Annotated in this window: 53 protein-coding genes and 1 pseudogene (2 of these 54 running past the window's edge); 5 read left to right on the top strand and 49 right to left on the bottom strand. The window is 34.7% G+C overall.

The features are described 5' to 3' along the window. The 10 genes from MHI02_RS10505 to MHI02_RS10460 all read right to left on the bottom strand — a co-directional run. Positions 1–979: the 5' portion of a dynamin family protein gene (locus MHI02_RS10505; RefSeq protein WP_060669164.1), read on the bottom strand. Its footprint begins 2,657 nt before the window's first position; the window shows 979 of its 3,636 coding nt (coding positions 1–979); the start codon lies at positions 977–979; the stop codon falls past the left edge of the window. Positions 980–1,192: 213 nt separating this feature from the next. Further along, a complete protein-coding gene (locus MHI02_RS10500; protein ID WP_341165885.1) occupies positions 1,193–2,305 on the bottom strand; it encodes a transposase in 1,113 nt (370 codons plus the stop codon). Between the two features lie 11 nt (positions 2,306–2,316). Then, a complete protein-coding gene (gene tnpA, locus MHI02_RS10495; RefSeq protein ID WP_114335144.1) occupies positions 2,317–2,715 on the bottom strand; it encodes an IS200/IS605 family transposase in 399 nt (132 codons plus the stop codon). A gap of 255 nt (positions 2,716–2,970) precedes the next feature. Next, on the bottom strand, positions 2,971–4,473 hold the full coding sequence (locus MHI02_RS10490) for an acyl-CoA carboxylase subunit beta (protein ID WP_341166109.1): 1,503 nt from the start codon (positions 4,471–4,473) through the stop codon (positions 2,971–2,973). A gap of 47 nt (positions 4,474–4,520) precedes the next feature. Next, positions 4,521–5,294, bottom strand: coding sequence for an enoyl-CoA hydratase (locus MHI02_RS10485; RefSeq protein ID WP_047186479.1), 774 nt, complete (start codon positions 5,292–5,294; stop codon positions 4,521–4,523). Between the two features lie 90 nt (positions 5,295–5,384). Further along, positions 5,385–5,597 carry an acetyl-CoA carboxylase biotin carboxyl carrier protein subunit gene (locus MHI02_RS10480; RefSeq protein ID WP_060669178.1) on the bottom strand — a complete coding sequence of 71 codons (213 nt, stop codon included), beginning with the start codon at positions 5,595–5,597 and terminating at the stop codon, positions 5,385–5,387. Between the two features lie 229 nt (positions 5,598–5,826). Continuing rightward, a complete protein-coding gene (locus MHI02_RS10475) occupies positions 5,827–6,969 on the bottom strand; it encodes an acyl-CoA dehydrogenase family protein (RefSeq protein ID WP_204798805.1) in 1,143 nt (380 codons plus the stop codon). 212 nt (positions 6,970–7,181) lie between these two features. Then, positions 7,182–9,632, bottom strand: a complete 2,451-nt coding sequence (gene parC, locus MHI02_RS10470; protein ID WP_204798804.1) for a DNA topoisomerase IV subunit A — start codon at positions 9,630–9,632, stop codon at positions 7,182–7,184. Positions 9,633–9,644: 12 nt separating this feature from the next. Then, the gene (gene parE, locus MHI02_RS10465; protein WP_257454777.1) at positions 9,645–11,603 is read right to left on the bottom strand and encodes a DNA topoisomerase IV subunit B; all 1,959 of its coding nucleotides are present in this window, start codon (positions 11,601–11,603) and stop codon (positions 9,645–9,647) included. 427 nt (positions 11,604–12,030) lie between these two features. Further along, the gene (locus MHI02_RS10460) at positions 12,031–12,450 is read right to left on the bottom strand and encodes a CoA-binding protein (RefSeq protein ID WP_047186474.1); all 420 of its coding nucleotides are present in this window, start codon (positions 12,448–12,450) and stop codon (positions 12,031–12,033) included. Between the two features lie 329 nt (positions 12,451–12,779). Here MHI02_RS10460 and plsY point away from each other — a divergent pair, with 329 nt between their 5' ends. Next, positions 12,780–13,361: a glycerol-3-phosphate 1-O-acyltransferase PlsY gene (plsY, locus tag MHI02_RS10455; protein ID WP_328149845.1), complete on the top strand. Its 582-nt coding sequence runs from the start codon at positions 12,780–12,782 to the stop codon at positions 13,359–13,361. 37 nt (positions 13,362–13,398) lie between these two features. After that, positions 13,399–13,653 carry a membrane protein insertion efficiency factor YidD gene (gene yidD / locus MHI02_RS10450; protein ID WP_047186472.1) on the top strand — a complete coding sequence of 85 codons (255 nt, stop codon included), beginning with the start codon at positions 13,399–13,401 and terminating at the stop codon, positions 13,651–13,653. A gap of 21 nt (positions 13,654–13,674) precedes the next feature. Here yidD and MHI02_RS10445 read toward each other — a convergent pair whose 3' ends face one another. Continuing rightward, a complete protein-coding gene (locus tag MHI02_RS10445) occupies positions 13,675–13,986 on the bottom strand; it encodes a hypothetical protein (RefSeq protein WP_060669304.1) in 312 nt (103 codons plus the stop codon). A gap of 170 nt (positions 13,987–14,156) precedes the next feature. Further along, positions 14,157–14,378, bottom strand: a complete 222-nt coding sequence (gene tlp / locus MHI02_RS10440) for a small acid-soluble spore protein Tlp (protein ID WP_379588428.1) — start codon at positions 14,376–14,378, stop codon at positions 14,157–14,159. Positions 14,379–14,730: 352 nt separating this feature from the next. On the opposite strand from tlp, the gene MHI02_RS10435 reads away from it, so the two are divergent. Next, positions 14,731–16,266 carry a BCCT family transporter gene (locus MHI02_RS10435; protein ID WP_341165884.1) on the top strand — a complete coding sequence of 512 codons (1,536 nt, stop codon included), beginning with the start codon at positions 14,731–14,733 and terminating at the stop codon, positions 16,264–16,266. Positions 16,267–16,511: 245 nt separating this feature from the next. On the opposite strand, the gene MHI02_RS10430 is transcribed toward MHI02_RS10435, so the two are convergent. From MHI02_RS10430 to MHI02_RS10420, 3 genes are all read right to left on the bottom strand, one after another. Then, positions 16,512–16,634 (bottom strand): FbpB family small basic protein, encoded by a 123-nt coding sequence (locus MHI02_RS10430; protein WP_244987059.1) that lies wholly within the window; start codon positions 16,632–16,634, stop codon positions 16,512–16,514. A gap of 327 nt (positions 16,635–16,961) precedes the next feature. Then, positions 16,962–19,682: an aconitate hydratase AcnA gene (gene acnA / locus MHI02_RS10425; protein ID WP_060669307.1), complete on the bottom strand. Its 2,721-nt coding sequence runs from the start codon at positions 19,680–19,682 to the stop codon at positions 16,962–16,964. A gap of 307 nt (positions 19,683–19,989) precedes the next feature. Beyond that, complete coding sequence (locus MHI02_RS10420) at positions 19,990–21,138, bottom strand: ATP-binding protein (RefSeq protein WP_244987060.1); 1,149 nt, start codon at positions 21,136–21,138, stop codon at positions 19,990–19,992. 241 nt (positions 21,139–21,379) lie between these two features. Here MHI02_RS10420 and MHI02_RS10415 point away from each other — a divergent pair, with 241 nt between their 5' ends. Beyond that, positions 21,380–21,853: a DUF2621 family protein gene (locus MHI02_RS10415; RefSeq protein ID WP_047186127.1), complete on the top strand. Its 474-nt coding sequence runs from the start codon at positions 21,380–21,382 to the stop codon at positions 21,851–21,853. 13 nt (positions 21,854–21,866) lie between these two features. On the opposite strand, the gene MHI02_RS10410 is transcribed toward MHI02_RS10415, so the two are convergent. The 7 genes from MHI02_RS10410 to MHI02_RS10380 form a co-directional block, all read right to left on the bottom strand. Then, on the bottom strand, positions 21,867–22,331 hold the full coding sequence (locus MHI02_RS10410; protein WP_145524068.1) for a CcdC family protein: 465 nt from the start codon (positions 22,329–22,331) through the stop codon (positions 21,867–21,869). 282 nt (positions 22,332–22,613) lie between these two features. After that, positions 22,614–23,318, bottom strand: coding sequence for a cytochrome c biogenesis CcdA family protein (locus MHI02_RS10405; RefSeq protein ID WP_341165883.1), 705 nt, complete (start codon positions 23,316–23,318; stop codon positions 22,614–22,616). Positions 23,319–23,711: 393 nt separating this feature from the next. Then, on the bottom strand, positions 23,712–23,936 hold the full coding sequence (locus tag MHI02_RS10400; protein WP_047186125.1) for a YneF family protein: 225 nt from the start codon (positions 23,934–23,936) through the stop codon (positions 23,712–23,714). Between the two features lie 44 nt (positions 23,937–23,980). Next, positions 23,981–24,439, bottom strand: a complete 459-nt coding sequence (sirA, locus tag MHI02_RS10395) for a sporulation inhibitor of replication protein SirA (RefSeq protein ID WP_047186124.1) — start codon at positions 24,437–24,439, stop codon at positions 23,981–23,983. Positions 24,440–24,665: 226 nt separating this feature from the next. After that, a complete protein-coding gene (tkt, locus tag MHI02_RS10390; protein ID WP_047186123.1) occupies positions 24,666–26,666 on the bottom strand; it encodes a transketolase in 2,001 nt (666 codons plus the stop codon). A gap of 116 nt (positions 26,667–26,782) precedes the next feature. Further along, the gene (locus MHI02_RS10385; protein WP_047186122.1) at positions 26,783–27,016 is read right to left on the bottom strand and encodes a DUF896 domain-containing protein; all 234 of its coding nucleotides are present in this window, start codon (positions 27,014–27,016) and stop codon (positions 26,783–26,785) included. Between the two features lie 103 nt (positions 27,017–27,119). Next, entirely contained in the window at positions 27,120–27,758 is a 639-nt protein-coding gene (locus MHI02_RS10380; RefSeq protein ID WP_047186121.1) for a YneB family resolvase-like protein, read from the bottom strand. Positions 27,759–28,032: 274 nt separating this feature from the next. Here MHI02_RS10380 and lexA point away from each other — a divergent pair, with 274 nt between their 5' ends. Next, the gene (lexA, locus tag MHI02_RS10375) at positions 28,033–28,656 is read left to right on the top strand and encodes a transcriptional repressor LexA (RefSeq protein WP_047186120.1); all 624 of its coding nucleotides are present in this window, start codon (positions 28,033–28,035) and stop codon (positions 28,654–28,656) included. A gap of 40 nt (positions 28,657–28,696) precedes the next feature. On the opposite strand, the gene glnA is transcribed toward lexA, so the two are convergent. The 27 genes and pseudogenes from glnA to MHI02_RS10240 all read right to left on the bottom strand — a co-directional run. Continuing rightward, positions 28,697–30,031 carry a type I glutamate--ammonia ligase gene (gene glnA / locus MHI02_RS10370; RefSeq protein WP_341165882.1) on the bottom strand — a complete coding sequence of 445 codons (1,335 nt, stop codon included), beginning with the start codon at positions 30,029–30,031 and terminating at the stop codon, positions 28,697–28,699. A 71-nt stretch (positions 30,032–30,102) separates the two neighbouring features. Next, a complete protein-coding gene (locus MHI02_RS10365; RefSeq protein ID WP_047186141.1) occupies positions 30,103–30,477 on the bottom strand; it encodes a MerR family transcriptional regulator in 375 nt (124 codons plus the stop codon). 106 nt (positions 30,478–30,583) lie between these two features. After that, entirely contained in the window at positions 30,584–31,828 is a 1,245-nt protein-coding gene (locus tag MHI02_RS10360; protein WP_060668848.1) for a methionine gamma-lyase family protein, read from the bottom strand. A gap of 40 nt (positions 31,829–31,868) precedes the next feature. Further along, complete coding sequence (gene hflX / locus MHI02_RS10355) at positions 31,869–33,095, bottom strand: GTPase HflX (protein ID WP_341165881.1); 1,227 nt, start codon at positions 33,093–33,095, stop codon at positions 31,869–31,871. 116 nt (positions 33,096–33,211) lie between these two features. Continuing rightward, a complete protein-coding gene (spoVK, locus tag MHI02_RS10350) occupies positions 33,212–34,138 on the bottom strand; it encodes a stage V sporulation protein K (protein WP_257455059.1) in 927 nt (308 codons plus the stop codon). A 122-nt stretch (positions 34,139–34,260) separates the two neighbouring features. Next, positions 34,261–34,485: an RNA chaperone Hfq gene (hfq, locus tag MHI02_RS10345; protein WP_047186115.1), complete on the bottom strand. Its 225-nt coding sequence runs from the start codon at positions 34,483–34,485 to the stop codon at positions 34,261–34,263. A gap of 39 nt (positions 34,486–34,524) precedes the next feature. Next, entirely contained in the window at positions 34,525–35,460 is a 936-nt protein-coding gene (miaA, locus tag MHI02_RS10340; protein WP_257455062.1) for a tRNA (adenosine(37)-N6)-dimethylallyltransferase MiaA, read from the bottom strand. Between the two features lie 27 nt (positions 35,461–35,487). After that, entirely contained in the window at positions 35,488–35,949 is a 462-nt protein-coding gene (locus MHI02_RS10335; RefSeq protein ID WP_047186113.1) for a Dps family protein, read from the bottom strand. A 56-nt stretch (positions 35,950–36,005) separates the two neighbouring features. Beyond that, positions 36,006–37,868, bottom strand: a complete 1,863-nt coding sequence (gene mutL, locus MHI02_RS10330) for a DNA mismatch repair endonuclease MutL (protein WP_341165880.1) — start codon at positions 37,866–37,868, stop codon at positions 36,006–36,008. A 137-nt stretch (positions 37,869–38,005) separates the two neighbouring features. Then, positions 38,006–40,591, bottom strand: coding sequence for a DNA mismatch repair protein MutS (gene mutS, locus MHI02_RS10325; RefSeq protein WP_341165879.1), 2,586 nt, complete (start codon positions 40,589–40,591; stop codon positions 38,006–38,008). A 167-nt stretch (positions 40,592–40,758) separates the two neighbouring features. Then, the gene (cotE, locus tag MHI02_RS10320) at positions 40,759–41,331 is read right to left on the bottom strand and encodes an outer spore coat protein CotE (protein ID WP_060668853.1); all 573 of its coding nucleotides are present in this window, start codon (positions 41,329–41,331) and stop codon (positions 40,759–40,761) included. Between the two features lie 291 nt (positions 41,332–41,622). Next, positions 41,623–42,128, bottom strand: a pseudogene (locus MHI02_RS10315) (DUF3189 family protein). Between the two features lie 162 nt (positions 42,129–42,290). Continuing rightward, the gene (locus MHI02_RS10310; RefSeq protein WP_083452600.1) at positions 42,291–42,719 is read right to left on the bottom strand and encodes a RicAFT regulatory complex protein RicA family protein; all 429 of its coding nucleotides are present in this window, start codon (positions 42,717–42,719) and stop codon (positions 42,291–42,293) included. Position 42,720: 1 nt separating this feature from the next. Then, positions 42,721–44,295: a tRNA (N6-isopentenyl adenosine(37)-C2)-methylthiotransferase MiaB gene (gene miaB / locus MHI02_RS10305; protein WP_047186109.1), complete on the bottom strand. Its 1,575-nt coding sequence runs from the start codon at positions 44,293–44,295 to the stop codon at positions 42,721–42,723. Positions 44,296–44,670: 375 nt separating this feature from the next. Continuing rightward, on the bottom strand, positions 44,671–44,931 hold the full coding sequence (spoVS, locus tag MHI02_RS10300; protein WP_047186108.1) for a stage V sporulation protein SpoVS: 261 nt from the start codon (positions 44,929–44,931) through the stop codon (positions 44,671–44,673). 164 nt (positions 44,932–45,095) lie between these two features. Next, positions 45,096–45,893 (bottom strand): TIGR00282 family metallophosphoesterase, encoded by a 798-nt coding sequence (locus MHI02_RS10295; protein WP_341165878.1) that lies wholly within the window; start codon positions 45,891–45,893, stop codon positions 45,096–45,098. 174 nt (positions 45,894–46,067) lie between these two features. Continuing rightward, positions 46,068–47,630, bottom strand: coding sequence for a ribonuclease Y (gene rny / locus MHI02_RS10290; RefSeq protein WP_204798228.1), 1,563 nt, complete (start codon positions 47,628–47,630; stop codon positions 46,068–46,070). Positions 47,631–47,884: 254 nt separating this feature from the next. Beyond that, positions 47,885–48,922, bottom strand: coding sequence for a recombinase RecA (recA, locus tag MHI02_RS10285; RefSeq protein ID WP_047186105.1), 1,038 nt, complete (start codon positions 48,920–48,922; stop codon positions 47,885–47,887). 162 nt (positions 48,923–49,084) lie between these two features. Beyond that, positions 49,085–50,335 carry a competence/damage-inducible protein A gene (locus tag MHI02_RS10280; protein WP_338113662.1) on the bottom strand — a complete coding sequence of 417 codons (1,251 nt, stop codon included), beginning with the start codon at positions 50,333–50,335 and terminating at the stop codon, positions 49,085–49,087. Continuing rightward, positions 50,332–50,910 (bottom strand): CDP-diacylglycerol--glycerol-3-phosphate 3-phosphatidyltransferase, encoded by a 579-nt coding sequence (pgsA, locus tag MHI02_RS10275; protein ID WP_047186104.1) that lies wholly within the window; start codon positions 50,908–50,910, stop codon positions 50,332–50,334. Before pgsA ends, MHI02_RS10280 begins: the two co-directional genes overlap by 4 nt. Before the next feature lie 77 nt (positions 50,911–50,987). Then, positions 50,988–51,905: a helix-turn-helix domain-containing protein gene (locus MHI02_RS10270; protein ID WP_060669022.1), complete on the bottom strand. Its 918-nt coding sequence runs from the start codon at positions 51,903–51,905 to the stop codon at positions 50,988–50,990. Between the two features lie 56 nt (positions 51,906–51,961). Further along, a complete protein-coding gene (locus MHI02_RS10265) occupies positions 51,962–52,747 on the bottom strand; it encodes a DUF3388 domain-containing protein (protein ID WP_047186102.1) in 786 nt (261 codons plus the stop codon). A 366-nt stretch (positions 52,748–53,113) separates the two neighbouring features. Beyond that, a complete protein-coding gene (locus MHI02_RS10260; RefSeq protein ID WP_047186101.1) occupies positions 53,114–53,365 on the bottom strand; it encodes a DUF3243 domain-containing protein in 252 nt (83 codons plus the stop codon). A gap of 73 nt (positions 53,366–53,438) precedes the next feature. Then, complete coding sequence (gene ymfI, locus MHI02_RS10255; RefSeq protein WP_060669023.1) at positions 53,439–54,155, bottom strand: elongation factor P 5-aminopentanone reductase; 717 nt, start codon at positions 54,153–54,155, stop codon at positions 53,439–53,441. 9 nt (positions 54,156–54,164) lie between these two features. Continuing rightward, positions 54,165–55,448 (bottom strand): EF-P 5-aminopentanol modification-associated protein YfmH, encoded by a 1,284-nt coding sequence (gene yfmH, locus MHI02_RS10250; protein ID WP_060669024.1) that lies wholly within the window; start codon positions 55,446–55,448, stop codon positions 54,165–54,167. Continuing rightward, a complete protein-coding gene (gene yfmF / locus MHI02_RS10245; RefSeq protein WP_060669025.1) occupies positions 55,441–56,727 on the bottom strand; it encodes an EF-P 5-aminopentanol modification-associated protein YfmF in 1,287 nt (428 codons plus the stop codon). The genes yfmH and yfmF overlap by 8 nt, the downstream gene beginning before the upstream one ends. Positions 56,728–56,858: 131 nt before the next feature. Further along, a protein-coding gene (locus MHI02_RS10240; RefSeq protein WP_047186097.1) for an FtsK/SpoIIIE family DNA translocase crosses the window boundary here: on the bottom strand, positions 56,859–57,671 show its end. The gene runs 1,473 nt beyond the window's last position; the window shows 813 of its 2,286 coding nt (coding positions 1,474–2,286); its start codon lies beyond the right edge, outside the window; the stop codon is at positions 56,859–56,861.

Here is a 57,671-nt window from a genome sequence, read left to right as displayed (position 1 = left end):
CGAATTCTGGAACTTCATTTTGAAGATGATTCAACTTTAAATTTAGCTCATACATTTCCTCTAAACCATCGTTCAAATCAATTTCATTAACCTTTCCATCTAATTTGCTTTCATATGTATGGTTTAAATATTTTCGATGATTTTCAAGTACTTGATGTACAGAATGTTGAATCGTTCGCGTTTTTTGATTCATTATATTTGAAATAGTTTCCTGAACTTCTTTAAATTGATTATGTTTGACATCTTTATCTATTAAAGATGTGTAAAAGATGTTTTCAGGTAGCACATTCCATTGTTGGAAAGTTAGCTCAATACTTTGTTTAAATTGTTGAAAAGATAATTCAGTTTCATCATGTTTGTCAATTTGATTAATAATGACATAAAATGGAATTTGTTTTTTCTGGATTGATTGTAGAAATTGTAAATTCACTTCAGATTGAACATGGTTATAATCCATCACGTAAAACATAACGTCTACCAAATGTAAGGAAGACTCTGTCATAATTCTATCCGCATCATCAGCCGCATCAATTCCTGGTGTATCCATCACAGAGAAATGTTCTGGTAAAATGCGTTTTTTCGTGCTTATCTCTATTTTTTTAATCGTGTCTTTATCCTTCGAGTAATCCTTGATCATATCCATATCATAAGGTTCCTCGAATTCTAAAATATCGCCATTGTGTAAATGTACTCGTGCATACCCACCACCAGAGTTAATTTTGACTACGTTAGCACTTGTAGGTATTGGGCTTTTTGGTAAAATATCTTCCCCCATCAAAGCATTAATCATCGAGGACTTCCCAGCAGAAAAATGCCCCGCGAAACTGACAACTAGTTCGTTAGCTATTAGTTTCTTATATAAATCTAATACTTTTTCCGCGTTTGCAAAATCACCATTGTCATGAAACAATTGATACAATGCTGTAAGATGTTCCAACTTAATTTCTATCGATTTATCTCTCACTTTCAAACTATTCATGAATGCCTTCTCCCTTAATCTTAACTTACCAACTATTATACGGAAGATAATTGGTGAATACTAGTCAGAATTGTTATTCTAACTTAAAGTGAACCACCCCCACTTACCACTCTTACGGGTTGCTTGAAGTGGGGGCTTCTTGGGTAATCGCCACTTTTGGTAGCTGACGAATTTGACCAAGCTAACCCTCTTGTTCCAAGAGTTTATTTTTTATCAGGCACTTTCTAACAATCGAATGCCTTCTTTTTTGATATTGAGTGCTGAATTGTAATCCCTATCAAGGTTTAGTCCACATGCACATTGATAAGTGCGTTCTGATAATTTGATTTCTTTTACTGCCCCACATTTCGAGCAGGTTTTTGTAGAGGGAAACCATTTATCTATTTTGACAAGTCGTTTCCCTTGTTCTTTTAATTTGTAGTGTAAGAAAGAAGTAAACATCCCCCACCCATTATCAGCGACACTTTTACCAAACTTTAGTGCTTGTGACATCCCCTTCATGTCTAAATCTTCAATCACAACAGCATCATAGTTAGTTACTAATTCTTTCGACTTATGATGAAGAAAGTTCTTCCGTTGATTGGCGACCTTCTCCCCGATTTTAGCTACTTGAATACGTTGTTTATTCCAGTTAGAAGATCCTTTCTTTTTACGCGAAAGTTTACGTTGTTCCATTGCTAATTTATCAAGCATTTGTCGATAAAACTTAGGGTAATTGGCTCTCTCACCCTCGCTATCGACAAACAACCCATCCATCGCAAAATCTAACCCGACTACTTTTTCAATTTCTTTGCTCTCTATCTCCTTCTCGTACTCTGTAAGAATAGAAATATAGTATTTTCCTGATGAGGTCATAGATAGGGTACAAGATTTGATTTTGTATTCTGATGGTATCTTTCTATGTTGCTTGATTTTGACCATTTTTAGTTTAGGTAATTTGATATGACTATCCAATAACTGAATATTACCGTTTACAACATTTGTTGTGTAACTTTGCCTGTGTCGTTTACTTTTGAATTTCGGGAATTTGGCATTCCCCTTGAAGAATGCTTTATATGCCTTATCCAAGTTTAGTTGTGCGTTCGCTAACGCTAAGGAATCTACCTCCTTTAGCCATTCGTACTCTTTCTTGTATTTGGCAGGAGTAGGGTTCTTCACCTTTTTTAAGGCATCTTTATCATCCTTTAATAAATCATAAGTCTCTTTACGTTCAGCTAACATCTTGTTGTAGACAAAACGGACACATCCAAACGTTTTGCGTATGATCAAAGCCTGTTCATCTGTTGGATACAATCTAAACTTGTACGCTTTATTTTGTTTAGCCATATCAAATCACCTCACTTTGCCCCTTGATTTTCAATATATTTTTTCACCACTTCAATTGGTGAACCACCAGTCGTCAACAAACAAAAACTTCTTGACCAAAACATTTCTTTCCATAATTTTTTACGAACATGAGGAAAATCCTTCTTGATAAGTCTTGAACTGGCACTTTTATAGGCATTGATGAATTTCGATAATTCACTGTTAGGTTGTGCTTTGAACAAAATATGAATATGGTCCATATCGTGGTTCCATTCAACTAATGTAATATTATACCTTTCACTCAATGTCACAAATTTATCTTTGGCATAATCTGAAATGGTATCATCTATTACTTTTCTACGATACTTCACGACTAACACAAGATGATAATACATCGAGAACACTGAATGGTTATTACTATCTAATTTCATTTTTATATCAATCCTTATGTTTTATAAGACTGATTATACCTTAATGAACAATAAAGGCAAAAGAAAAAGCCTTGGGGCTGTCGCCCAACCGAAATTCATCTCCCCCTTATCATTGGGCTACGCCCTTCACACGCTTGAAGAGGGAGACTTCTTTCGGAAGTGCGTTAAAACTTCACCTTTGTTTACATAATATAATTATCGCAAACTTAATAAAGGTAACCAAAAATAGGCTACCTTTACTGTGTTCATTTTCCATTAAACTGGATATACACCATGTTTTCTTTCTGTAAATCGGACATTTTTATCTTGATAAATGGAATACCTCTTCATTAACTCTTCTCTTAATGTGTCGGGATGAATAATATCATCAATCACCATTTCCGACGCTAGTCGATAAATATCGATTTCTTCACGATACTCATCTTGCTTTTCCTTTATAAATGCTAATTGCTCTTCTTCTGGAAGTTGTGCTATTTTATTCGCATATACCGCATTTACTGCCGCTTCCGGACCCATAACCGCAATTTGCGCACGGGGAAAAGCCAGCACACAATCTGGTTCAAAAGCAGGACCAGCCATCGCATATAATCCCGCTCCGTACGCTTTTCTTACGATAACGGATATCTTAGGAACAGTAGCTTCACTCATAGCGGATAACATTTTTGCGCCATGACGGATAATTCCTTGTCGTTCTACCTTTGTCCCTATCATAAATCCCGGAACATCTGTTAAGAAAAGGAGTGGAATATGGAACGCATCACATAATTGTATAAATTTAGCTGCTTTATCAGCTGTATCTGTAAACAGAACTCCACCTTTTACACGAGGCTGATTCGCTATCACACCGATTACTCGACCACCTATCCGTGAAAGTCCAGTTATTAGTTCCGGTGCAAATAATTTTTTAATCTCACAAAAACTATCTTCGTCTATAATTCGATTGATTAAATCATACATATTAAACGGTGTATTTTGATTTTTAGGGATTAATTCCGATATAGGTTTATCATATGGTTTTACTTCAATCGCTTGTTTCATTGTAGGCTTACTCCTGAAATTAGCTGGAAAATAGGCTATATAGTTACGTGCAAATGTAATGGCTTCTTCTTCTGATTGAACTAATACATCCCCAACCCCTGAAACACTCGCATGCATTTTTGCCCCACCCATTTCTTCTAACGTCACTTTTTCTCCAATTACTTTTTCAGCCATTCGCGGAGAGCCTAAATACATCGACGCATTCCCTTCTACCATGATAACGACGTCACAAAAAGCAGGGATATATGCCCCACCTGCCGCCGATGGACCAAATAATAAGCAAACTTGTGGTACACGGCCGGATAATTTGATTTGATTATGAAAAATTCGTCCTGCACCTCGTCTACCTGGAAACATTTCGACTTGATCCGTGATTCGTGCACCAGCCGAGTCTACTAAATAGAAAATCGGAATTTCTAATTTCATAGCCGTTTCTTGAATTCGCAAAATCTTTTCTACCGTTCTTTTTCCCCATGACCCTGCTTTGACAGTAGAATCGTTTGCCATTACGCAAACCTTTTGACCATTTATTTGTCCTATCCCTGTAACTACTCCATCTGCAGGGAAATTTCCGTCAAGGCCATTCGCAAAGAAGGCATCCTCTACATCTATCCCATCATCCAATAAAAGTTCCAGACGTTTGCGAACGAACAATTTCCCTTTATTTTCATTTGCCTTATGATATTTTTCAGAACCTCCTCTTTCTATTCTTTCTTTCATTTGTTTGAAATCTTCGGTTCCAGACACAGGTTCTAACCTCCTTTTCCTTATTTCCCTTTATAATATGGTTTTCGTTTTTCTGCAAAAGCTTTTAATCCTTCTAATCTATCTATTGTGGGAATGGTTTCTCGGTAGGCTAAATACTCAATCGTTAGTCCGGTATTTAAATCTGTTTCCACCCCTTTATCCATTGCCAGTTTTGCTTGTTGTATAGCGATTGGTCCGTTATTAGAAATAGTTTTCGCTAATAACATAGCGGTAGTAAGCAGTTCATATTTCTCCACAACTTGTTCTACCAAACCAATCGATAACGCTTCATCTGCAGTGATTGGCTTTGCCGTATAAATAAGTCGTTTAGCCTGTCCTTTCCCTATTAATCTTGGCAACCTCTGTGTACCTCCAGCTCCTGGAATAATGGCAAGCGATGTCTCAGTTAGTCCTAGCTTTACATGGGAGCTTGCAATCCGTAAATCACAAGCTAAGGCAAGTTCGAGACCCCCACCATAAGCCACTCCATTTATAGCCGCAATGACCGGCATACGTAGCTTCTCTATTTTTGACATTGTTTCACCAATATAATGAACCGCGTCGATCACTTGACTATTTGTCATACTCTTCCGTTCCTTTAAATCAGCACCTGCACAAAAAGCTCTTTCACCCGCACCTGTTAGGATGGCACAGTATATGTTTGGATTCTTGTTAATTAAATTTATTTTCTCATTGAGTAAGTCAAGAAAAGACGTCGACAATGCATTTGCTGCCTCTAGACGATTTAAGGTAATTAAAGCAATATGTTCATCTTTTATCTCAAGCTCAATCATTACCCATCCTCTTTTCTTTTATTTATCAATCTTCACTATCAAAATTAGGAACGCACTTTACTATTTTCAGAAAACAAAAGCGACTATTTATCACTCTAATACAACCAAGACATCATCTTCGTTTACAAAATCATCTTTAGAAACTCTAACCTCTTTGACCGTCCCTGATACATCGGAGGCAATTGGAATCTCCATTTTCATTGATTCTAAAATAACGACATCTTGACCTTCTTCAACCTTATCCCCAACCTTTACATAAACTTCCCAAACACTTCCAGCCATCATCGCTTTTAATTCGTGCACACCTATTCCTCCTCGAATAAAGAAGTCGTTGTATTACATTTTTATTATTTCTACTCCATTTTAAGAACAGACTTTAGGAGAGTTATTAGGAAACATCTCTCGTTTTCTCATTTACATCAATTATGGGATCATATAGTGGGGTAACTCTATAATTACTATGAGCAGTTATTTCATTTAGTGGGTTAATGGTAGTAAGAAATCTTAGTAAAATATCTTGCATCATATGGTTCTAACAACCTAATTCTCTAGCAATAATTAATCTTTGAATCTCTGACGTTCCCTCTCCTATTTCTAATAATTTAGCATCTCGTAAATATCTCTCTACTTCATACTCTCTCATATAACCGTTTCCTCCAAGTATTTGGATTGCTTGGTTCGCAGTTCTAAATGCAGTCTCCGTTGCAAATAACTTGGCATAAGCCGCTTCTTTACCAAAAGGTTTACCGTTATCTTTTAACCATGCTGCCTTGTATACCATGTTTCTAGCAAGCTCAATTTCCATTGCCATATCCGCTAATTTAAATTGAATGGCTTGAAATTTGACTATCGGTTTTCCAAATTGCTTTCTTTCTTTTGCGTATTGTAATGCCCTATTCAAAGATGCCTGGGCCACACCTAATCCAAGTGCTCCAATCGAAATCCTTCCCCCATCCAACGCCTGCAGGAATTGATTGAATCCCTTGTTTGGTTTTCCTAATATATTCTCTTTCGATACTCGAACATTTTCCAATACAATTTGCGCGGTATCCGATCCACGGACACCCATCTTATCATAATCACTTGTAATCGATACTCCATCTGTGTTAGTTGGAACAATAAAAGCAGTTATTAAATTTCTTCCTTTTTCATTTTTTCCAGTCACTGCTGTAACAATTAATAATTCAGCATAGCTAGCATTTGTGATAAAGCACTTTTCTCCATTGATGACATATTCATTTCCATCTAAGTATGCGGTAGTTTTTGTTCCACCTGCATCCGAACCTGCATTTGGCTCCGTTAGTCCAAAAGAAGCTAAATATTTACCTTCCGCAAGTGGGGTTAAATATGTTTGTTTTTGTTTCTCTGTCCCAAAATAATAGAATGGACTTGCTCCAAGTGATACGGCAGCGGCATAACTAAGTCCAGTGCTACCGCAAGCGTTTCCAATTTCCTCTACACAAATGGCATACGAAATGGTATCTGCTCCTGATCCTCCATATTGTTCAGGAAAAGGAATCCCCATAAATCCTAGCTCTCCCATTTTTTGAAAAATATCTAAGGGAAACTTCGCATCTTTATCAATCTCAATTGCCCTCGGACGGATAACTCGGTCGGCAAATTCCCGAACCACGGATTGAATCATCTTTTGCTCTTTCGTTAACTCAAAGTCCATAACTATGCACCTCTTTACCTTTTATTCAAAATAAGGTTGGGACATAACGAAATGTTTAACTCAAAAGACGAACAATCCCACAGAATTTCCAGAGCGGTTTATCTACTCCATAACTTCTGTAAAGATCGGATTTCCCTTTTGATAAAACATTTTTGTCCCAACCTCATTTCATACATTATAGACTGAGGCTTACATTAAATCATATTACAGACTTACTCATTTGATTCATTAAATGGTACTTGATACGCAGATTCTTTCCATACTTCTGTTACTTCTCCATGTCTATCACTATCGATAATAAAGGATCCATTGCTATATCGATCACTCGTTGTTAACTCTAACGGATAGACGCGATGCATTTCTCCATCTTCTGTCATAAATTCTAAGCTCTCATTTTCATGTACAACAAAGAAACCTTTTATGCGATGCGGCTTACTCTTTAATTCTCTTAACATAACTAAACCACGTTTTGCACGGCTCGTTTTCTCAAATTCATTAAGCTTCATTCGTTTACATGCTCCACGTTGCGTAACGACAACTAGTGATGGTTCAGATAATTCATCAAATACTTGACCATTTACTACATATTCGTCATCTTTTAATTGTATTGCTTTTACTCCTGCCGCTCTTTGGCCAACTATATTTATTTCTGATTCATGATACCATAATCCATAACCTTTATTGGAAGCAATAAAGACATCACAACAGCCATTCGTTTCAAAGACATTTACAAGTTCATCTTCACCTTTTAAGTTTAAAGCAATGAGTGCTTTAGAATATCTTTGTGCGTTATAAAGTTTTAATTCACTACGCTTCACCATTCCATTCTTCGTAAAGAAGACTAGATACGCTTGATCTGTAAATTCACGAATTGGGATACATTGGACAACATGTTCATCTTTTTCTAATGTAGCTAAATTAGAAAGATGTTGACCCATGTCCTTCCAACGAATATCAGGTAATTCATGAACAGGGATGGATAGATATCTACCTCTATTTGTAAAAATTAATATCTGATCTGTTGTATTTATTTCGAGTAAGCTTATGATATGGTCTCGATCTTTCATAGCAAAATCCTCACCATTTGAAGCACTATACGATCTAAGACTTGTACGTTTTATGTATCCATCTTTTGTCACAGATACAAGAACATCTTCACTTGCCACCATCACATCAATATCTATTTTTATTTCTTCAATTTCATCTTCTATAACCGTTCTTCTTTGATCAGCGAAGATCTTTTTAATATTTTTTAAATCTTTTTTGATTGTTTGAGATAATTTCTTTTCACTGTTTAAAATCTCTTCCAATCGATTAATTTCATTTTTTAATTCATCTGCTTCTTTTTCTAACTGTGTGATATCCGTATTTGTTAAACGATATAGCTGTAACATCACGATTGCTTCGGCTTGTGCATCCGTAAAATCATATTTAGCAATAATTTGCCTTTTCGCATCTTGTTTATCTTTAGATGCACGAATGGTAGCAATTAATTCATCGAGAATGGATATGGCCTTGATTAAACCTTCCACAATATGCGCCCGATCTCTTGCCTTTTTCAAATCAAATTTTGTTTGTCTTGTAACGACATCTTTTTGGTGGTTAATATATGCATCTAGAATTTGTGGAAGGGAAAGTAATTTTGGTGTACGATCCTCGATGGCAACCATGTTAAAGTGGTAGGTAACTTGTAGGTCTGTATTCTTGAATAGATAATTCAAGACTCCTTCACTATTTACCTCTTTTTTTAGCTCTACAACGATTCTTAACCCAGTCCGATCTGTTTCGTCCCTGATTTCCGCAATCCCTTCTACCTTTCGATCTAGGCGCAATTCATCCATTTTTTTCACTAAATTTGCCTTATTTACTTCAAAAGGAATTTCATCAATGACAATTTGTTCACGATTTCCTCGAATGGATTCAATCTTCGTTTTTCCACGAACGACAATTTTCCCTTTACCTGTTTCGTATGCCTTTTTAATTCCTTCTACACCTTGAATAATTCCACCTGTTGGAAAATCAGGTCCCTTGATTGCAGTCATTAGTTGCTCTACTGTTACTGAAGGATTATCAATTTTCATAATAACCGCATCTACTACTTCTGCCAAATTATGCGGTGGTATATCTGTCGCGTATCCAGCTGATATTCCTGTCGATCCATTCACAAGTAAGTTTGGAAACTTAGCTGGGAGTACAACCGGTTCTTCAGTAGATTCATCAAAGTTAGGAATAAATTCTACTGTTTCTTTATCAATATCACGCAACAATTCAGAAGATATAGCCGCAAGTCTCGCTTCTGTATAACGCATCGCTGCCGGTGGATCCCCGTCTATACTCCCGTTATTCCCATGCATTTCAATAAGCACATTTCGATTTTTCCAGTCTTGACTTAGACGAACCATCGCTTCATATACAGATGAATCTCCATGTGGATGGTAATTACCGATAACCGTACCAACCGTTTTGGCAGATTTTCGAAATGCTTTATCATGGGTATTTTTTTCAACATGCATGGCATACAAAATTCTTCTTTGTACTGGTTTTAATCCATCTCTTGCATCAGGTAGTGCTCTATCCTGAATAATGTACTTACTATATCTTCCAAAGCGGTCACCAATTACTTCTTCTAATGGAAGATCTAGAAATTGTTCTGCTTCTGACAAAACAATCCCCCCTTAATTCCTTGAAATTTTATCATTTTCCAATATCGTATCAGCTTCTTCTAAACCGAATTCTACATGGGATTCAATCCATTTTCTTCTCGGCTCGACCTTGTCTCCCATTAACGTTGTTACACGTCGTTCTGCACGAGCTAAATCATCAATTGATACCCGAATTAATGTACGGGTTTCAGGAGACATGGTCGTTTCCCATAGCTGATCCGCGTTCATTTCACCTAAACCTTTGTATCGTTGAATCATATAGCCGTTTTTAAATTCTCGAACAGCGTTTTTCATTTCATCTTCATTCCAGGCATAAGCTATTTTTTCATTCTTTCCTTTACCCTTTGATATTTTAAAGAGTGGTGGCAATGCAATATATACTTTACCTGCCTCAATTAATGGGCGCATATAACGGTAGAAAAAGGTAAGTAAAAGAACTTGTATGTGGGCACCGTCCGTATCGGCATCTGTCATAATGATTACTTTATCATATTGAACATCTTCTATATTAAAGTCTGTACCGACTCCTGCACCAATTGTATGAATGATCGTTGAAATTTCTTCATTCTTAAATACATCTTGAAGCTTAGCTTTCTCCGTATTAATAACTTTACCTCTTAGTGGAAGTACTGCTTGAAATTTTCGATCTCTACCTTGTTTCGCGGATCCACCAGCAGAATCACCCTCCACTAAGTAAAGTTCATTTCGTTTTGGGTTCTTCGATTGTGCGGGAGTCAGCTTTCCACTAAGAATTGTTTCTTTACGTTTACGTTTTTTACCTGTACGTGCTTCTTCTCTAGCTTTTCTCGCCGCTTCTCTTGCTTCTTTAGCCTTAATGGCTTTTTTAATTAACATACTAGCTGTATCAGCATTTTCTTCTAAGAAATAAGCTAGATGTTCTGAAACAACAGCATCAGCTACAGATCTTGCTTCCGTTGTCCCTAATTTTCCTTTTGTTTGCCCTTCGAATTGTAACTTATCTTCAGGAACTCGAACAGAAATAATAGCAGACATGCCTTCTCTAATATCAGATCCGTCCAAATTTTTATCTTTTTCTTTTAATAAAGAAACCCTTCTAGCATAATCATTAAAGGTTCTCGTTATACCAGTTCTTGCGCCTGATTCATGAGTTCCTCCGTCTTTCGTACGAACATGGTTTACGAATGATAACATATTTTCTGTATAACCATCGTTAAATTGAAAGGCGAATTCTACCTCAATCCCTTGGTCTTCACCTTCAAATGAAACAACTTGGTGTAATGTATCCTTTTCCTCGTTCAAGTAATCCACGAATGATTCGATTCCATTTGGATAAAGAAACGTATCATTTCTTCCTTCATTCCGTTCATCTTTTAGTTTAATGGTAAGTCCCTTTAATAAAAAAGCAGATTCCCGTAAACGTTCTGAAAGAATCTCATAATCATACGTAGTAGTCGAAAAAATGGTTGGATCTGGTTTAAAGTGAATCGTGGTCCCTGTTTTCCTAGTGGTTCCCTTATTCTCAAGTGTTCCAACTGGTTTTCCACCTTTTTCAAAACGTTGGTAAAAGATTTGTCCATCTCGATAAATCGTTACTTCAAACCATTCCGATAAGGCATTTACTACAGAAGCACCTACTCCATGTAAACCACCACTGGATTTATATCCACCTTGTCCAAATTTCCCACCAGCATGTAACACGGTAAATATAACTTCTGGAGTAGTTTTACCGGTTCGGTGCATGCCAGTTGGTATTCCTCGTCCTTTATCAATTACTGAAATACTATTATCTTTATGAATGATTACATCTATTTCGTCACCGTACCCTGAGAGAGCCTCGTCAACGGCGTTATCAACGATTTCAAATACCAAGTGATGAAGCCCTTTAGAGTCTGTACTTCCAATATACATTCCTGGTCTTTTACGTACAGCATCTAGGCCCTCTAAAACCTGAATAGAATCATCTGTATATTGAGTAGATTGCTTAGTCAATAAATTTTCTCTCCCCTCAAAATCTGGAACATTCTTATAGAGGTTGTTCAAAAAATCCGGTGAAAATGACACTTCGGTACTAAGGAACTCGCATTTACCGATCTTGGTCCTTTTCATCCTCCTTTTTGAACACGCATTTCTTATACATTATAATAGAACAAATGTTTCGTGTTGTAAATTTGGGTAAAAATTACTTTTTAATATTAACATTTAAATTGAACGTGATTACAAGTATACTATAAACTCATGTTTCATGCATATTCCATCCGAATTAATCTTGCGAAAATGATTGTAAGCCTGCTCAATTCGTGTAAAATCTAATTTCGACTAGTAGGGAAAAAGGAACCCCTCAACCAATGGAGTCTTCTTTATTTTTATTAATGCATAAAAAAAGGATGACATAAATGAAGTCATCCTTTTTCTTTCTTTATTTTGTGACCAATACAGCATGAACGACTTTAATACATAAATCCATTATAACGGTAAAATCTCGCTCTTTTAAATAATCATATGCTTCTTGATTTACGATTCCTTGTTGAGCCCAAAATATACGTGCATTTGTTTTGGCAGCTTCTTTTGCAACTTCTGGTAAATGTTCTGGTCTTCTAAAAACATTGATAATGTCAAATTCCTCAGGTATATCTGTTAAGGAAGCATAAGCTTTTTCTCCGAGAACTTCATCTACTGTTGGATTTACTGGAATAATTCGATATCCATTTTCTTGCATTATTTTAGAAACCTGATATGAGGTACGTTCAGGGTTATCAGATAGGCCTACTACGGCAATTGTTTTTTTAGTTTCTAAAATTTCTTTTAGTTCCTCTTTTGATGGATTTTCCCACGTCATTATATAATCCTCCTATATAAAATATTTAAAAAAATGCTTGTCTTCCTAGTTACATTCATTTATCTTAATAGTTGTCCCTTTTTACTATAGCATAGTTACCTATCATTTTTCATTTAATTTCCATCCCTATAAAGGTTGTTCAAAAAAGTCCGGTGAAAATGACATGTCGCATTTGTTCGACCTTTTCATCCTTCTTTTTGACAGTATTTATAGTGATTTTACCAGGCATTACGTTATCTGTACTAAAGTTTCTCTTTATTAATGACTATTTCGTGCTAAAATAAGATTAGCTTTAAATTAATATTTCATACGGAAAGTAGGACTGATTCATGGAATATGTGTTATTTGGACTAATAGCTTACGTGCTAGGATCAATTCCCTCTGCTCTAATCGTTGGAAAATTAGGCTTTAAAATAGATATTCGTGAACATGGTAGTGGTAATTTAGGTGCTACGAATACATTTCGCGTATTAGGTAAAAAAGCAGGAATTATAGTTACTCTATCTGATATATTAAAAGGAACGATTGCCGTTCTTATTCCTTTATTCTTTGATGCGGAAATAAATCGACTAATTATTGGTATTTTTGCAGTTATTGGTCATACATATCCATTATTTGCTAAATTTAAAGGTGGAAAAGCTGTTGCAACCTCAGCAGGAATTATACTTGGCATCAATCCCTTACTATTCATTATCATGGTTACAACATTCCTTATAACACTTTATATTTCTAAATATGTTTCTTTATCTTCCATGATAACCGGTGTGGTTACTATATTAGTATCCATTTTTTTCAAAGATATCGGTTTAATTATTGTTATATCAATTCTAACTATTTTCGTGTTTTATCGACATCGGGAAAATTTAAAACGAATTAAAAATGGAACAGAACCTAAAATAAAGTGGATGTAATGTTGTAATTATAAATGTATAAATCAGGTGAAATGTAATGAAATACATCTTTATGTTTTTAATTAAATTTTATCAAAAGGCCATTAGTCCTTTCACACCTTCAACTTGTAGATTTTATCCTACTTGTTCAGCATATAGCTTAGAAGCCTTTCAAAAATTCGGAGTGATAAAAGGAGCATATTTAAGTATCAAACGAATCAGTAAATGTCATCCCTTTCACCCGGGCGGAGTAGACTATGTCCCAGAAAAAATAGAAAGTCCTTTAAAAAGACGATATAAGAGGAAAAAATAAGTTTCCTTTATATCGTCTTTTTTATTTTTGTTCATCTAAATTGAATCGTTTTAATTGATCCCACTGTTTTTCGTTCATTAATACTTGCTTCTGATATTCCCCAAATAAATCAAAATGCGGGAATCTTTCATCTCTATGTATCCATCTTGGGTCTAATCCATATCGTTCTCCCCATTTCGTTAATTTTTCTATATTCGTACAACCAACTTTTGTCACGGAATAACTATCCGGAAATCTATCATCCATCCAGAAATGTGTTAAAATACCAATGTTTCCACTTGACACTGTCTTCTTCCAAGCTTTTAGTTCCTCTTTGTTGATACCAAATGCCATATGTTATTCTCCTTTATATACAATGCTAAGCTTTTATTAAAAAATAACTCCAGTAAATTAGGTTTTCTTTTCCAAATTATTTTATCATGAATTAAATATGAAAGTGAATTTATTCTTTACATATAAAAAGCACCTTTAACCGTAATAAAGGTGCCTTCGTAAAAATTTAACTATTGGTATTCATCTTTAATTTCTTCTCTAAATCCTTCTATGGCTTCTTCTCTTCGCTCGTTTTTGGACATAATTTGTTGTTTATCTTCGCCACTTGCATTCTCAAGAGTTTCTTCAGATTTCTCGATATTTTGAATCGTATCTTCAATCATATTTTGTAGTTTTTCCACGTTATCACTACGATCGTCTGGGTTTGGTTGAAATTGTTGTTTTTTAGGCATCATTAGCACTCTCCTTTCATCCATTAGTATTATTGTCTACAGATAATCTATACACGAATTTTTTCGGTAAGAACTGTTGCGCTTCATACACCTAAGAAATGTGAATACAAGAAGAAAACCCACTTCAAATTAAGCAATTTATTGTAGAAAAAACAGGAATTTTAAATTGACAAGGCTAAGAAAGTAATTTATTGTGTAGAACGGTGGAATTATATTTCAGTTATTGAGATATAATTCCATCATTTTATTTTTATGGACTTTCTGTTAAGTTAGCAGATAAAAATTTGCTTAGGAGGATAAACAAACATCTAACTGACAAGAGTACAAACAACATGATGGAGGAAAAGCAATAATGGAAGATTCAAAAAGAAAAACAGCTTCACTAGATTTACCAACGTTCTTTATAAGTGGTGGTGCACTAATACTATTTGTGATAATTGCGTTTATTAATGCTGACTTTGTTGCAGATACGGTGGATTATTTATTTGGAATATCCGCTACTTATTTTGGAATGATTTATCAACTAACTGTATTAGTTACATTTTTCATTGCTCTAGGATTAGCAATTTCTAAATATGGAAAAATTCGTCTAGGTAATATGGAAAAACCGGAAATGAGTACATTTAAATGGATTTGTATGATTATGTGTACACTCTTAGCTGGCGGTGGAATATTTTGGGCCGCTGCAGAACCTTTATCCCATTTTATAACTGTACCGCCTCATTTCTCAGGAATTGAAAATGGAACACTCGAAGTGATTGTACCTGCTTTAGCAACGAGTTTCGTCGACTGGGGTTTCCTATCATGGGCGATTCTCGGAACATTAGGTACAATCGTATTAATGTACGCCCATTATCATAAAGGCATGCCATTAAAACCAAGATCATTGTTATATCCGATTTTTGGCGAAAAAATCATGCAAAAAAGCATATTAGGAACACTTGTTGATTCGTTTTCCATTATTGCTGTTGCTGCTGGAACCATTGGACCGATTGGATTCTTAGGTTTACAAACAGGCTATGGATTAAATTCATTAACTGGTTTACCTAATACTTTAATCATTCAAATTATAATTATTATCGTCATCGTTGTTGGCGCGGCTATCTCCGCTGTAACAGGTATCCATAGAGGAATTCAGCTTTTAACCAGCTTTAATGTTCTCTTGGCACTAGGATTAATCATTGGAATTCTATTGTTCGGTCAAGGATTTTTCATCTTTAATAATTTCTTTGAGGCGTTTGGTCTTTATATAAATGATTTTATTTCGTTCAACACATTTCGTGGTGATAAAGAATGGCTTAGCTTGTGGACCGTCTTTTTCTTTGCTTGGTTTATAGGATATGGCCCTATCATGGCCGTTTTTACAGCTCGAATTTCACGCGGACGTACTATTCGTGAACTTGTTTTAGCAGTCGCAATCATCGCACCAATTATTACAACTTTTTGGTTTACTGTTGTTGGTGGGACAGGAATTTTTCATGAATTAAATCTTCCTGGCTCTATATCAACAGCATTAGCTGACGCGGGGCCACCTGCTGCCATGATAGCAATTACGGAACAATTACCATTTAAAATGATTTTTGGATGCCTGTTCCTACTAGCTACTGTTATTTTCGTATTAACAACAGCAGACTCCATGGCTTTATCGATTTCTATGGCAATTACAGGTGACGGGGATCCCCCAAGCTGGCTAAGAGCTTTTTATGCGTTGGTTATGGGTCTAGTTGCCATTGTTTTAGTTACAATTGGCGAAGGAAGTGTCAATGCATTACAATCCTTTATTGTGGTGACAGCTGTACCTGTTGTCTTCTTGTTAATCACAACGTTTTGGACAGCACCTAAAGCATGTAAAGATTTGTATAACAATCATAAGAAAGAAACGCTATAAAGAAGACTTCCCTCAGTGGGGGGGTTCCACCCCTCCACTGAGGGTTAGTCGCACTTATCGAATCTTTACGGGCAATTGATCCTCCACCTACCTTCTTTGTTTCCTCAGAAGCTTGAGGTGGGGGTCTTACTGCCCGTTAAGGTGGGATAAGAGATGTAATGAAACCACTTCCAGAAGTTTGACTATTACTTTAACTTTTGGGGGTGGTACCAAAAAAAGCCCTTTTTATGGGGCTGATGGGGAAATTACTTTGCTTCTTTATATTTGTCTTCTAACCTTTGTTCAATTTTATCTAACAACTCTTTATCTTCCAATATTTGTCTTCGGTTTTGCTGAACCAATTCTTCAAAATTCAGCTTCTTTTTCAAAGAAATGGCAATTCACCCCTTTATTCTTTTTAGAAAACTTGGCATTCTCCCAAAAGTCTTAGTGAACGCCATAGTTGACCTTATACAGGAAGAAAGTTTGATACTTCCAACCTATTAAATAGAAGTATAGCCATTTCTTTTTAATTTTATAATTGTCTTTAAAATTAATATATTTATTTTTACTTGAACTTAACCCCAAAAAAGAAGATTTCCTTCATCCTCCACCTATCTTCTTTGTTTCCCTAGAAGCTTAAGGAGGGATAAACGCTCCTTTTGATATTAAAAAAACACTCATACAACCTGTGTATGAGTGTTTTAAAATACCTATTAAGCATGTGCATGAGCAACTTTATTACGTAATACCATTTGAAGAATTCCACCGTGACGATAGTAATCAATTTCCACTTCACTATCAAAGCGCGCAATTGCTTCGAAAGTAGTTTCTTTACCAGTTTCTGCGTCTACTGCCGTTACTTTCACTAGGTCATGTGGTTTAACATTTTCGCCGATTTCCACACTAATTGTTTCTTTACCACTTAAACCTAATTTCTCAGCACTATCTCCTTTTTGGAATTGCAATGGAAGAACTCCCATCATTACTAGGTTTGAACGGTGAATACGTTCGAAGCTTTCCGCAATAACAACTTTAATCCCTAAGAGATTTGTACCTTTTGCTGCCCAGTCACGAGAAGATCCCATGCCATAGTCTTTACCAGCTATAATTGCAAGACCGATACCAGCATCCTGATATTTCATAGCCGCATCATAAATAGGCATTACTTCTTCGGTTGGCCAATAAGTTGTATAGCCGCCCTCCGTTCCAGGAGCAATTTGGTTACGAATACGAATATTTGCAAATGTTCCACGCATCATGATTTCATGGTTACCACGACGAGAACCATAAGAGTTAAAGTTACGAGGTGAAACACCCTTTTCTTGCAAGTATTTACCCGCTGGCATATCTTTAGCAATTGCACCTGCTGGAGAGATATGGTCCGTTGTTACGGAATCACCAAATTTACCGACGACACGTAAATTATTTAAATTTTCCACTGTTCCAGCTTCTTTAGATAAACCTTCAAAGAATGGTGGATTTTGAATATAAGTTGAATCTTCATCCCATTCGAATAATGGTTCATCCGTTGTAGCAATTTCGTTCCATTTTTCGTTGGAATCGAAAACATTTTCGTACTCTTTACGGAAAATTTCTGGCGTTACAACTTTTGCTACTTCTTCTTTGATTTCTTGCATGGAAGGCCAAATATCATTCATGTAAACGTCATTACCGTCAGCGTCTTGACCGATAGGATCTTTTGCTAAGTTAATATCTACCGTTCCTGCAAGCGCATATGCAACTACAAGTGGTGGAGAAGCTAGATAGTTAGCTTTTACCAACGGATGAATACGTCCTTCAAAGTTTCGGTTACCTGATAATACGGAAGAAGCAAGTAAATCATTATCCTGAATCGCTTTCTCAATATCTTCACGTAATGGACCTGAGTTACCGATACAAGTTGTACATCCGTAACCAACCAAATTAAAACCTAACTTATCTAAATAAACTTGTAATCCAGCATCTGCTAAATAACGAGTAACTACTTTAGAACCTGGAGCTAGAGATGTTTTCACATATCCAGGAACTTTTAACCCTTTTTCAACAGCTTTTTTAGCAACCAATCCAGCACCTAACATGACATATGGGTTAGATGTGTTCGTACAAGAAGTAATTGCAGCAATTGCAATAGAACCAGTTTTCATAACAGATTTAGAACCATCAGGATTACTGATTGTTACTTCTTTATCGAATTCTGATTTATCCATACCGAATCCTTGGTTACCTTCAGGTGCAGTTACTGCTTTCTTAAATTCTTTTTGCATCTGAGATAAAGGAATTAAGTCTTGTGGACGTTTAGGACCAGAAAGGTTCGGTTCTAATTCAGACAGATTGATTTCCACAATATCAGTATATTCTGGATCAGCTTGATCTGGAGAATACCATAAGTTATTTTCTTTACAATATTTTTCAACCAGGTTAATTTGTTCTTCACTACGTCCTGTTAGATGTAAATAGTTCAATGTTTCAGAATCTACAGGGAAGAAACCACAAGTTGCACCATACTCCGGAGCCATATTCGCAATTGTTGCACGATCAGCTAGTGGCATATCTTTCAAACCAGGTCCAAAATACTCAACAAATTTACCTACTACATTTTTCTCACGTAATACTTGAGTTACTTTAAGAGCTAAATCTGTTGCTGTAGTTCCATTTGGGAAACTTCCAGTAAATTTAACCCCAATAACTTCTGGTGATGGGAAATAAGATGGTTGTCCGAGCATCCCTGCTTCTGCCTCAATACCACCAACACCCCATCCAAGTACTCCTAAACCGTTAATCATAGTAGTATGAGAGTCCGTACCTACGAGTGTATCTGGGTATGCATCATATTCACCATTTTCGTTTTCAATTCCATGAACAACGTTAGCAAGATATTCTAAGTTTACTTGGTGAACAATACCAGTTGCTGGTGGTACAGCACGGTAATTATTAAATGCTTTTTGTGCCCAGTTTAAAAACTCATAACGTTCAGCATTGCGCTCAAATTCTAAATCCATGTTTGCTTTAAGTGCATTAGCAGTTCCGTATTGATCTACTTGCACGGAGTGGTCAATTACTAAATCTACTGGTACTTCCGGGTTGATTTCCTCTGGTTTACCACCTAAATCAACCATTGCTTTTCTTAAGGAAGCGAGGTCCACAACAGCTGGAACACCAGTAAAGTCTTGAAGAATTACACGGGAAGGTTTAAAAGGTACATCTACACCTTCACCTTCTTTGGTCCCCCACTTCGTAAGCGCTTTTACATGTTCGTCTTTAATCTGATGTCCATCAAATTGGCGAACAACTGATTCTAATAACACACGAATAGAAAACGGTAGACGTTTAATACTACCTAATCCTGCTTCTTCAAGAGCTTTTAAATCATAGTAGTTATACTTTTTACCATTCAAATTAAACTGTTTTTTTGAGTTGAAGTTGTCTTTCCCCATATCTCTGCCCCTTTCTAAATTGTCGCGTTGTCTAGTTTGTTCATTTGATAAGAAAACATGAAATTCTTACAAACTATAATCATATAAATCTATTTACATTTCTATCTTATCGGATTAACGACAATTAGACAAATATTTATTGCTTGTCAACCTATATAAAAAAATTATGCAAAGTGATAAGAAAAACTTATCACTTTGCATAATTTTTTTCACTTTCTTTAATACCACCTCGGAAGACTACCCTTCCTTATTCCCCCAGAAGCTTTAGGTGGGATAAATTAAAACACCCTAAAGCTAGCTTTATTCTTTAGGGTACATCATTAGATATCTTTTTCAATTCTTTTGGAAAACTTAATTTAAAAGTACTACCTTTTTCTTTATTTTTATAGATTTCCAATGAACCATGATGATCTTCCATTATATTTTTACTTATCATAATGCCTAGTCCAGTTCCATTTTGCTTCGTTGTAAAGAAAGGTTCCCCCAATTTATGTAAAATTTCCTCTGGGATTCCGGGACCTTCATCTGAAATATGTATATTGACGTAATCATTTGTATTCTGAACACTAATTGTAATTTTACCAGGCTCTTCCATTGCTTCAATCGCATTTTTTACGATATTTAAAAATACTTGTTTGATTTGTGACTTATCACAATAAATGGATTCTACAATTGGTTGCTCCACCATGATTTGGATATTTTTAAGTTTGGCTTGTGTCTGTAGAAGATTAACCGTGTCATTGACCATTTCTTGTAAGGATTCCGGTCGTTTAAGATCAGTTAGTGGTTTAGATATAAATAGCAATTCCGAAGTGATTTTTTCCATCTTCTCTATTTCTTCAATCATAATTTTATAATATTCTTCGTTACGATTAATTCCCGCTTGCAATAACTGCAAGAAGCCTTTTATGGATGTTAAAGGGTTTCGTATTTCATGCGCAACGCCAGCAGCAAGTTGACCTGCTATCGACATCTTTTCCGATCGAATGAGTAATTTCTCCGCTTCCTTTTGCTCCGTAATATCATTCAATAGAGAAACATAATAGATTTTTTGATCTTCCACAAACTTACAAAGACTACATTCTGTTATCACTTTCCCTCCGTTCTCGTGGTATAAACTAATTATGAATGCTTGCTCCCTATTTTCAATTCCTTCATAGTTAGCAGATATGTAACACTTTTCTTCACGCGTTAAAAACTGATACCAATACTTACCTAATACATCCTTTGTGTTGTATTCTAATAATTTTTCAACGGAGCTAGAAACAAAAATAATTTTCCCTCTTTCATCACAAACGACTATAATTTGATTTTGATTACTTTCAATCCAATCAAATATTGATAAGGGTAGCATGGAATAATTTGAAATAAGTTCTTGATTTTCTACCTTAGTATTATCATTTGACATTGAGGAATTTGTATCTAGCTTGTTAGTTATCGCATTTTCAATACCCATTGCAACCTCCCCTTCTTCCTTTATTTTTACATCTCTCTTTTATATATATGAAGGAATCTATCGAATATGATACTTGTTTGTCTTATTTATGAATATTATAATTATATTTGTAAACCCTTTTGTCATTTCGTACTATTAAGTAATGATACTATATTTCCTTTAAAAGTAAAATAAGTATTTAAAATTTATACACTTTCTTCATTTTTTTTAATGAACAAAATATTCAAGAAAAGGTGAAATTATGGGATTACTATTAGTTGGTTGGGGTGTTCTGCTTATTACTTTGCTTGGAATTGGTGGATTTTTTATGTTTCGCAAATTTTTGAAACAACTGCCAAAAACAGATGGAAAATCAATAATGGATTGGGAATTACATTATCTCAATCAAACAAAACATATGTGGAAGGAAGAAGAAAAAGATTTATTAAATGAGTTAGTATCTCCTGTCCCTGAACTGTTTCGTGATGTGGCAAAACAGAGTATTGCAAGTAAAATTGGAGAAGTAGCATTAAAAAAAGGAAAAAATATTATTGATCAAGATGTTTTAGTAGAAGGCTATATCTTAGCAACCCCAAAGCGCGATCATAAATTCTTAAGAAAAAAACTAAAAGAAAAAGAAATAGATGTTAAACCTTACGAATATCTATTTCATTTGTCTAAAAAAGACTACGCAGACAATTGGGAAGAAAAATATAAAAAAGCGACTAACAAATAAGTTAGTCGCTTTTTTATACGATACTTCTTCTAATTTTTAAAAACTGAAAAAGCATTACAATTCTCCAAGTTACAATCATCCCAAGTGCCAATAAGAAGAACATTCCTGTCGTTTCTCCAAATGAAATATAACTTCCAATGATTAATTTAACAACTAGTCTCACAATAAGCAATCCAAATAAAATAAATGGGAACGCTCGAGACGGAGTTAAATACACCTCAGAATCTTTCACCTCAAATTTGGAAGTCTTTATTAAAAATATAGAAAAAATTATTCCTAGAATTAGAGCTTCTAATACTTGTGGCCATTCCACACGAAATTCTGGAATGATAAACATACAAGCCCCTGTACTCATCATAATTGGTGGTAAAATTATTTTTTTTATAGAAGCTGGCCTTTTTGCAGCTTTTAATCGAATGAAAATCATAAACACGGCCATTCCTGCAAAAACGATAGTGCTAGAAATCAACCAAAATATAGACATAAAGCATCACTCTCTCGAAGCTTTCATAAATAAGCTTTCTTAGTATTAATATGACCTCTTAAGCTAAAACGTACGTAATATTAGATAACTTTGTTTTATTTCGCATATTTTGAAACGTATTCATCATTACCAGAACTATTTTAGTGAAGTTTTCATCCATGCCCTTTGAATATTAGACTTTACCGACTCCCAATCCATCCATGCTTCATTAGATTTAGAAATCTTCTTATTAAGGCACTTAAAGCTCGTACAAATTATACCACGTGATAAAAACCTTTAAAACCCTGTGAAGCCAAAAACTCCAGCCAAAAATGCAGTGAGTTTCGTCATCCAGTTAAAAAAAAGTGCAATACCAATAAATATCATAACATAACCACCAATCTTTATTAATCGTTGACTATGTTTTTTAATCCAATTTAGTTTTCCAATAAAATAAGCTAAAAATAGAAAAGGAATTGAAAAACCTAATATATAAGCTACCATCATAATTAATCCAACTTCAGGATTTGTTGCAGCAAGCGAAAGGACAATAGCTAATATCGGGCCTGTACATGGTGTCCAACCTAAAGAAAATGCCATTCCTATAATGAACGAACCCAAAAATCCAGTTGGACGATTTTTAAAAGTGATTTTTTTATCTTGCATTAAAAACTTAAAATTAAAAACTCCCACGATTACTAATCCAAAAAAGATGATTAAAATAGCACCTATTTGTCTAATGATATTCTGATACGTTAAAAGAAAATCAGAAATGAAGGTTGAAGTAAAACCTATCATAATAAAAATACTAGAAAATCCTAATAAGAAAAAGATTGTATGAATAAAGGCCTTTTTGTTTAACCTTTTATTCTCATCTTTAATTTCACTTACACTCATTCCGGTAATATACGATAAAAACACTGGAAATAAGGGTAAAACACATGGTGAAACAAACGAAAGAAACCCCGCACCGAAAGCAAGGAAAACATTAATTTCCGACATAGAAAAATCCTCCTTTTCATTAGTTTATCAAATTGTCTCAGTAACAATGTAGTCAAATATGACAAAACAAGGATAAATATTTGAAAACTTGGTATTTACTAACGATATACATATTAAAAACCACCCTTTCTACTTACTTAAAAAGAAAGAGTGGTTCTCTTAAAAAATTAACCAAATAAGTCCAAAAAGTATTAGGATAATTGACGCTGATAAAGAAGACTGCCATCAGTGGGGGTTCCTTCATCCCCCACTGATGGTTAGTCGCACTTATCGTACCTTTACGGGCAGTTGATATCTCACCCACCTTCTTTATTCCTCAGAAGCTTATGGTGGATGGTGGAAGTCTTACTGCTCGTTTAGGTGGGATAAACACTTTCAATCTAAAATGATCAATTAATTCTTATCCATTTGATTGTTCATTGCACGCATCATTTGATTAATTTTCTTTTGCGATGGTTTTTGGCCCATCTGCATCATTAACGTACGAAGCATTTGCTCATTAATCGGAGGATTCTTTTTCAAGTAATCCATCATATATTTCCTTGCAAGGAAAAAACCAAGAGCAACACCAGCTATTAACGCTGCTATAGCAATTAGTACGACCCATATAGTAGCCATGATAAGTTTCCTCCTTCGTGTTGTCTCTTATACAGTATATTAAATCAACGACAAGAATACAATACTTGATTCCTTTCAATATTTCTTGGGAATCTAATAGGAGAAATCCAGCCGTACTTTTGATTTGTATGTCCTACAACAAAAAATAGTGGATGGATTAGCCGTAATATAGGAAATAATATTTCTTCTGCATCTTGAAGTGATCTACTTCGAAATTTTAATTGTTTTTGTTCAATATGTAAAGAAATAAAGTATCTATTATTATATAATTCAATAATAGAATCATTTTGATTTATATGAACGTCATCTTTCAAATTATATTTTAATATAGAAATAAAGATATCTTTTTCGATACTTTTTGTAATATATAAAAATTGCCTTCTTAAATCTATTCGATTTTTATTATAACGATATTCCTCGAAGAAGCGGTACAATATATCACTTTTATGGAAATAATGGTTTGCTACTTCTTGTTTAATCCAATAAATAGAGTAATCATACATCTTAATGCCTCCCTTTAATCCTATTATACGGATCAAGCGATAAGAATTCTGTCACATTAAGATGCAAACTATCACTAGTTTTGTCGAGGGGGTAACTTATTTAGAAATACTATATTTATGAGGATTCTATTTCCTGATCAACCTGTTTAAAGAGGTATTCGAAAATAAAATGGAACGGAAAATTATCAGGGAGAAGGCCCTTTCCGCAAGAACCTTCTCTTTAATATTATTTGACAAGTGCTTCCACATGTTTCACTACATTTTCAACTGTAAACCCATACTCTTCGATTACTTTTTCCCCGGGCGCTGAGGCACCAAATTTATCAATAGCCAACACAATCCCATTATCTCCAACATATTTATGCCAACCCAGTGGAGATGCCATTTCAATAGAAACACGATTTTTTACTTGTGGAGGAATCACTTCATTTTTATAAGCTTCATCCTGTTCATTAAATCGATCCCATGATGGCATACTTACAACACTTACATCTATATCTTTTCCTTTAAGAACCTTTTGAGCTTCAACTGCAAGTGACACTTCTGAACCAGTTGCAAGAAGTAGCGCATCAGGAGTTTCATTTTCGGCCTTGCTTACAATATAAGCACCTTTTTTCACACCCTCATATGCGGCTTCTTTCGTTCCCTTCAGTGTAGGAAGATTTTGTCTTGAAAGGACAAGTGCTGTTGGTCTGTCAGTTGATTCAAGCGCTAAACGCCATGCTGCTTGCACCTCATTCCCATCTGCGGGTCTAATAACAGATAATCCAGGCATAGCTCTTAAGGACGCCAATTGCTCAATTGGTTCATGTGTTGGTCCATCTTCGCCAACCGCAATAGAATCATGAGTAAATACATAAGTGACAGGCGTATTCATGATGGATGCAAGGCGAATAGATGGTCTCAAATAATCACTGAATACAAAGAATGTACCACCATATACTTTTAAACCACCGTGTAGAGCCATCCCATTTAAAGCAGCTCCCATAGCATGTTCACGTACTCCGAACCAAATATTTCTTCCAGAGTAATTATTCCTTGAGAAATCTTTTTCATCGTTCATATATGTTTTATTTGAACCCGCTAAATCCGCGCTACCACCAAAGAAATGAGGAACAGATTTTGATATGGCATTTAATACTTCTCCTGACGATGCTCGTGAAGCAAGAGATGAACCTGTTTCATATACGGGAAGAGATTTTTCCCATCCATCTGGCAACTTGTCATTTAGAACAAACTCTAACTCCTTAGCTAATTCAGGATATTTTTCTTTATAAGAACTTAATAATTCATTCCATTCCGCTTCTTTATTTGAACCATTTTTTACAATCTTTTCATTAAAATCAGCATAAACTTCTTCAGGTACATGAAAATCATCATGGGTCCATTCATAAAATTCCTTTGTTAATTTAACTTCGTCTACACCAAGCGGAGCTCCGTGAGAAGCAGCAGATGCTGATTTGTTTGGTGACCCATATCCAATTACAGTTCTTACCTCAATAAGAGTTGGTTGTTCTTTATTTGCTTGTGCTTCTTTTATTGCATTTCGAATTTGTTTAATATCATTTCCATCTTCCACCCGAAGAACTTGCCAACCGTAAGCTTTAAAACGCTGTTCTGTATTATCAGAGAATGATTTATGTAAATCACCGTCTAATGAGATTTCATTTGAATCATACAGCGCAATCAGTTTCCCCAATCTAAGATGACCAGCTAATGAAGCAGCTTCATGGGAGATGCCTTCCATTAAATCCCCATCACTAATAAGTGCATAAGTATAGTGGTCCACAATAGCTATGTCCTGCTTATTAAACTTACTAGCTAAATGCGCTTCTGCCATTGCCATCCCTACAGACATTGCAATTCCTTGTCCTAAAGGCCCTGTTGTTGCCTCTACTCCATCAGTATGATGAACTTCGGGATGCCCAGGTGTTTTTGAACCCCATTGACGAAATTGCTTGAGATCTTCCATAGAAACATCATATCCAGATAAATGAAGTAGGCTATATAAAAGCATAGAACCATGACCCGCCGATAATACAAAACGATCACGATTAAACCATTTTGAGTTCTTTGGATTATGGTTCATAAAATCTGTCCATAGCGTATATGCCATTGGAGCTGCTCCCATAGGTAACCCAGGGTGTCCGGAATTAGCTTTTTCTATTGCATCGATAGATAATGTACGAATCGTGTTAATTGATAATTTTTCCACGTTTGACAAAATATTTAACTCCTTTCACTAATGAAAATGTCTCCAACATATTCTATGTTAGTATGTCACAAGTGAAGTTAGTTTATTTCTCAAACAAATTATTCTTTCTAATTCCCTCTATCGAATGATTAATGTTTTCTATTTCTCTCTTGCAGCTCTCTAACTTTCTTCGGAGTTACATCGTTTCCTTTAGGATCGATTACCGTCATTGATTTCATATGATTTTTAAAAGAGCTTCTGACGTTTTTTAAATAATCTTCACGAAGTTCTTTCTGCTCTTTTGCCTCTTCCTCAGTCAGTCCTGTACTCTTTGATTTCCTAGCTAATTCATTGATACGATTTAATTTTTCTTTTGAAAGCATATAAAATGTTTTCCTTTCTATTTAAATAAAGACAAGAACCTTATTGAACTCGCACTTTTAAGTAAGTTCTTGCCATAAATCTTACTATTCCATATGAACATATTCAAGTATTTTGGTACTCTTGATATCTTCTATGAACAGTTGCTTTGGATACATGAAAACCCATCCCATTAAGTGTTTTTGTAATTTCCTCAAAGGTTAAATTATTTTGTCTTAATCTAACTACTTCTTCAATCGGAAACTCTAATCTTTCTCTACCAATTGCTTTATGTTGATTTGATAGATTTTTAGAGGGATTGTACCCTTTTTCGATTGCCCTTTTCATTCCTCTTTTTATCTTAGCATTATGAATCTTTCTTTGATACTCCTCTACAATACCCACTATTTGTAAAACCATAGAATCCGATTCTGACAATTCTAATTCTCCGTCATGAATGGCAGTGTAAATAGGTATTTTTAACTTATGTAGTTGATGGAATAATGCAATCTTCGTATTTCCTCTTCCTAGTCTAGTCTCATCCTGTATCAATAAACAATCTGCTTTCTCTTCAGAAAAAAATTCTAACATCGCAAAAATTCCATCTCTGTTTATTTCATATCCACTAGCCTTTTCCTCTATACAATCGATAACTTCCATTTGATATCTACCTGCTAATTTAAGTAATTCATCTTTTTGACGACTTAGCGACGTTTCTTGTGTCATTTTATCTGTACTAACACGACAATATATAATAGCTTTCATTGACCACTACCTACCTATACACTAATTATAATAGAAATATATATAAATCCTAACGTTAAACCAAATGAAATTAAATAAAAAAGATCCGTTTTCGTTATCTTCCCAAACATAAATTGTCCTCCTACCTAATAACAGAACCTTTGTTCGTTTGTTAGATCTATTATCACACGAACATACGGTCTTGTCAACTATTTGTTCGAACGAGTGTTTGCTTAAATTAGTTAATAATGGTAAACTATCATTATTAAAATATTATGTGCGAGGTGAGTAATAGATGACAAAACTTTCTAATAGACAACAAATGATTCTTGATTTTATAAAAGATGAAGTAACTAAAAAAGGTTATCCACCTTCCGTTCGGGAAATAGCTTTAGCGGTAGGGCTTGCGTCAAGTTCTACCGTTCATGGCCATTTAGAAAGATTAGAAAGCAAGGGTTATATTAGAAGAGATCCTACTAAACCTAGGGCAATTGAAATTTTAGCTCAATCAGAAGATAGTAATATTCCAAAAGATGAAGCTCGTTATGCACCCGTCATAGGGAAAGTCACAGCGGGTGTACCAATTACAGCAATTGAAAATATAGAAGAATATATTCCAATTCCAGCTTCAACAGCAAGTCCTGATGATAATTTATTTGTCCTTATTATTGATGGAGAAAGTATGATAGAGGCTGGTATTTTAGACAAGGATATGGTTATTGTTAAACAACAAAATAATGCTAATAATGGCGATATTGTCGTCGCAATGACGGAGGAAAATGAAGCAACCGTAAAACGATTTTTTAGAGAAAAAGATCACATTCGTTTACAACCAGAAAATGCAACAATGGAACCTCTACTATACAAAAATGTAAGTATACTGGGTAAGGTTATCGGCCTGTATCGACATGTACATTAAGACAAAAAAAGAGAATCCGCGGATTCTCTTTTTTTATCTATTAGTATATAGTCATATACTGTTCTCTTTCCCAAGGATGAACTTGGAGTCTGAACATATCCCATTCAATCTCTTTCGCTTCAACAAAGTGTTCAAATAAATGATCACCTAGAGACTCGACAATTACTTCATCTTTTTGCAAGAGATCTAATGCACCTTTTAGTGTTACTGGTAAGTCTAGTATTCCTTCTTCTTCACGTTCTTCTTTCGACATAACATAAATATTTCTATCAACTGCTGTAGGAGGAGTTAATTTATTTTCAATACCTGATAGTCCAGCAGCTAATAATACGGACAATGCCATATATGGATTTGCAGAAGGATCTACACTGCGGACTTCAAGACGCGTACTTAATCCTCTTGAATTCGGAACACGTAATAACGGGCTTCTATTTGATGCAGACCATGCCACATAAGATGGCGCCTCATAACCAGGAACCAAACGTTTATAGGAATTGATCGTTGGGTTTGTAATCGCAGTAAAGGCTGTAGCATGTTGAATAATACCCGCCATGAAATGGTATGCTGTTTCACTCAACTCCAAATCCCCTTTTGTGTCATAAAAAACATTTTCACCTTTTTTAAATAAAGACATATTAATGTGCATTCCAGATCCATTTACTCCGAAAAGTGGTTTAGGCATAAATGTTGCATGCAAATTATGTTTTCTAGCAATTGTTTTAACTACTAATTTAAAAGTTTGTATATCATCCGCATGTTTCACAGCATCAGAATATTTAAAATCAATTTCATGTTGTCCTGGTGCACCCTCATGGTGAGAAGCCTCAATTTCAAATCCCATTTCTTCTAATTCAAGAACGATGTCACGGCGACAGTTTTCCCCTAAGTCCGTGGGAGCCAAATCAAAGTAACCTGCTTGGTCATTTAATTCTAGTGATGGATTCCCTTTTTCATCTAATTTGAATAGGAAAAATTCTGGCTCTGCACCGATATTAAAAGCATCAAAACCAAGTTCTTCCATTTTCTTAAGATTGCGCTTAAGGTTGTATCTTGGATCCCCTTCAAATGGTGTTCCATCTGGTTTGTAAATATCACAAATAAAACGTGCTACTTTACCTTTTTCAGAAGTCCACGGAAAAACTACAAACGAATCTAAATCAGGGTATAAATACATATCCGATTCTTCAATACGTACAAAGCCTTCAATAGATGAACCATCAAACATCATTTTATTATCTAGCGCTTTTTCTAATTGACTTAAAGGTATTTCCACATTTTTAATTATTCCAAGCATATCTGTGAATTGTAAACGTATGAACTTCACATTATTTTCTTTAATTTGTCTCACTACATCTTCTCTTGTATATTTTGGCATCTGTTGTCCTCCTACATCATGTTAATAGATTAAATAATAACTAGCCAAATAAAATTCAAACAAACTTACCATTAACGATTAGAAAAAAATCTTGAAAGCTCTCCTTGCCTTAAATTTACTTGCCCGAGTCTATCTGGGTGTTTCAATTCATTCCTTAAGATCTTTCGTAACTCTTTCAAACTTAAATCGTTATCCTTTGATTTTACATTCTTTTCTTTCTCTTCTTTTGATGATTCTTCAACCATTAGCTTAATCCCCGCTAAATTTAATCCCTTATCAAGAAGATCTTTAATTTCTAATAGTCTATCCACATCATTGAAAGAAAATAATCGTTGGTTCCCTTTTGTTCTCTCTGGAAAAACTAATCCATGCTCCTCATAATATCGTATTTGTCTAGCGGTTAATTCCGTTAATTTCATAACGATACCAATTGAAAACAAAGGCATTGAACGACGCTCTTTATCATTCAATAAAATAACCCCCAATACTCACTAAAGTATAAACGATGTAAGGTTTAGTGTCAATCGAATGTTAGGTTTCCTTACATGAAGTTTATTTTACGATTAAATGCCCTGCTTTCACTAAACTTTTTACAGATTCAATGATCGCAATTTTCACGTGAGTATATGTTAGACCTCCTTGCACAAAAGCTGTATAAGGGGGTCTTATTGGTCCATCTGCAGAAAGTTCAATACTAGCCCCTTGTATAAAAGTACCAGCTGCCATAATAACCTCATCATCGTATCCCGGCATTTCACTTGGATATGGAGTAACATAAGAATTAACTGGTGAATTCCGCTGAATAGCTTGGCAAAAAGAGATCATTTGCTGCGCATCTTCAAATGTTACCGACTGAATGAGATCCGTTCTTTTTTCTAAATAATTAGGTGCTGTTTGAAGGCCTGCTAATTCTAAAAATCTTGACGTGAATACAGCGCCTTTTAGTGATTCTCCCACGATATGAGGGGCCAGAAAGAATCCTTGAAACATTTCCTGTAGCATATTAAATGTTGCACCTGTTTCTTTACCAAGACCTGGGGCCGTTAAACGATTCGCACAGCTTTCAACCAATTCTTGCTTTCCAACTATGTACCCGCCCGCTCTGACAATTCCGCCACCTGGATTCTTGATTAAAGAACCAGCCATAATATCTACACCAACATGAAGGGGTTCTTTTTCTTCCACAAATTCCCCGTAACAATTGTCTACAAATACAATTAAGTTTGGATTAATTTCTTTGACAAACTGAACCATCTCTTCAATTTCCGCAATCGTGAAAGACGGTCTATCATCGTATCCTTTTGAACGCTGTATACCGATTACTTTTGTCTTTTCAGATATAGCTTTTTCTACTCCAACATAATCAATCCCTCCTTCTCTTGTAAGGGATACTTGATTATAGTCGATATGAAAATCTTTTAAAGAACCCGAATTCTCTCCCCTAATACCGATTACCTCTTCCAATGTATCGTAAGGCTTTCCAGTAATATAGATAAGCTCATCTCCGGGGCGTAATAGACCAAAAAGTGCCGTAGTTATAGCATGTGTACCCGAAACAATTTGCGGTCTAACGAGTGCATCTTCTCCACCAAATACTTCAGCATAAACCGCTTCTAATCCTTCTCTACCCATATCATCGTATCCGTAACCACTTGTTGACTGGAAATGGCTATCACTTATTCGATGTTTTACAAAAGCGTCTAACACCCTTTTTTGATTCACTTCCACTATTTCCTGAATATTTTTATGAATACCTTCACAATCTTTCTCTGCTTGTTTCACTAGTGTTTCTAACATTTCTCCATTCTCCTTACCTAAAACTTGCCAATATTTTATTTTAATCCATTACATGATTTAATGGATGATTGGCCCGAATATATCCACTAACATTAAATTTATTGGATTGTTCATCAAACTGTTTAGCCGTTATTATTGTATCACGTTCTAGTTTAGCTAACATATTTCCATCATTAATTTGAATACTATAACTTTTCCATTGTTCCATTAATATTTTCTCAATTCGCACTAACATTTGATTAAGTTCCTCATGATTATAAGCACTAATTAAGATGTTAGGGTGATGAATTGGGAAAAATTCAGTTTCTAATAAATCCTTTTTGTTATAAACAGTGAGCATTGGAATCGTATGGGAGTCTAATTCCTCTAATAATTTCATCACCGTTCTCTGTTGTTCTTCCTGATTTTCCTGTGAAGCGTCCACCACATGAATTAAAAAGTCCGCTTCTTTAACCTCTTCCAACGTCGAACGAAAAGCAGCAATTAATGCAGTGGGTAGATCTTGAAGAAACCCAACGGTATCCGTTACTAAAGCCTCAAAACCTGATGGAAAATTAATTTTTCTTGTCAAAGGATCTAACGTAGCAAACAGTTTGTCCTCTTCAAGCGAATCACTTTTGGTTAAGCGATTGAAAATAGTAGATTTTCCTGCATTCGTATATCCTACAATTGCTATTTGAAAAGCTTCATTCGTTTTTCTTCTTTTTCTATATTGTTCACGTTGACGAACGACAATTTTTAATTTCCTTTTTATATCCACGATTCTATTTCTAATATGGCGTCGGTCTGTTTCTAGTTTGGTTTCTCCTGGACCTCTCGTACCAATTCCGGCACCTAGACGTGACATTTCCACACCATGTCCCGCTAATCTCGGCAACATATATTCTAATTGTGCTAACTCTACTTGTAATTTACCTTCTTTCGTTTTCGCACGCCTTGCAAAAATATCTAAAATTAACTGACTTCGATCAATGATTCGCACACCTAAAAAATTAGATAAATTTCGTAATTGACCAGGAGAAAGTTCATCGTTGGAAATAACTAAATCAATGTCCAATTTTTCTACTTCTTGTTTTATTTCCTCCATTTTCCCTTCGCCAATATATGTTGCAGGATGGATTCTATTTCTATTTTGCGTAATAGTTTCTACAACGTTTCCGCCTGCTGTTCTTCCCAAGGAAATTAATTCCTCCAATGAAGATTGAAATTGCTCATCCTTTTGTGTCGGCTTTTTGACCGCAATAATTAAAATTTTTTCTTCTGGCATTCATTAAACCTCTTTCTTATAAGCGAATTATACTTAGGTTAACCTTAACTTATTATTACATCATAGATACGATAATAATACAAAAATAACCCCAGTTCATACTGAGGTTATATTTTTTAGGATTTCTCATTCAGTTGCATATCTTTTGCAGTGATATAAACTAAATCATCGGCTGTAAAACGTTCTTGCTCCAATAATCTCATTGCGTGCATTCGAATAGAATGTTCAATCACATTCCTTATAAATCTAGCGTTAGCAAAATTTCGTGATTTTTCTTGTATCTTTTTATATAAATAATTACGTAGTTCCCATTCCGCCTCTTTTGTTAATTTATACTCTCTTTCTGCAGCCATTTGTTTAGCAATATCCATCAATTCATTAACATCGTAGTCAGCAAAATCTAAAATAAATGGAAACCTAGATTTTAATCCGGGATTTAATCGCAAAAATCTGTCCATCTCTTGTGGATAGCCAGCTAAAATAAGTACAAAATCGTTTTGGTGATCTTCCATATGTTTTACAAGCGTATCAATCGCTTCTTTCCCAAAATCCTTTTCACCACCCCGGGCAAGTGAATAAGCTTCATCAATAAATAACACTCCACCCATTGCCTTTTGAATAATGGCACGTGTTTTTTGTGCGGTTTGGCCTATATATTCTCCAACTAAATCCGCACGTTCTGCTTCGATAAAGTGGCCTTTAGAAAGTAAATTCATATCATAGTAAAGCTTAGCCAATTTCCTGGCAACTGTCGTTTTTCCAGTACCAGGATTTCCTTTAAAAAGCATATGAAGAACTTGTTTTGAATTTTTTAAACCTAATTCATTTCGCTTTTCGTTAATTACTAATGTAGCATAAATTTCTTTCACTGTGGATTTCAGTTTATCCATTCCAATAAATGCCTGGAATTCACTATCTATATTTTTAAATGGGTTATTTTGCTTATGTCTGATATTTGTTCCATACTCGGCCTTTAACCTTTTATTTTCATGTAAAACTATATTTATTTGACCATTTTTATGACGATTTATTTGCGACTCCACACGATCACCCCTTTTGTCACTTTTAGTATACTCACTTCTTAAGAAATTGTGACAAACGCCCAGTATATCAGAATCTTTAATCGCAAATTAAAAACGGGCAATTATTTTTGCCCGTTTGGATATTATTCTTTATCAAGTGAAACGTTTTTAACTGGTGCAAAAGTTGAGATTGCATGTTTAAAAATTAATTGTTGTTTACCCTCTGATTCTACCAGTACTGTAAAATTATCAAATGCTTTTACAATACCCCTTAATTGGAAACCGTTTGTTAGAATAACTGTTACTGAAATATGATTTTTTCTTAATTGATTTAGAAATTGATCCTGAATGTTAACAGATTGTGCCATCGTGCTTCCTCCTCTATTCTATCTATACATTAATAAGTTCTACCTTTTATGCAAAATTCCTGCTATATCATCTAAAATTATATGAAACTTTTCTTTATTATTTAAGTCTGACATATCATACCAGTTTATGTTCATTTTATTTTTAAACCATGTATACTGCCTTTTAGCATACCTTCTCGAATTCCTTTTAAGCGTTTCAACTGCTTCATTTAATGAAATTTCTCCTCGAACATATGGAACCAATTCTTTATATCCAATCGCATTCATTGATTGACAATTTTCATAACCTTTATCTATCAATAACTTCACTTCTTGAATTAAACCTTCTTCTAGCATTTTGTCAACTCGATGATTAATTCGTTCGTATAATTCGGGTCTATCCATTTCTAAACCAATAAGAATCAAATGATATGGTGATTCAAGCGTTTGTTCTTTTTGATACTCTGTCATCGTTTTTCCAGTTGTTTCATAGATTTCCAAAGCACGAATAACACGTCTATAATTATTTGGATGAATTTTTTCGGCCTGGACAGGATCAATTTCTTTTAAATAATTATATACAGGTATTGGTCCTTCTTCTTCTATTCTTTTTTCTAACTTTTGTGTAAGAACTTCATCTCTTTTTTGATTGGAAAAATGGTAATTATATAAGGCGGCTTGAATGTATAAGCCACTACCGCCAACGAGTATTGGTAATTTATTACGATTCGATATTTCTTCAATATAATATTGTACATGTTGTTTAAAATCAGCAACAGAAAATTCCTCATCAGGCTCTCTTATATCAATCATATGATGAGGAATATTTTCCATTTCTGTTTTCTTTATCTTAGCCGTCCCAATATTCATCTCTTTATAAACTTGCATGGAGTCTCCACTTATTATTTCTCCGTTAAACCGCTTAGCAACCTCAATACTTAAACTGGTTTTTCCGACAGCGGTTGGTCCCATAATAGAAATTACGGTATTTTTCATGAGTCTTCCCCTATTTTTATTATTTATTCATTTATAATCATATGCCCGGTAACTATTTAACATCCAAACATATTTTTCTAACTTTCCTTGAATAGTGATTAATAAATCGGCAGTCGGTTCATCCTGCTGTTCTTCAGCTAATGATAAGCCACTCTCTTTAATTTCACCAATAATTTGTTGATAATCTCGAATTAATTGATTGATTATTTCATTTTCCTTATCATCTGCATTTGCCTCTGTCAATGTAGCTTCTTTTAAATACTTGGACATGGTTGCTAGTGGTTTCCCATCTATTGCTAGGATTCGTTCCGCTATTTCATCAAGGTCACTTGCTACCATTTCATACATTTCTTCAAATTTCTCATGAAGTGTAAAGAAATGTCTCCCTTGTATAAACCAATGATATCGGTGAAGCTTTACATATAATACAAAGTAATTGGATAGCTCTTGATTAAGGAAATTAATTAATTCTTGATTTTTATTTTCCAAATTCCACACCCCTTTTGGTTTTATTATTGCCAATAGAGTGGGAAATTTATACATTTTCACATAACTCGCTTAAACATCTTCTCTAACTCATAAGTAGAAAAGTGAACAATAATCGGTCTACCATGTGGACAAGTAAAAGGGTCTGTCGTATTTCTTAAATCTTCCAATAAACGAAACATCTCATCTTGATTTAAATAATGATTTGCCTTTATTGACCTTTTACATGACATTAAGATCGCCGCATCTTCTCTAATAGATTCTACATTGATTTTTTCTTCATTCATAATTTGTTCTACCATTTCACGAATGACTTCTTCTTCAAATCCATTTGGAAACCAATTGGGGTGGGATCGGATAATATATGTTTGATTGCCGAAAGCTTCAAAAAATATCCCGACTTTTTCCATCTCTTCTTTGTATTGTTCGATAAAAAGTGATTCCTGCTTTGAAAATTCAAATGTCATCGGAAGTAATAATTCTTGTAATTCATTTGCAGGCTTACCTAGTTTATCTCTAAAAAATTCATATTTGATTCTTTCTTGCGCCGCATGTTGATCAATCATATATAGACCATTTTCATTTTGCGCTAAAATGTATGTTCCTTGTAACTGACCAATAGGATACATCATTGGGACTCTTTGTTTGGAGACATTTTTAAATGAAAGTTCTTCATTTCTATATTCATCTTTTATTTCATCTTTATTTACTTCATAGCTTGTAAAAATCTCTTCCTTTGGACTAGATGAATTAGTTGGGGTGAGATTATCCTCCAAAGCGTCCTCTTCCACGTCGGCGGGTTTCGACCAATTACCGATAGTTTCCCTGACACTATCATTGTATTCTATCACGGAAGATGAACTATTAAAATCCATGGAATGTTGATAGCTTTTTTCTTTTGGTTTCGGCTTACTGGTTTCTGTCATTTCCGGAATTAGCGTAAGTTCTCTAAATTTATGACGGATAAGCTCCTCAATTTGTGTATAGAGTTCCTTATCTTTACTAAAGCGTACCTCAAGTTTCGTAGGATGTACATTTACATCAACTAAAATAGGATCCATATTAATAGATAGTACCACTATCGGCGATCTGCCAATTGGAAGTAATGTATGATAACCACGAATAATTGCTTGATTCAATGGAATGCTTTTAATATACCTCCCATTAATAATGGTTGATATATAATTCCTTGATGCCCTAGTAATTTCCGGTTTAGCAATAAAGCCTTCGATATGAAAATCTAAATTTTCCTCTTTAACCATCAACATGTTCTTCGCTACATTCATACCGTACACTTGTGAAATAACTTGAAGTAGATCACCTGTACCAGCAGTCTTAAAAAGCCCTTTCCCATTATGTGTTGCTTCAAATCGTATGTTTGGATGTGAAAGAGCTAATCGATTTAACAAATCCGTAATATGACCTAATTCTGTATGAAGGCTTTTCATATATTTTAACCGTGCGGGTGTATTAAAAAATAAATCATTTACAGTAATTTCCGTACCTCTTCTTGCATCACTTTTCTTTTTATCTATAATTTTTCCGCCTTCTAGTATTAATTGAATGCCCGCTTTATCCCCTTCAGAACTTTTTACAATTAACTTACTAACGGATGCGATACTAGCTAGTGCTTCTCCGCGAAATCCTAGTGTTTTTACATGGAATAGATCACTTTCATTCTGTATTTTACTTGTTGCATGAGGTAGGAATGCACGTTCACTGTCTTCCTCTGACATTCCATCCCCATTATCGGTAACCTTAATTTCTTCTAGTCCTGCTTCCTTAATATCGACTTTAATCCATGTACTGTTTGCATCAATGCTATTCTCTACTAATTCCTTTACGACAGATGCTGGTCTTTCTACTACTTCCCCAGCTGCTATTTTGTTTGCTAATGCATCAGACATTTGTACGATCTTCATTAAGGCAAAATCCTTTCTAATAAGGTTGGTTCAAAAAATCAGGTAAAAATAACATTCGACGTTTCTAACTGGCAAGACTCACCGCTCTTGAAAAAGAAAACCGCTTTTCCGGGCGTGCAAGAACCACTATTATTTCTCTACAGTTTTTTTACTTCTTTCTGAAGCTTATATAGTTCATTCATCGCATCCATAGGTGTTAAATCAAATAAATTAATTTCTTTTAAAGCATTAATAATCTTGCTCTCTAATGTAGAATTATTTTCTTTCTTTGCGTTTGGTTCTGATTCATCTTCTTCAAAAAAGGAAAGTTGACCTTGTTGTTCGTTTTCCAATGTTGGTTGTGATTTATTCCCAGCCTCTAAATCTTGTAAAATAACATTCGCTCTTTCTATTAAGTCCTCTGGTAAGTTAGCTAGCTTAGCAACATGGATTCCGTAACTTTTATCCGCAGCACCTTCGTTGATCTGGTGTAAAAATATAACATTACCTTCGTATTCTTCAGCTCGAACATGAATATTTTTTAATCTAGGTAATGTCTTTTCTAAACTAGTTAATTCATGGTAATGGGTAGAAAACATTGTTTTAGCATGGATATGATTATGAATATATTCCACAATCGCTTGCGCTAAAGCCATACCATCATACGTGCTAGTCCCACGCCCTATTTCATCTAGCAAGATTAAACTTTTCTCAGTTGCGTTACTTATCGCGTGGTTAGTCTCAAGCATTTCTACCATAAATGTACTTTGCCCAGATACTAAATCATCCGCAGCACCTATTCGAGTAAATATTTGATCAAAAATAAGCAGTTTTGCTTCGTCCGCTGGAATAAAACAACCTATTTGAGCCATAATCACTGTTAAAGCTAGCTGACGCATGTACGTGCTTTTACCAGACATATTTGGTCCCGTAATTAATAACATATTTTTTTCTTCATCCAATTGAATATCATTTGGAACATAATTTCCTTCTTTCATGACTTGCTCAACAACTGGATGTCGTCCGTTCTGGATAGAAAGCTCGTTTTCATCAAAAGTTGGTCGTTTATAATTATTCTTTTCACTCACCGTAGCAAAAGCTTGTAGTACATCAATTTGACTTACCACCTCTGCAATATGTTGCAATTCAGGAATATGCTCTTTTATCTTCTCTCTTATTTCTACAAATAATTGATATTCTAAATCGACACTTTTTTCTTCTGCTTCTAAAATTAATTCTTCTTTTTCTTTTAATTCTGGGGTAATGAATCTTTCTGCATTGGTTAAGGTTTGTTTACGTTCATATCTTCCCTCAGGTAGTAAATGCAAGTTTGCTTTCGTTACCTCAATATAATAGCCGAATACTTTATTAAATCCTATTTTTAATGATTTGATATTCGTTTCTTGTTTTTCTTTTTGTTCCAATTCCGCTATCCATTTCTTACCATTTTTGGAAGCATCTCTATAAGAATCAAGTGTTTGGTTATATCCATCTTTTATAATAGAACCCTCTTTAATTGATATTGGGGGCTCATCAATTATACCTTTCTCCAACAAGTCTACTATGTACTCAGGGTAAATTAATTGATTAGCTAGATTTTTAATTTGCTCTTGATGAAATTGATTTAAAACTAATTTTAATTCTGGTATTTTCTCCAATGATTGTTTCAATTGTATTAAGTCTCTAGCATTTACATTCCCAAAAGCAATTCTACCTGCTAATCGCTCTAAGTCATAGACAGATTTCAAGATTTCCCGTATGGAATCTCTTTCCATAAAACCGTTGTAAAAACTTTGCACCACGTCTAATCTATTTTCAATCTGATTTTGATTTAATAAGGGTCTTTCCACCCATTTTTTTAACGTTCTAGAACCCATAGCGGTGACAGTTTGATCTAACACCCATAGTAGACTTCCGTGTTTGCCCTTTTTAATAATCGTTTCTGTTAATTCTAAATTTCTCTTCGAATACATATCTAAAGAAAGATGATTGTTTAGTTGAATCACTTCTGCTTTTTTTAAATGGTCAAGAGATCTTTTTTGTGTATATTGGATATAATTCAATAATCGACTAAAAGCTTTCATGAGTTTTTTGTCATTTAAATTTTCACTTAAATCCCGATATTCCGCATTAAAAGTAACTTCATTTTGATAAGACAATGTTACATTTAATTTATCCTGTAATTGCTTTTGTAGATTTTCAGGAAGATTGGAGGACACAACAATCTCTCTTATCGGTTGGTTATATAATTCATGAACGACCGCATCCCAACCTTGTGTAATCTCTGCAATCTGGTTTTCTCCTGTAGATAGGTCATTATATACAATAACAAACGAGCCATCTTCAAAATGTGATAGACTAGCAATATAGTTATTTTCACCTTCATTTAACATATTACTTTCCATAACCGTTCCCGGAGTAATCAATTGAACTACTTCTCGTTTAACGACTCCTTTGGCTGTCTTAGGGTCCTCTACTTGTTCACAAATTGCTACTTTATACCCTTTATCAATCAATGTCTTAATGTATCCCTCAGCTGAATGATAAGGAACGCCACACATTGGAATTGGTTCGTTTTTTCCATTACTACGTTTCGTTAACGTTATTTCTAATTCTCTTGCTGCTTTTAATGCATCATCATAAAACATTTCATAAAAGTCGCCAAGTCTATAAAATAAAAAAGCATCCTTGTAATCTGCTTTTATTTTCATATATTGTTCCATCATTGGTGTCAGCTTAGTCATAAAAATCCTCCAAAAAAACCGATATTTACTACAAATATTATAGCATAAATTTGAGTTATTTCGACAAAGGTAAATGAAACAAAAATACGAGGGAAAAATTCCCTCGTATTTTTTGCTGAATAATTTCTTTTAAGGAATGGTCGCGTCCGGATTCGGCGCCTTTGCTCTTAATCCTTTTTATTTAAAAAGTCGGGTTTTACACTTTCTAATTCATCATCTGTTACTTTATAGTCCCATGAATCATCGTCATCATGATCATCATGGTCATAGCTCCATTTAGGATCTACTTTAACAAATAATTTTGTCTCACCAATTACCTGCACAACAAACTCTCGCTCTACCTCAACAACAATTTTGTGACCTTTGTTTGTAATTTTGCATTCTAAACAGTTAGGCTGTTGTACCACTTTAGCTAAAACATCACACTCATCACTTAGCATATTTTCATCTTTAATGGAAAGTGGAATAATATCTGTATACGTTACCCTTTCCGTTACAACCTCCGTTTTCGTATTATCATTATACGAATACCAAACGTTGATATCATAGCTTCCTGTTATTTCAACCGTATCCTCTGATTTTTGTTTTGCATTATATAAATGGTTGATAACCCAGCATCCTAAAATACTTGATGGTCTATGTGATGGGGTAATGGAGTGAGAGTCTTGTGTGAATTTACGTCCTTTTCCAATAACTGCTTTCGTGATAATCTGTCTGTAGTCTTTATCAAGAAAAGTCATAATTACTTTTACCTCCTCTTTTTTCATTGTCATTTTATGCAAGACAAATACCTAAAGTGCATGATATTGTTTAAATGCAATAAATCATTTATAAAGAAGACTTTCATCAGTGGAGTTTTCCTTTATCCCCACTGATGGTTAGTTGCACTTATCAGACCTTTACGGGTAGTTGATCCTTCTTTGTTTTCCCAGAAGCATAAGGTGGAAGTCTTACTGCCCGTTTAGATGGGATAAAAAATAGGCCCCTACAAACGGCTAGGGGCCTATTTTAACAATTGCTTTTTATATTCTTTATTTAAACGCTTTATTATCTAAAACGATTAATTTACTAGTTCTTGCAATACTTTCTTTTTTGGTTTGCTCAACTAAACTATTAATACGATTACAACATTGTTTGGCTCCTAATATAAGTAATGGATTTCCGATAAACTCCATGTTTATCCCCCGAGAAAAAAGCCTCCAATTGACATTACAAGTGGTACAGTCGGTGAAGTGTTTGAAAATATTACTTTCTCATTAAAATCATATTTTTCTTGCAGCAACTCAATAAAAGACTTTAACGCGGGAACAACATACTTATTATTTTTCCTGCCTAAAGTATAAACTTTGTTTCCTTCTTCATCAATCCCATGAAATATCAATTTACCCAAATCATGTTTTGTTAATTTGTTAAAATAATCTACATGAACGATTTCATCTTTTGTTAGTTTCCTATCTGTTGGAAGTTTTTTTAGATGGTATGCTGCAGCGAGCGATGTAGTGTGTGTTCCTCCGTAGTCATTGTATATAAATATCACAATAATCATCCTCCGTTATTATTGTGACCAAGATTACCTAGGTTAAACCGATTAATGTATATTATAATTAACATTTTAATATGATCCGGTCATACCGTTTAATTCCCGAAATCATTTTTTAAAAATAAAAACCAAGCAAGAATATTATGCTTGGTTTTTATTTTAATGAGAACAACCTATTTTATTTTTCGCCTTCGAACCTGTCTCGCCAGATAATATATCCCCACCAGTTGATTCAATCACTCGATTCGTAACTTCTCTTGCAATAGTTCCTGAAACAAGTTGTAAAACGTCATTTACTACAATTTGAGTTTCTTTAAATTCCTGAACAATAGGAATTTCATCAATTTCATTTTGTAGACGCTCGATTTCCTCGTCTACTTTTTTTAGCGCTTCATGTTTTCCATATGCTTGGAAATTTACTGCTTGTTTTTGTAACGTTTTTATTTTTTGAATGAGCTTCTGTACTTTTTGATTTTCGTTTAATTTAGCTTCTACTTGCTTAAATCTTTCTATTTCATCTGTGCTTGACAGCATTTCTGCTAGCCTTTTTGCTTCATCTAGTACATCTTTACGTGTATAGGTAGCCACATTAGTTCACCTCAATTGTATTTTCCACCATTATACCATCTAACGACCACGTTTTGGCTTCCGTAATTTTAACATCTACTATTTTACCAATTGAAGATTTCGGACCTTTAAAGTTTACTAACTTATTCTTTTCTGTATATCCTGCTAATACATCGGGATCTTTCTTACTTTCACCCTCTACTAAAACCTTAACTACTTTATCTTTATACGTCTTCATGGATTCTGCTGCTTGTTTATTTACCAATTCATTTAGACGGTATAGACGTTGTTTCTTCACTTCTTCTGGGACATCATCTTTTTTACGTGCGGCTGGTGTCCCTTCACGTGGAGAATAAATAAATGTATAAGCAGCCTCAAAACCTACTTCTTCCACTAACGACATCGTTTCCTCAAATTGTTCATCTGTTTCATTAGGGAAGCCAACGATGATATCAGTTGTAAGTGTTACATTAGGGATTGCTTTTCGTATTTTACGTACTAATTCCAAATATTCTTCACGCGTATATTTACGGTTCATTTTCTTCAATACTTCACTACTTCCTGATTGGACTGGAAGGTGAATATGATCAAGAAGGTTTCCACCTTGAGCTAACACTTCAATTAAGTGATCATCAAAATCTCTTGGGTGGGAGGTAGTAAAACGCACCCGTGGAATGTCAATTTTATGAATGTCATTCATTAAATCACCAAATGTATACTCTATATCTTCGAAGTCTTTTCCATACGCATTTACGTTTTGACCCAGTAATGTAACTTCCTGATACCCTTGCGCAACTAAATGACGAACTTCCTGAATAATGTCTTCCGGGCGGCGACTTCTTTCTTTACCACGCGTCATTGGGACGATACAGTATGTACAGAATTTATCACAACCATACATAATATTAACCCAAGCTTTAATTTTACCTTTTCTTACTTTAGGAAGGTTTTCAATAATATCGCCTTCTTTAGACCAAACTTCAACAACTTGCTCTTTGCCAAACATTGCTCCTTTAACTAAGTCTGGTAGGCGATGGATGTTGTGTGTTCCAAAGATTAAATCGACATGAGGATGTTTCTTCATGATACGGTTTACAACGGACTCTTCTTGCGACATACAACCGCATACACCTAGAATAACATCTGGTTTTTCCAATTTAAGTGGTTTTAAATGTCCAATTTCTCCAAATACTTTATTTTCAGCATTTTCACGGATTGCACATGTATTTAATAGGATAATATCAGCTTCATTTGTTTCTGAGGTTGACTCATATCCCATTTCACTTAAAATACCTGCCATTACTTCGGTATCATGCTCGTTCATCTGACAACCATATGTACGAATGAGGAATTTTTTACCTTTTCCAATTGTTTTCATATCTTCTGGAATGGAGAAATCGTAATGGAATTTAACGTCTTCTTTAAACCGTTTTCTAGCTTTTTTTATATCAGGAGGTTGATAACTTGTTTGAAAGTATTTCGCTATCATTTCCTCACTTGAAGTGTTCTTAATACGTTCTATATTGTCCTGATTACTATGATCCACTGAATCTACTTGTTTTATTTGTGCTTGTTCTTTACGTTGCTCTTCATTCATAGTTATACTCCTTTCATAGGACTTAAAGAGGTCGTTCAAAAAGTCCAGTAAAAATAACATGCCCCTTCAAAAGTGGAGGCGTGAGTTGGGCACAAAACTTATCTTTAGTCGGTTTTCCTTTAAAGAAGTTCGTTGGCGATAACAGCATCGATGTTGCAACAAATCTTTACGGTGGGACGAGTAATAGGAGCCCCAGGACGTTGCGACTTTAGCCGATTCGGTCCTTTATATCCTCCCTTTTGAACACGGAATTAAATATACATAAGTTTACAATTTTACAGTATAACCCCTATTCTTAAATTTAACAATAAAAAATATAATGAGCAAATAAAAACCCTCCCCTAATTTATAAGAAAGGGAGGGTTTAAAAAACCATTATCGAGGCTCTACAATTAGTTTAATCGCAGTTCTTTCTTCATTATCAATCATAATATCTGTAAAGGCTGGGATGCAAATTAAATCTACTCCACTCGGTGCAACAAATCCTCTTGCTATAGCAACAGCTTTCACTGCCTGGTTAAGAGCACCTGCTCCAATTGCTTGAATCTCCGCTGTACCACGTTCTCTTAATACATTTGCAAGTGCACCTGCTACTGAATTTGGACTTGATTTTGCTGAAACTTTTAATACTTCCATGACTAGTACCTCCTTCATTTGCTATTATAGTTCTACTGATACTATATTCGTGGAGATGTTAGCTTATTCCCTATTATGCATCAATTTTTCAAAAGATTCCATAAATCAGATGGCCCATCCCATGAAAAGCCTTACGAAGCTAGTGGAATTTTTAAAAGAAATTTTCAGCCAAAAAACGGATGATCTTCATTTATTAAAATCCGTTCAATATTCGTTGCTTTACCGCTATGATTATCTATTGTTATCACTACTGCCCCTAGCTGTGTTCTTCCATTTTTCGTTACTTCAAAGCGGACAGGCAAAGATGTTAAAAATCTTTTTATGATCGCATCTCTATCCACACCTAAAATCCCATCATATGGACCCGTCATTCCCACATCAGTAATATATGCGGTACCTTGTGGCAAAATGCGTTCATCTGCAGTTTGTGTATGAGTATGTGTACCTACAACTGCACTTGCACTTCCATTCACATACCAGCCGATTGCCTGTTTCTCACTTGTTGCTTCCGCGTGGAAATCAATAAATATAATATTAGTCCGCTTTTTGGCTTCCTCTATTAATTCATCTACTTCTAAAAACGGATCATCAATTGCTGGTAAAAAAGTTCTTCCTTGTAAATTAATGATCGCAGCTTCCACCCCGTTTACATTCATATAGATAATCCCTTTACCAGGTGTTCCTTTGGGAAAATTAGCTGGACGAATCATATATTTCGCATCATCAATAAATTCAAATATTTCTTTTTTATCCCAAGTATGATTTCCCATCGTAATTACTTGGGCACCCCATTCCATAAATTGTTTATAAATTTTTTCCGTTATACCTTTACCTGAAGCGGCATTTTCACCATTTATAATGGTTAAATGGGGGCGGTATTTTTCTTTTAATTTTGGTAAATATTCTTTAACCATTTCTCTTCCTGGAGATCCTACGACATCTCCAATAAATAATATTTTCATTCTGCTATCATCCTATCTTATCTATTACTTATAGTTTTTCATAATCATTTTTCAAAGTCAAAAAATTTAATTTCTATTTATTTAAAACGATTAGAAAAACCATTGTTTGATACGTTAAGATTTTATACTATTTCAACGCAAAACAAAAGTAGCCACTTAATATGGCTACTTTTGTTATTTTGCATATTCTACTGCTCTCGTTTCTCTTATCACAGTCACTTTAATGTGGCCTGGATAATCGAGCTCATTTTCTATTCGTTTTCTTATATCCCTAGCAATACGAACGGATTCTAAATCGTCAATTTCATCAGGTTTAACCATTATCCGAATCTCTCTACCCGCTTGAATTGCAAAAGACTTTTCTACACCTTCGAATGATTCAGAGATTTCTTCCAATTTCTCTAATCTCTTAATGTAATTTTCAAGTGTTTCACTTCTAGCACCCGGTCTTGCTGCAGACAGTGCATCGGCAGCGGCTACTAATACAGCAATAATAGATGTAGCCTCTTCATCACCATGGTGGGAAGCGATGGAATTAATGACAACAGGGTGTTCTTTGTATTTAATGGCTAATTCTTTGCCAATTTCTACGTGACTGCCTTCCACTTCATGGTCTATTGCTTTACCAATGTCATGTAGAAGTCCTGCTCTTCTTGCTAACGTTACATCTTCGCCTAATTCAGCAGCAAGCAACCCTGAAAGGTACGCAACTTCAGTAGAATGCTTCAACACATTTTGACCATAGCTTGTACGATATTTTAGACGACCAAGTATTTTCACTAAATCTGGATGTAGACCATGTACGCCAACCTCAAATGTTGTTTCTTCTCCAACCTCGCGTATATATTCATCAACTTCACGTCTTGCTTTGTCCACCATTTCTTCAATCCTTGCTGGGTGGATACGTCCATCTTGAACGAGTTTTTCTAATGCAATACGAGCAATTTCTCTTCGAATTGGATCAAAACCAGATAAAACTACTGCCTCTGGTGTGTCATCGATTATTAAATCAATACCAGTTAATGTTTCTAGTGTACGTATGTTTCGACCTTCGCGCCCGATAATACGTCCTTTCATTTCATCATTTGGAAGGTTTACAACAGATACAGTTGTTTCAGCAACGTGGTCTGCAGCACAGCGCTGTAAAGCAAGCGATAAAATACTTTTTGCCTTTTTGTCCGCTTCTTCTTTGACACGATTCTCAGCTTCTTTAATCATGACTGCTGAATCATGTTTTACTTCTTTTTCAATCTTCTCTAAAATAATCTGCTTCGCTTGGTCTGATGTATATCCAGAAATGCGCTCAAGTTCCATTTGCTGCTGTTCTTTCATAGCTTCCACTTTGCTTTTCATTTCTTCAATTTGTTGTTGTTTGTCTGCTAGACTTTGTTCTTTACCCTCTAACAACAGTTCACGTTTGTCTAATGTCTCACTTTTCTTATCAAGACTTTCTTCTTTTTGCAACAGACGATTTTCTTGCCTTTGTACTTCTGTTCGACGTTCTCTGAGTTCTTCCTCTGTTTGCTGGCGAAGTTCATGAATTTCATCTTTCGCCTCAAGAAGCGCCTCTTTTTTAGAGGCTTCCGCATTCCGATGTGCTTCTTCTACAATCTGTTTAGCTAAATTTTCCGCACTAGAAATCTTAGCTTCTGCAATAGATTTACGTATCAGATAACCAACAACAATACCGACGATCAGAGTAAGCAAAATGGAGATGATTACATAAATAAGGTCCATCTTTTCACCTCCTATTGCCATAGGTTTAACTTTCATATTGTCGGCATGTAACATGTAGATGCATAATCTAACAATTAATCTTATAAAAATTATAAAATTATACAGTACAATTGTAATTGCCTGTATTATAAATGTCAAGAAAACGTCATAAAAACACGATAAAAAAATCCATATATTTCCTTAAGAAATAACTTAATACATTTTAACCAAAAAAGGTCCTTACGAATTTTATCGTAAAGACCTTTTTCAATGGATTAAACATCTAGACTTTCTTGACCTACTTGTTCCGCATCTTCGGGATCCGTATCATCTAAATTATAGTGGTTTCTAATTGCTAGGTGTATTTCATCCATCATTTCTGGATTTTCTCTTAAGAATATTTTTGCATTTTCACGCCCTTGACCAAGACGTTCACCATTATAAGAATACCAAGCTCCACTCTTTTCAACAATATCTAAATCCGAACCGATATCTAGAATTTCTCCTTCTTTAGAAATTCCCTCACCGTACATAATATCTACTTCTGCCTGTCTAAATGGAGGAGCAACTTTATTCTTAACTACCTTAACCCTTGATTTATTCCCAACAATTTCATTTCCTTGTTTTAACTGCTCCGCACGGCGAACTTCTAATCTTACAGAAGAGTAAAATTTAAGCGCACGTCCACCTGGTGTTGTTTCGGGGTTCCCGAACATAACACCAACCTTTTCACGGATTTGGTTAATGAAAATAGCCGTTGTTTTAGATTTATTAATCGCTCCAGAAAGTTTTCTTAATGCTTGAGACATCAGTCGAGCTTGTAAGCCAACGTGGGCGTCTCCCATTTCACCTTCAATTTCTGCTTTCGGCACAAGTGCTGCAACAGAGTCCACAACAATAATATCTACCGCTCCACTACGGACTAACGCTTCAGCGATTTCTAATGCTTGTTCACCTGTATCGGGTTGTGAAAGTAATAATTCGTCGATATTTACCCCTAATGCACGTGCATAAATTGGATCTAAAGCATGCTCTGCATCGATAAAAGCTGCTTGTCCGCCTTGTTTTTGCGCTTCTGCGATTGCATGTAGCGCTACAGTTGTTTTACCAGAAGACTCTGGGCCATATATTTCTATTACTCTACCTCTTGGATAACCGCCTATACCTAATGCAACATCCAATGCTAGGGAACCACTTGGAATAGTTGCAATCTTCACTAATTCCTGTTCACCGAGTTTCATAATCGAGCCTTTTCCAAATTGTTTCTCTATTTGTCTTAAAGCCATATCTAAAGCTTGTTTTCTATCACTCAACGAGACTACCTCCTTAAATTACTACTACTATCATACAATGATTTTTAGCTTTTGCCAAGAAAGAATCGAATAAATGTTCTTATGTTTTGGTAGTCAAAATTATCCAGAAAAGTTGATTTGTACTACTAGAAAACATCAAATCTATTAACTTTTCTTGCAAAATTAAAATTTTAGAAAGTGGAAAACTATTTCTAAGCCTTTTAAAGTCGCTCTTCTTCTAATTGCATTTCTGTCACCAGAAAATATAAATTTCTCTACTTTTTTCTCTCCATTACTAGTTGTAAGTGCAATATAAACGGTACCTACACTTTTGCCTTCTACTTCATCAGGACCAGCAACCCCGGTAAAACTTATTCCAATATCGGCATCCAGTTTACTAGAAACTTGTTCTGCCATCTCTAACGCACATTCTTCACTAACCGTACCTTTATTTTGAATAGTTTCTTTGGAAACACCTAACACATCTTGTTTCACATTCGTATCATAACAAACAATTCCTCCGCGACATACATTAGAAGCACCACTTACCGAAATAAGTCTATTCGAAAACATCCCACCCGTTAAACTTTCAGCACTAGCAATTTTCATCTTTTTCTCTTTTAACAACGAAATAATATTTTCTTCGATCGTCTCATCGTTAATTCCATAGAAATAATCTCCAACTTCATGGAGAATCTGCCTTTTGCTTTCTTCTAATAATCGTTCTGCCCGTTCCTCAGTCTCTTCTTTTGCGGTTAAACGAATAACGACACCAGTATTTTGAGCTAACGGTGCAATAGTAGGATTTTTCTGAGCCTGGATTAAATGGCTTAATCTATGTTCTAATTCTGACTCTCCAATGCCTAAGAATTTCAATACCAACGACTTAATGACCTCAGTATTCCCGGTTAACTTTTGAAGATATGGGAAAACTTCCTCTGTAAATAAACCTTTCATTTCCCTTGGCACACCTGGAAGGAAAACCCACGTGGTTGACTCATGACTAACAATCATACCTGGAGCCATACCTTTCCTGTTAAAAAGAACCTGACTTCCTTTAAACACTCGTGCTTGTCTTCTATTATTCGGTGTCATAACCGTATTATTTTTTTCAAAAAATGATTGAATTTTATCCATAGACGGTTTATGTTCAACTAATTCAAGTTCTGTCATCAGTTGAAAAGCTTCTCTCGTTAAATCATCATCTGTTGGCCCTAAACCACCAGTAACTATAATAATATCTGATCGTTTTTGTGCTTGTTCAAATGCTTCCTGTACACGATTTAAATTATCGCCTACTACTCCATGCTGATACACATTGATACCTAAAGAAGCAAGTTGGTTTGATAACCACTGTGCATTTGTATTTGCTATTTGTCCTAAAAGTAATTCTGTTCCAACTGCTATTATTTCAGCTTTAACATTTGTCATCATTTAGAATCCCTCATTACATGCCAATTTTTTATAAAATAATCAATACCCGATAAAACAGTGAAAAATAATGCGATATATAACATAATTATACCAATTGGTAATCCAAAATACGAGAATGGAAAATTATGCAATAATAATATTGCTATGGCAATCATCTGTGTTGCTGTTTTAATTTTACCCATGCTTCCTGCAGCTAAAACAATTCCCTCACCAGCTGCTACTAAACGCAAACCTGTTACGGCAAACTCTCTACTAATAATAATGATAACAACCCATGCAGGGGCATATCCCATTTCAATAAGAAGAATTAACGCTGCAGAAACAAGTAATTTATCTGCCAATGGATCTAAAAACTTCCCTAGGTTTGTTACTAAATTATGCTTCCTTGCTATATAACCATCCACCCAGTCCGTTGTGGATGCAATAATAAAAATCAGTGCAGCAATGAAATGAGCTACAGGTAATTCACTATATCCTATATCCCATATTCCCCATTCAAATGGATAACTAAGTAGTAAAATAAAAATAGGAATCATTAAAATTCTAGATAATGTAAGTTTATTTGGTAAATTCATGTTTTTTTCCCTTCTATCTTTTATAACTAAAGAAACAGAAACCCTTCCACATAGATAACTGGAAGGGTCTACTATGTTTATTCAATTTCTTGATCGTTAATATTAATCCATAATTGTTGATGCACATATTGGTTAGCATCTACCGGATATTCTAATTCTATACCATTGATGGTGACTTTTAAATCGGAGGCATTTCCGATGTTTAGGTAAATTTGACTTGACCCACTTAAATCTAATTCGAGTGGTGAGCTCTCAGCTTCAAAAGTACTACTATATAAAGATTGATCTTGATCACCTTTCACATCAAGCCATGTTCTTGAATCTGTCTCAAAAACTAATTTAATTTCATCTCCTGCATTCGATAATTCAAGAGTAGATTTAGGACTAGATCCTGTTCCCGCTTCTACAACTGTTAGTTCCGCTTGAGATTCATTTTCCTGTTTCATATCCTTTTGTTTTTCTTTAGAATCTGAATTTGTTGATTTTTCATTCTTGTTGTTATCTTCTGTTGCGGAACTCTCTTTATCTTTATCATTCGGATTGTTAATGATAATTTCTGTATCATCTAATTTCTCTTCTTTTGCAGCATTATCCCCTTTACTCGAACTGCCATTAAAAAACCAAATTACGAATACGATAGCAAGAATTAATAAAATAACGATAATAGCTGGAAATATGGAGAAGAGTTTTGAATTTTTCTCTACACTTTCTTTTTTAGCCCTCTGCATTCGACTATATTCTACCGGGGGAGATTCCTCTTTTGTTTCAGGAATTTCTTCTTTATGCTCTTCTAATAATTCACTCGGATCAATTCCAACAGCATTTGCATATTCCTTTATAAAAGCTTTTGCATAGAACTTACCCGGAAGTATTTCAAGTTTTCCCTCTTCAATTGCTGCTAAATATCTCTTCTGAATTTTAGTTATTTCTTGTAGTTCATCTAATGACATACCTTTAGAGACTCTTGCCTCTTTCAGCCTTGCCCCTATGTCCATTTAAAAAACACCTTCCGTTCTAACTATAGGTTAATCCGAAGTCTGATCACAAAAGTTTAAAAATCGAACATGGAAAATCCATTTCCGCCATGAAATGGTTGATTCTCAAACTTTTCATACGTAATTTCTTCGTTTTCATGACTCCTTAATTCAATAATATAATCAAAATCTTCCATTGTATATTCTGTTGATTGAACAAATATATCCGGATGCTCTACTATTTTCACTGCCGGCAATTGCATCAATTCTCGAATTAATTGCCAATGTTGTTCATTAGCCTTAGTTGAGACAATACCGTCCATAATATAAATCGTATTTGTACTATATTCCCCTTCTATTAATTGATTTCGTATTGTTTGTTTAAGCATTGTACTAGAAACAAATAACCAACGTTTACTGGCGCATACACTTGCGGCCACTACAGATTCTGATTTTCCAACCCGAGGCATACCGCGAATCCCAATCAATTTATGTCCATCCTGTTTAAATAATTCTGCCATAAAATCGACTAATAAGCCCAATTCATCTCTCACAAAACGAAAAGTCTTACGGTCATCTCTATCTGTATGAATATATTTTCCATGCCTGACAGCCAATTTATCCTTCAACTTAGGTTTACGTATCTTGGTAATTTTTATTGTTTCAATCATTTGTAAGACGGTTTTCAGACGTGCAATATTTTCATCATATTCTGAAACTAAAAGCATACCCCGTCTAGAATTTTCTACACCATTTATTGTCATAATATTGATGGATAACATACCTAATAATGACGATATTTCTCCTAACAACCCTGGTCTATTTGTTTGAATTTCATATTCAAGGTACCATTCTTTATCCATAGAAAGCCCCTTTATGATACATTATACAATACTAAATACTATCATAAATGATTTTGTCGCAAGTGAAAAGCATAATATGTAAACTTTACCAAATTCCTTATTAAAGAACAAAGGCGCAAGCGCCCGTTTAGTGACGTATAGACTGGACTGAGCCGTAGGAGATAAAGGAAACACGGTGAGTGTAAGCGAGCCGATGTTGACTTATTGTACGGAAGTGAAGGAAGTCTACTAGTCACTGGGCGCTGGAGCCGGACGTGGCTTTTTCTATATATAAGTTAGCCACAGCCATACAAATTTTATAATTTCCCAGACAATTACTAAAAGAAGCTGTAACGGTTAAGTATACAGCTTCTAATTAAATTAACTTTAATTTGATTTTTGAACTAGCTTTACCATCGTGCTAGCAATAGCTTGCTGTTCTTGCTCGGAAGCAGCATTCCAAAGTTCTTTTAGAACAGCTTCTTCCTTGTTTTTGGCATCCACGTTTTCAGCTAAATAATCGCCAACTTCTGCAGCAATACTGTTTATTGTCTGTTGATTCATCCCTTGTTGCTGAGCCTGCTCTAAGCGATTTGCTAAAAAGCCTTTCCATGTATCGAAGTTTTCAAGAATTGACATACTATTTCTCTCCTTCCACGAGTTTATTACGGATATAGTATGTGAATTTAAAATTCATTTATACATGAATACATTACCAACCACCATTTATATTTAAAATCTCACCTTGTATATAACTGGATTTTTCATCTAATAAAAAAGATACAGCATGCGCAATTTCGCTTGGTAAACCAGCACGATTTACAGGAATTTCCGATATGACTTGGGCTTTTTCTTCTTCTGATAAGGAGCGATTCATTTTCGTATCAATAAAACCTGGACTAATGGCATTTACTGAGATTCCACTCGGTCCCACTTCCTTAGCTAAAGCTTTAACAAAACTATTTTGTGCCCCTTTAACAGAAGAGTACACAACCTCATAACTTGCACCTACATTACCCCAAATCGATGTAATAAAAATAATATTACCAAAATGTTGTTGAACCATATTTGGCAATACCTGCCTTGTAATTTTCCACGGAGCTTTAACATGAAGATTTAACATTTGGTCCATTAATGTATCTGACGTTTCTTGAAATAAACGAAATTCAGCTTTGCCACTTGCAAAAACAACGATATCAATTCGAAAGACTAACTGGTTTAAAAATTCATTCGTTTCTTTTTCATTACTAAGATCTGCTTGAATAACACTAAGGACACCTTTGTCTTTAATCTTTCTACGTAGCTCCGTCATCGCTTCTGAATTTTTATGGTAATGTAAAATCAATTGATATCCATCTTTTGCTAAACGTTCCACAATCGCTTGACCAATATCCCCACTAGCACCGATAACTAAAACATTCTTCCCCATACTCTACTCCTACTCAGCAGAAATCGTACAGACTGCTAAACGTTCTTCTTCGATCCATTCTTTTAAAAATTGATTTGCTTCTTCTAATTGTAACGCTTGAATCGTTGGGATGATATCAAATAAATCTACTTTTGATATATGATAATGCGTATACTTATTTGCCATAAATTCCAATGAATTCATAGAACGCAACAGCCTGCCAATTTTCTTTTTCTTCATACGATTAAAATCTTTCTCGCTTAATGTTTCATCGCGAGTAGATAATAACAATTCCTTCACTTTATTTGAAAACACTTGTGGTTCATCACTATTACTACCTATTAAAGTATATCCATAATTTTTATCTAATGTTGTTTCAAAATAAAAGCTATCATCAATTAATTTTTCTTGATAGAGTTCTTGATAAAAAGAACCACCTTTTGAAAAATAATAATCCACAATCATATTCTGTAATAAATCTTTTTTCAGAAATTCTTCCCCACTAATCTCTTCTGATGATTCTTTTATTCCAACCGTGCATTTAGGTACAGAAACGGGCATTTTAATATGATGTTCTTTCATGGCTACTTCTTTTGGCTCATTCGGTAAATAACGATTAATTTCATCCATCTTCTTAAATTCCTTAGAAGCCTGGTTTGATTTAATTAAATTCATCATTTGTTCAGGATTAAAGTTGCCTGTAATACATAACGTCATATTTTCTGGATGATAAAATGTATAGTAGCAAGTATACAAATCATCCTTTGTTATTTTACTAATAGATTCTACTGTACCAGCTATGTCAATATTGATTGGATGATTTTTAAACATCGCTTTAATGGTTCCCATAAACGATTGCCAATCTGGTTGATCATCATACATTTTAATCTCTTGACCGATAATACCTTTTTCCTTTTCAACCGATTGTTCAGAAAAATAAGGATCCTGCACAAAATTAATTAGGGTCTCTACATTCTTCTCGATATGATTAGTAGCAGAGAATAGATATGCTGTTTTGGTAAACGAAGTGAAAGCATTAGCGGAAGCGCCTTGTTTCCCAAAGTCAGCAAATACATCATGATCTTCTTTCTCGAATAATTTATGTTCCAGAAAATGTGCGATACCCTCAGGAACCGTTATTTTTTCGGATTGCCCAATGGGAACAAAGGTCTGATCAATCGAGCCATAATTAGTTGTAAAAATCCCATATGTTTTAGCCATTTCGGGTTTCGGTAATAAAAATACAGTTAAACCGTTATCTAATTTCTCAGTATAGAGTGTTTCAGCGATATCATTATACGTTTGTTTATTCATTTTCTTGGCCTCCTTCACTCGTTAAAAGATAAACTGTATCTTCTTCTATTTTTTGTGCAATTTGTATAACTTGTTCTTTCGTTACACTTTTAATTTGACTGATTATTTCATCCGGATCTATAGTTTTTTCCCCAACTACCTGTTGATATAAAAGCTCAATAAATCCTTGTGGGTGATCCATTGTCTCTAACATTTGATTACAAATTAATTCTTTTGTTTCTGATAAATGCTCCTCTGTAAAATCTCCATTTTTCATCGCCGTTAATTGTTCTCTAATGATATCTCTTGCCTTCTCAAAATCTTCTGGAGCAATACCACTAAAAACAAAAAGCAACCCTTTATGACTCTCCATTTGTGAGGAAGCATAATAGGCTAAACTATTTTTTTCTCTAACGTTGATAAATAGTTTAGAACTAGGAAACGCACCAAAAATTCCATTAAACACTTGCAGAGCATAATAATCCTCATCTTTAAAATACGTATTGGTTCGATAACCAATATGCAATTTAGCTTGTTGGACATTTTGTTTCTCGATAATTTCTTGCGGTTCCGTAATTTCCTTCTTCGTTGTCTCTCGTCTATCTAGTAAGCTTACGGAACTACGATTCATCGAAGCAATAATTTCGTTTTTTATTTCTTCTTCATTAAAATCTCCTAATACATAGATATCCAATTGATTATCTTGAAGTAAGCTTTGATAATAACTATAAAGATCTCCAGCTGTTAACGAATTCAAGTCTTCTTCATAGCCATGAACATGTAATGAATAAGGTTCATCTTTACACATTTCATCGATTAAACGCATATTTGCATACTGCATTTTATTATCTTTAATTGCACTTATTTTTTGTTTTAATGTATCTTTTTCTCGATTAAAAATAGCCTCATCAAATGCATTATTTTTACTTTTTGGATGGAACATAAATTCGCTTAATAAAGCAATACCTTCTTTGATAATAGAAGTCTCTTCAGGGATGAACTTTGGATTCGCTAGTTCTAATCTAAAGGTTAAAATATGATTTTCTCCTTTTTTGCCTCCATCAATGGATAGGATTGCACCGAATAAATCATCCAATTTTAATTGTAATTCTTTTCGAGTTGGATAAGATTTCGTTCCTTGCTTCAATATATAGGGAAGTAATGCTCTTTTGGTAATTGTTTCTCTTTCTAAAGGAGCTTTTAGCTTTGCTACGATGTTAATCGTTTTATATTTATTACTTTGAATAAAATGAAACTCTATATTATTTTCGTTCAAACGTTTTTCCGTGATATCTTGCATAAATGAACCTCCCAAAAAAAATTTCCTTGATACTTCTATATTGCACATTTTTTCCAGTTATCATCCATTATACGGTAAAAAAAGCAGACTTGCGAATGTACAAGTCTGCTGAATCATTTATTTCTATACATTTAAGACGTTTTTTCTTCCTGAGTACCAGAAACTAACACTGTTCTTGGTTTACTTCCTTCATAAGGCCCTACAATGCCACGTTCTTCCATTGCATCGATAAGTCTTGCAGCTCTTGTATAACCGATTCGAAATCTTCTTTGCAACATAGAAACACTTGCGCTTTGCATTTCAATAATAAGTTGTACCGCATCATTATAAAGTTCATCATCAACTTCAGTATGAACTTCATCATTTTCATCGGGGATCATTTCTTCTTGATAAGATGCTTTTTGTTGATCAATACAATGATCCACAATTCTTTCAACCTCATCATCTGATAAAAATGCCCCTTGAACCCTTTTTGGTTTGGAAGCACCAACTGGTAAAAATAACATATCGCCTTTCCCAAGAAGCTTTTCTGCTCCTCCAGAATCCAATATGGTTCTAGAGTCTGTTTGCGAGGAAACGCTAAAAGCAATTCTGGAAGGGATATTCGCTTTAATAACCCCAGTAATAACGTCTACAGAAGGTCTTTGGGTTGCAATGATAATATGAATACCAGCAGCCCTTGCCATTTGTGCTAATCTTGTAATAGAATCTTCCACATCATTCGAAGCAACCATCATCAAATCGGCAAGTTCGTCCACGATCACAACAATGTATGGGAGGTGTGGTTGTGATTGTTCGGATGATAAATTATACTTACGAATATATTCATTATATCCTTCTATATTTCTAGTTCCAGTATCGGAGAATAGATCATACCTTCTCTCCATTTCCGATACGACCTTCTTTAAGGCTTTTGAAGCTTTTTTCGGATCTGTTACAACTGG

Source organism: Oceanobacillus sp. FSL K6-0118, assembly GCF_038006665.1.
Classification (GTDB): Bacteria; Bacillota; Bacilli; order Bacillales; family Amphibacillaceae; genus Oceanobacillus; species Oceanobacillus caeni.
Note: the sequence above shows the minus strand (reverse complement) of the source record. Positions and strands in the feature narration are given on the sequence as shown.

Coding starts and splice junctions, on each gene's coding strand:
- cotE (WP_060668853.1), bottom strand. CDS start 41,331: ATGACTTTTCTTGATAAAGACTACAGACAGATTATCACGAAAGCAGTT.
- mutS (WP_341165879.1), bottom strand. CDS start 40,591: ATGACTAAGCTGACACCAATGATGGAACAATATATGAAAATAAAAGCA.
- yfmH (WP_060669024.1), bottom strand. CDS start 55,448: ATGAATAAACAAACGTATAATGATATCGCTGAAACACTCTATACTGAG.
- mutL (WP_341165880.1), bottom strand. CDS start 37,868: ATGAAGATCGTACAAATGTCTGATGCATTAGCAAACAAAATAGCAGCT.
- MHI02_RS10485 (WP_047186479.1), bottom strand. CDS start 5,294: ATGATTGAGCTTGAGATAAAAGATGAACATATTGCTTTAATTACCTTA.
- hflX (WP_341165881.1), bottom strand. CDS start 33,095: ATGCCAGAAGAAAAAATTTTAATTATTGCGGTCAAAAAGCCGACACAA.
- lexA (WP_047186120.1), top strand. CDS start 28,033: ATGACAAAACTTTCTAATAGACAACAAATGATTCTTGATTTTATAAAA.
- MHI02_RS10405 (WP_341165883.1), bottom strand. CDS start 23,318: ATGTCGGAAATTAATGTTTTCCTTGCTTTCGGTGCGGGGTTTCTTTCG.
- MHI02_RS10380 (WP_047186121.1), bottom strand. CDS start 27,758: ATGAAAGCTATTATATATTGTCGTGTTAGTACAGATAAAATGACACAA.
- pgsA (WP_047186104.1), bottom strand. CDS start 50,910: ATGAATTTACCAAATAAACTTACATTATCTAGAATTTTAATGATTCCT.
- miaB (WP_047186109.1), bottom strand. CDS start 44,295: ATGAATGAAGAGCAACGTAAAGAACAAGCACAAATAAAACAAGTAGAT.
- MHI02_RS10400 (WP_047186125.1), bottom strand. CDS start 23,936: ATGGCTACTATATGGGTCGTACTAATTGCTATAGCAGCGTTAATAGCT.
- MHI02_RS10490 (WP_341166109.1), bottom strand. CDS start 4,473: ATGAAAGAAAGAATAGAAAGAGGAGGTTCTGAAAAATATCATAAGGCA.
- tlp (WP_379588428.1), bottom strand. CDS start 14,378: ATGCCTAAAAAACAACAATTTCAACCAAACCCAGACGATCGTAGTGAT.
- spoVS (WP_047186108.1), bottom strand. CDS start 44,931: ATGGAAGTATTAAAAGTTTCAGCAAAATCAAGTCCAAATTCAGTAGCA.
- ymfI (WP_060669023.1), bottom strand. CDS start 54,155: ATGGGGAAGAATGTTTTAGTTATCGGTGCTAGTGGGGATATTGGTCAA.
- MHI02_RS10435 (WP_341165884.1), top strand. CDS start 14,731: ATGGAAGATTCAAAAAGAAAAACAGCTTCACTAGATTTACCAACGTTC.
- MHI02_RS10445 (WP_060669304.1), bottom strand. CDS start 13,986: ATGGCATTTGGTATCAACAAAGAGGAACTAAAAGCTTGGAAGAAGACA.
- acnA (WP_060669307.1), bottom strand. CDS start 19,682: ATGGGGAAAGACAACTTCAACTCAAAAAAACAGTTTAATTTGAATGGT.
- MHI02_RS10295 (WP_341165878.1), bottom strand. CDS start 45,893: ATGAAAATATTATTTATTGGAGATGTCGTAGGATCTCCAGGAAGAGAA.
- MHI02_RS10265 (WP_047186102.1), bottom strand. CDS start 52,747: ATGGATAAAGAATGGTACCTTGAATATGAAATTCAAACAAATAGACCA.
- MHI02_RS10420 (WP_244987060.1), bottom strand. CDS start 21,138: ATGGGTATTGAAAATGCGATAACTAACAAGCTAGATACAAATTCCTCA.
- MHI02_RS10415 (WP_047186127.1), top strand. CDS start 21,380: ATGGGATTACTATTAGTTGGTTGGGGTGTTCTGCTTATTACTTTGCTT.
- MHI02_RS10270 (WP_060669022.1), bottom strand. CDS start 51,905: ATGGACATAGGGGCAAGGCTGAAAGAGGCAAGAGTCTCTAAAGGTATG.
- hfq (WP_047186115.1), bottom strand. CDS start 34,485: ATGGCACAATCTGTTAACATTCAGGATCAATTTCTAAATCAATTAAGA.
- sirA (WP_047186124.1), bottom strand. CDS start 24,439: ATGTATGATTACTCTATTTATTGGATTAAACAAGAAGTAGCAAACCAT.
- yfmF (WP_060669025.1), bottom strand. CDS start 56,727: ATGCAAGATATCACGGAAAAACGTTTGAACGAAAATAATATAGAGTTT.
- MHI02_RS10280 (WP_338113662.1), bottom strand. CDS start 50,335: ATGATGACAAATGTTAAAGCTGAAATAATAGCAGTTGGAACAGAATTA.
- MHI02_RS10360 (WP_060668848.1), bottom strand. CDS start 31,828: ATGTTAGAAACACTAGTGAAACAAGCAGAGAAAGATTGTGAAGGTATT.
- yidD (WP_047186472.1), top strand. CDS start 13,399: ATGAAATACATCTTTATGTTTTTAATTAAATTTTATCAAAAGGCCATT.
- glnA (WP_341165882.1), bottom strand. CDS start 30,031: ATGCCAAAATATACAAGAGAAGATGTAGTGAGACAAATTAAAGAAAAT.
- rny (WP_204798228.1), bottom strand. CDS start 47,630: ATGGACCTTATTTATGTAATCATCTCCATTTTGCTTACTCTGATCGTC.
- MHI02_RS10475 (WP_204798805.1), bottom strand. CDS start 6,969: ATGGACTTTGAGTTAACGAAAGAGCAAAAGATGATTCAATCCGTGGTT.
- plsY (WP_328149845.1), top strand. CDS start 12,780: ATGGAATATGTGTTATTTGGACTAATAGCTTACGTGCTAGGATCAATT.
- tnpA (WP_114335144.1), bottom strand. CDS start 2,715: ATGAAATTAGATAGTAATAACCATTCAGTGTTCTCGATGTATTATCAT.
- MHI02_RS10260 (WP_047186101.1), bottom strand. CDS start 53,365: ATGTCAATTCTTGAAAACTTCGATACATGGAAAGGCTTTTTAGCAAAT.
- MHI02_RS10365 (WP_047186141.1), bottom strand. CDS start 30,477: ATGCCTTTGTTTTCAATTGGTATCGTTATGAAATTAACGGAATTAACC.
- MHI02_RS10500 (WP_341165885.1), bottom strand. CDS start 2,305: ATGGCTAAACAAAATAAAGCGTACAAGTTTAGATTGTATCCAACAGAT.
- miaA (WP_257455062.1), bottom strand. CDS start 35,460: ATGAAAAATACCGTAATTTCTATTATGGGACCAACCGCTGTCGGAAAA.
- MHI02_RS10460 (WP_047186474.1), bottom strand. CDS start 12,450: ATGACGTGGGAAAATCCATCAAAAGAGGAACTAAAAGAAATTTTAGAA.
- MHI02_RS10385 (WP_047186122.1), bottom strand. CDS start 27,016: ATGCTTTCAAAAGAAAAATTAAATCGTATCAATGAATTAGCTAGGAAA.